The sequence below is a fragment of the Lacticaseibacillus styriensis genome (genome assembly GCF_030770295.1).
GTDB lineage: Bacteria > Bacillota > Bacilli > Lactobacillales > Lactobacillaceae > Lacticaseibacillus > Lacticaseibacillus casei.
In genome coordinates this window covers 460,837-518,507 of sequence record NZ_CP132483.1, presented here as the reverse complement: position 1 = coordinate 518,507, position 57,671 = coordinate 460,837, and the positions used below count along the sequence as shown (strand labels likewise).

The 57,671-nt window shown below is 48.9% G+C and carries 53 protein-coding genes and 2 pseudogenes (2 of these 55 only partly in view); 24 read left to right on the top strand and 31 right to left on the bottom strand.

The genetic code is table 11. The features are described 5' to 3' along the window. The 4 genes from LACSTY_RS02380 to LACSTY_RS02365 form a co-directional block, all read right to left on the bottom strand. Positions 1-999: the 5' portion of an MFS transporter gene (locus LACSTY_RS02380; protein WP_087911579.1), read on the bottom strand. It extends 219 nt beyond the left edge of the window; the window shows 999 of its 1,218 coding nt (coding positions 1-999); it begins with the start codon at positions 997-999; its stop codon lies off the left edge, out of view. A gap of 27 nt (positions 1,000-1,026) precedes the next feature. Beyond that, the gene (aroE, locus tag LACSTY_RS02375) at positions 1,027-1,896 is read right to left on the bottom strand and encodes a shikimate dehydrogenase (protein ID WP_087911578.1); all 870 of its coding nucleotides are present in this window, start codon (positions 1,894-1,896) and stop codon (positions 1,027-1,029) included. A 94-nt stretch (positions 1,897-1,990) separates the two neighbouring features. Beyond that, entirely contained in the window at positions 1,991-2,824 is an 834-nt protein-coding gene (locus LACSTY_RS02370; protein ID WP_087911577.1) for an SDR family NAD(P)-dependent oxidoreductase, read from the bottom strand. Between the two features lie 105 nt (positions 2,825-2,929). Further along, the gene (locus tag LACSTY_RS02365) at positions 2,930-3,796 is read right to left on the bottom strand and encodes a sugar phosphate isomerase/epimerase family protein (protein WP_087911576.1); all 867 of its coding nucleotides are present in this window, start codon (positions 3,794-3,796) and stop codon (positions 2,930-2,932) included. A gap of 154 nt (positions 3,797-3,950) precedes the next feature. On the opposite strand from LACSTY_RS02365, the gene LACSTY_RS02360 reads away from it, so the two are divergent. From LACSTY_RS02360 to LACSTY_RS02350, 3 genes are all read left to right on the top strand, one after another. Continuing rightward, a complete protein-coding gene (locus LACSTY_RS02360) occupies positions 3,951-4,844 on the top strand; it encodes a LysR family transcriptional regulator (protein ID WP_087911575.1) in 894 nt (297 codons plus the stop codon). A 160-nt stretch (positions 4,845-5,004) separates the two neighbouring features. Then, positions 5,005-5,505, top strand: coding sequence for a DUF1440 domain-containing protein (locus LACSTY_RS02355; RefSeq protein WP_039639621.1), 501 nt, complete (start codon positions 5,005-5,007; stop codon positions 5,503-5,505). A gap of 73 nt (positions 5,506-5,578) precedes the next feature. After that, on the top strand, positions 5,579-6,913 hold the full coding sequence (locus LACSTY_RS02350; RefSeq protein ID WP_087911574.1) for an MFS transporter: 1,335 nt from the start codon (positions 5,579-5,581) through the stop codon (positions 6,911-6,913). A 55-nt stretch (positions 6,914-6,968) separates the two neighbouring features. On the opposite strand, the gene LACSTY_RS02345 is transcribed toward LACSTY_RS02350, so the two are convergent. Together LACSTY_RS02345 and LACSTY_RS02340 are read right to left on the bottom strand one after the other, a co-directional pair. Further along, positions 6,969-8,411, bottom strand: a complete 1,443-nt coding sequence (locus LACSTY_RS02345) for an amino acid permease (RefSeq protein ID WP_010493056.1) — start codon at positions 8,409-8,411, stop codon at positions 6,969-6,971. A 381-nt stretch (positions 8,412-8,792) separates the two neighbouring features. Beyond that, positions 8,793-11,327: a M1 family metallopeptidase gene (locus LACSTY_RS02340; RefSeq protein WP_087911573.1), complete on the bottom strand. Its 2,535-nt coding sequence runs from the start codon at positions 11,325-11,327 to the stop codon at positions 8,793-8,795. Positions 11,328-11,781: 454 nt separating this feature from the next. On the opposite strand from LACSTY_RS02340, the gene LACSTY_RS02335 reads away from it, so the two are divergent. Beyond that, positions 11,782-12,393: a hypothetical protein gene (locus LACSTY_RS02335; protein WP_087911572.1), complete on the top strand. Its 612-nt coding sequence runs from the start codon at positions 11,782-11,784 to the stop codon at positions 12,391-12,393. A gap of 501 nt (positions 12,394-12,894) precedes the next feature. On the opposite strand, the gene LACSTY_RS02330 is transcribed toward LACSTY_RS02335, so the two are convergent. Together LACSTY_RS02330 and LACSTY_RS02325 are read right to left on the bottom strand one after the other, a co-directional pair. Then, the gene (locus LACSTY_RS02330) at positions 12,895-14,511 is read right to left on the bottom strand and encodes an ABC transporter ATP-binding protein (protein WP_087911570.1); all 1,617 of its coding nucleotides are present in this window, start codon (positions 14,509-14,511) and stop codon (positions 12,895-12,897) included. Next, positions 14,504-15,238 carry an ABC transporter ATP-binding protein gene (locus tag LACSTY_RS02325; RefSeq protein ID WP_087911569.1) on the bottom strand — a complete coding sequence of 245 codons (735 nt, stop codon included), beginning with the start codon at positions 15,236-15,238 and terminating at the stop codon, positions 14,504-14,506. The genes LACSTY_RS02330 and LACSTY_RS02325 overlap by 8 nt, the downstream gene beginning before the upstream one ends. Positions 15,239-15,496: 258 nt before the next feature. Here LACSTY_RS02325 and LACSTY_RS02320 point away from each other — a divergent pair, with 258 nt between their 5' ends. Beyond that, the gene (locus tag LACSTY_RS02320; protein WP_087911568.1) at positions 15,497-16,246 is read left to right on the top strand and encodes a sulfite exporter TauE/SafE family protein; all 750 of its coding nucleotides are present in this window, start codon (positions 15,497-15,499) and stop codon (positions 16,244-16,246) included. Positions 16,247-16,336: 90 nt separating this feature from the next. Here the strand turns inward: LACSTY_RS02320 and LACSTY_RS02315 are convergent, their stop codons facing one another. Further along, positions 16,337-16,681, bottom strand: a complete 345-nt coding sequence (locus LACSTY_RS02315; protein ID WP_087911567.1) for a winged helix-turn-helix transcriptional regulator — start codon at positions 16,679-16,681, stop codon at positions 16,337-16,339. Between the two features lie 122 nt (positions 16,682-16,803). Here LACSTY_RS02315 and LACSTY_RS02310 point away from each other — a divergent pair, with 122 nt between their 5' ends. Continuing rightward, positions 16,804-17,826, top strand: coding sequence for a zinc-binding alcohol dehydrogenase family protein (locus LACSTY_RS02310; RefSeq protein WP_087911566.1), 1,023 nt, complete (start codon positions 16,804-16,806; stop codon positions 17,824-17,826). Here the strand turns inward: LACSTY_RS02310 and LACSTY_RS02305 are convergent. Continuing rightward, a complete protein-coding gene (locus LACSTY_RS02305) occupies positions 17,823-18,689 on the bottom strand; it encodes an aldo/keto reductase (protein WP_087911565.1) in 867 nt (288 codons plus the stop codon). The two genes, LACSTY_RS02310 and LACSTY_RS02305, sit on opposite strands and share 4 nt — an antisense overlap. A gap of 226 nt (positions 18,690-18,915) precedes the next feature. Here LACSTY_RS02305 and LACSTY_RS02300 point away from each other — a divergent pair, with 226 nt between their 5' ends. Further along, positions 18,916-19,356 carry a MerR family transcriptional regulator gene (locus tag LACSTY_RS02300; protein ID WP_087911564.1) on the top strand — a complete coding sequence of 147 codons (441 nt, stop codon included), beginning with the start codon at positions 18,916-18,918 and terminating at the stop codon, positions 19,354-19,356. 59 nt (positions 19,357-19,415) lie between these two features. Here the strand turns inward: LACSTY_RS02300 and LACSTY_RS02295 are convergent, their stop codons facing one another. The 5 genes from LACSTY_RS02295 to LACSTY_RS02275 all read right to left on the bottom strand — a co-directional run bounded on the left by LACSTY_RS02295 (position 19,416) and on the right by LACSTY_RS02275 (position 25,270). Then, positions 19,416-20,771: an APC family permease gene (locus tag LACSTY_RS02295; RefSeq protein ID WP_087911563.1), complete on the bottom strand. Its 1,356-nt coding sequence runs from the start codon at positions 20,769-20,771 to the stop codon at positions 19,416-19,418. Positions 20,772-20,773: 2 nt separating this feature from the next. After that, positions 20,774-21,901: an amidohydrolase family protein gene (locus tag LACSTY_RS02290; RefSeq protein ID WP_087911562.1), complete on the bottom strand. Its 1,128-nt coding sequence runs from the start codon at positions 21,899-21,901 to the stop codon at positions 20,774-20,776. 70 nt (positions 21,902-21,971) lie between these two features. Next, a complete protein-coding gene (locus LACSTY_RS02285; RefSeq protein WP_087911561.1) occupies positions 21,972-23,315 on the bottom strand; it encodes a glutamine synthetase family protein in 1,344 nt (447 codons plus the stop codon). Positions 23,316-23,697: 382 nt separating this feature from the next. Beyond that, the gene (locus LACSTY_RS02280) at positions 23,698-24,450 is read right to left on the bottom strand and encodes a gamma-glutamyl-gamma-aminobutyrate hydrolase family protein (protein ID WP_087911560.1); all 753 of its coding nucleotides are present in this window, start codon (positions 24,448-24,450) and stop codon (positions 23,698-23,700) included. Between the two features lie 85 nt (positions 24,451-24,535). Further along, entirely contained in the window at positions 24,536-25,270 is a 735-nt protein-coding gene (locus LACSTY_RS02275; protein ID WP_151466761.1) for a class I SAM-dependent methyltransferase, read from the bottom strand. Between the two features lie 184 nt (positions 25,271-25,454). Here LACSTY_RS02275 and LACSTY_RS02270 point away from each other — a divergent pair, with 184 nt between their 5' ends. Further along, on the top strand, positions 25,455-26,468 hold the full coding sequence (locus tag LACSTY_RS02270) for a serine hydrolase domain-containing protein (protein WP_087911558.1): 1,014 nt from the start codon (positions 25,455-25,457) through the stop codon (positions 26,466-26,468). 126 nt (positions 26,469-26,594) lie between these two features. Here LACSTY_RS02270 and LACSTY_RS02265 read toward each other — a convergent pair whose 3' ends face one another. Then, entirely contained in the window at positions 26,595-28,328 is a 1,734-nt protein-coding gene (locus LACSTY_RS02265; RefSeq protein ID WP_087911557.1) for a pyruvate oxidase, read from the bottom strand. 437 nt (positions 28,329-28,765) lie between these two features. On the opposite strand from LACSTY_RS02265, the gene fba reads away from it, so the two are divergent. Together fba and LACSTY_RS02255 are read left to right on the top strand one after the other, a co-directional pair. Then, entirely contained in the window at positions 28,766-29,647 is an 882-nt protein-coding gene (gene fba / locus LACSTY_RS02260) for a class II fructose-1,6-bisphosphate aldolase (RefSeq protein ID WP_087911556.1), read from the top strand. 172 nt (positions 29,648-29,819) lie between these two features. After that, complete coding sequence (locus LACSTY_RS02255) at positions 29,820-30,092, top strand: type II toxin-antitoxin system RelB/DinJ family antitoxin (RefSeq protein WP_087911555.1); 273 nt, start codon at positions 29,820-29,822, stop codon at positions 30,090-30,092. Between the two features lie 160 nt (positions 30,093-30,252). On the opposite strand, the gene LACSTY_RS02250 is transcribed toward LACSTY_RS02255, so the two are convergent. From LACSTY_RS02250 to LACSTY_RS02230, 5 genes are all read right to left on the bottom strand, one after another. Next, positions 30,253-30,474 (bottom strand): AbrB/MazE/SpoVT family DNA-binding domain-containing protein, encoded by a 222-nt coding sequence (locus LACSTY_RS02250; protein ID WP_087911554.1) that lies wholly within the window; start codon positions 30,472-30,474, stop codon positions 30,253-30,255. A gap of 69 nt (positions 30,475-30,543) precedes the next feature. After that, complete coding sequence (locus LACSTY_RS02245) at positions 30,544-31,119, bottom strand: DNA-3-methyladenine glycosylase I (protein ID WP_087911553.1); 576 nt, start codon at positions 31,117-31,119, stop codon at positions 30,544-30,546. Continuing rightward, positions 31,109-31,750, bottom strand: a complete 642-nt coding sequence (locus LACSTY_RS02240; protein WP_087913224.1) for a response regulator transcription factor — start codon at positions 31,748-31,750, stop codon at positions 31,109-31,111. Before LACSTY_RS02240 ends, LACSTY_RS02245 begins: the two co-directional genes overlap by 11 nt. Before the next feature lie 70 nt (positions 31,751-31,820). After that, a complete protein-coding gene (locus LACSTY_RS02235) occupies positions 31,821-32,984 on the bottom strand; it encodes an MFS transporter (protein ID WP_087911552.1) in 1,164 nt (387 codons plus the stop codon). 79 nt (positions 32,985-33,063) lie between these two features. Beyond that, positions 33,064-33,357 carry an ArsR/SmtB family transcription factor gene (locus tag LACSTY_RS02230; protein ID WP_010492997.1) on the bottom strand — a complete coding sequence of 98 codons (294 nt, stop codon included), beginning with the start codon at positions 33,355-33,357 and terminating at the stop codon, positions 33,064-33,066. A 185-nt stretch (positions 33,358-33,542) separates the two neighbouring features. Here LACSTY_RS02230 and LACSTY_RS02225 point away from each other — a divergent pair, with 185 nt between their 5' ends. From LACSTY_RS02225 to LACSTY_RS02185, 9 genes are all read left to right on the top strand, one after another. Continuing rightward, complete coding sequence (locus tag LACSTY_RS02225; protein WP_151466760.1) at positions 33,543-34,955, top strand: 3'-5' exonuclease; 1,413 nt, start codon at positions 33,543-33,545, stop codon at positions 34,953-34,955. Positions 34,956-35,386: 431 nt separating this feature from the next. After that, positions 35,387-35,815, top strand: coding sequence for an OsmC family protein (locus tag LACSTY_RS02220; RefSeq protein ID WP_049169646.1), 429 nt, complete (start codon positions 35,387-35,389; stop codon positions 35,813-35,815). Positions 35,816-36,010: 195 nt separating this feature from the next. Continuing rightward, positions 36,011-37,030 carry a dihydroxyacetone kinase subunit DhaK gene (gene dhaK, locus LACSTY_RS02215; RefSeq protein ID WP_049169647.1) on the top strand — a complete coding sequence of 340 codons (1,020 nt, stop codon included), beginning with the start codon at positions 36,011-36,013 and terminating at the stop codon, positions 37,028-37,030. Beyond that, on the top strand, positions 37,017-37,598 hold the full coding sequence (gene dhaL / locus LACSTY_RS02210; protein ID WP_087911549.1) for a dihydroxyacetone kinase subunit DhaL: 582 nt from the start codon (positions 37,017-37,019) through the stop codon (positions 37,596-37,598). The genes dhaK and dhaL overlap by 14 nt, the downstream gene beginning before the upstream one ends. Positions 37,599-37,627: 29 nt before the next feature. After that, on the top strand, positions 37,628-37,996 hold the full coding sequence (dhaM, locus tag LACSTY_RS02205) for a dihydroxyacetone kinase phosphoryl donor subunit DhaM (RefSeq protein WP_087911548.1): 369 nt from the start codon (positions 37,628-37,630) through the stop codon (positions 37,994-37,996). A 94-nt stretch (positions 37,997-38,090) separates the two neighbouring features. Then, positions 38,091-38,657, top strand: coding sequence for a TetR/AcrR family transcriptional regulator C-terminal domain-containing protein (locus LACSTY_RS02200; protein ID WP_087913223.1), 567 nt, complete (start codon positions 38,091-38,093; stop codon positions 38,655-38,657). Positions 38,658-38,745: 88 nt separating this feature from the next. Then, positions 38,746-38,874, top strand: coding sequence for a hypothetical protein (locus LACSTY_RS02195; RefSeq protein ID WP_010492975.1), 129 nt, complete (start codon positions 38,746-38,748; stop codon positions 38,872-38,874). A 12-nt stretch (positions 38,875-38,886) separates the two neighbouring features. Then, a complete protein-coding gene (locus LACSTY_RS02190) occupies positions 38,887-40,581 on the top strand; it encodes an oleate hydratase (RefSeq protein ID WP_087911547.1) in 1,695 nt (564 codons plus the stop codon). A gap of 268 nt (positions 40,582-40,849) precedes the next feature. Then, the gene (locus tag LACSTY_RS02185) at positions 40,850-41,827 is read left to right on the top strand and encodes a hypothetical protein (protein WP_087911546.1); all 978 of its coding nucleotides are present in this window, start codon (positions 40,850-40,852) and stop codon (positions 41,825-41,827) included. Between the two features lie 82 nt (positions 41,828-41,909). On the opposite strand, the gene LACSTY_RS02180 is transcribed toward LACSTY_RS02185, so the two are convergent. The 6 genes and pseudogenes from LACSTY_RS02180 to LACSTY_RS02155 all read right to left on the bottom strand — a co-directional run bounded on the left by LACSTY_RS02180 (position 41,910) and on the right by LACSTY_RS02155 (position 48,282). Further along, entirely contained in the window at positions 41,910-42,926 is a 1,017-nt protein-coding gene (locus LACSTY_RS02180; protein WP_087911545.1) for a linear amide C-N hydrolase, read from the bottom strand. Positions 42,927-43,115: 189 nt separating this feature from the next. Beyond that, complete coding sequence (locus LACSTY_RS02175) at positions 43,116-43,271, bottom strand: hypothetical protein (protein WP_157951517.1); 156 nt, start codon at positions 43,269-43,271, stop codon at positions 43,116-43,118. Positions 43,272-43,674: 403 nt separating this feature from the next. After that, on the bottom strand, positions 43,675-44,541 hold the full coding sequence (locus tag LACSTY_RS02170) for a MetQ/NlpA family ABC transporter substrate-binding protein (RefSeq protein WP_151466759.1): 867 nt from the start codon (positions 44,539-44,541) through the stop codon (positions 43,675-43,677). 150 nt (positions 44,542-44,691) lie between these two features. Next, positions 44,692-44,871, bottom strand: a pseudogene (locus LACSTY_RS02165) (hypothetical protein); the annotation flags it as partial. Positions 44,872-45,002: 131 nt separating this feature from the next. Continuing rightward, positions 45,003-47,045: a CocE/NonD family hydrolase gene (locus LACSTY_RS02160; RefSeq protein WP_087911543.1), complete on the bottom strand. Its 2,043-nt coding sequence runs from the start codon at positions 47,043-47,045 to the stop codon at positions 45,003-45,005. A gap of 172 nt (positions 47,046-47,217) precedes the next feature. Next, the gene (locus LACSTY_RS02155; protein ID WP_087911542.1) at positions 47,218-48,282 is read right to left on the bottom strand and encodes a mandelate racemase/muconate lactonizing enzyme family protein; all 1,065 of its coding nucleotides are present in this window, start codon (positions 48,280-48,282) and stop codon (positions 47,218-47,220) included. Between the two features lie 186 nt (positions 48,283-48,468). Here LACSTY_RS02155 and LACSTY_RS02150 point away from each other — a divergent pair, with 186 nt between their 5' ends. The 3 genes from LACSTY_RS02150 (at position 48,469) to LACSTY_RS02140 (ending at position 50,833) form a co-directional block, all read left to right on the top strand. Next, entirely contained in the window at positions 48,469-49,038 is a 570-nt protein-coding gene (locus tag LACSTY_RS02150) for a GrpB family protein (protein ID WP_087911541.1), read from the top strand. A gap of 227 nt (positions 49,039-49,265) precedes the next feature. Then, positions 49,266-50,228 carry a zinc-binding dehydrogenase gene (locus LACSTY_RS02145; protein WP_087911540.1) on the top strand — a complete coding sequence of 321 codons (963 nt, stop codon included), beginning with the start codon at positions 49,266-49,268 and terminating at the stop codon, positions 50,226-50,228. Next, positions 50,225-50,833 (top strand): short chain dehydrogenase, encoded by a 609-nt coding sequence (locus LACSTY_RS02140; RefSeq protein ID WP_025013087.1) that lies wholly within the window; start codon positions 50,225-50,227, stop codon positions 50,831-50,833. The genes LACSTY_RS02145 and LACSTY_RS02140 overlap by 4 nt, the downstream gene beginning before the upstream one ends. 88 nt (positions 50,834-50,921) lie before the next feature. On the opposite strand, the gene LACSTY_RS02135 is transcribed toward LACSTY_RS02140, so the two are convergent. The 4 genes and pseudogenes from LACSTY_RS02135 to LACSTY_RS02120 all read right to left on the bottom strand — a co-directional run bounded on the left by LACSTY_RS02135 (position 50,922) and on the right by LACSTY_RS02120 (position 54,035). Next, a complete protein-coding gene (locus tag LACSTY_RS02135) occupies positions 50,922-51,206 on the bottom strand; it encodes a hypothetical protein (RefSeq protein ID WP_025013088.1) in 285 nt (94 codons plus the stop codon). A gap of 207 nt (positions 51,207-51,413) precedes the next feature. Continuing rightward, positions 51,414-51,533 (bottom strand): putative holin-like toxin, encoded by a 120-nt coding sequence (locus LACSTY_RS02130; protein ID WP_025013089.1) that lies wholly within the window; start codon positions 51,531-51,533, stop codon positions 51,414-51,416. A 177-nt stretch (positions 51,534-51,710) separates the two neighbouring features. After that, positions 51,711-52,888 (bottom strand): annotated as a pseudogene (locus LACSTY_RS02125) (RNA-guided endonuclease InsQ/TnpB family protein). Between the two features lie 475 nt (positions 52,889-53,363). Then, positions 53,364-54,035 carry a Fic family protein gene (locus tag LACSTY_RS02120; protein ID WP_087911539.1) on the bottom strand — a complete coding sequence of 224 codons (672 nt, stop codon included), beginning with the start codon at positions 54,033-54,035 and terminating at the stop codon, positions 53,364-53,366. A gap of 647 nt (positions 54,036-54,682) precedes the next feature. Here LACSTY_RS02120 and LACSTY_RS02115 point away from each other — a divergent pair. Both LACSTY_RS02115 and LACSTY_RS02110 read left to right on the top strand, forming a co-directional pair. Beyond that, positions 54,683-56,392, top strand: coding sequence for an ABC transporter ATP-binding protein (locus LACSTY_RS02115; protein ID WP_162494852.1), 1,710 nt, complete (start codon positions 54,683-54,685; stop codon positions 56,390-56,392). Then, a protein-coding gene (locus tag LACSTY_RS02110) for an ABC transporter ATP-binding protein (RefSeq protein ID WP_087911537.1) crosses the window boundary here: on the top strand, positions 56,385-57,671 show its 5' portion. 525 nt of this gene lie beyond the right edge of the window; only the first 1,287 of its 1,812 coding nucleotides appear in the window; the start codon lies at positions 56,385-56,387; its stop codon lies off the right edge, out of view. Before LACSTY_RS02115 ends, LACSTY_RS02110 begins: the two co-directional genes overlap by 8 nt.

The following is a 57,671-nucleotide window of genomic DNA, read 5'->3' as shown; positions in this document are numbered from 1 at the left end:
AGGAAAGAAATTGATGGTGGTTGAAGTCGCAAGTTGCAAGACGCCGCCAGCTGCAGCGTAGCCGATCACGAAACTGCCAATGTACAGAATCGTTGGCGTTTGGACAAAATAGCATAAGACAAGCATCACCACGGCAATTGCCGGATAGAGGATCAAAACCGTGCTTTCCTTCAGGCCGGATTTAATTAAGCGGGCGGTCAACAACACGGCGATGCCAGCGCCAACTGCATATAACGATTGCAGCGTTGCCGGATTTTTGACGCCATACGCCAGACCCAGTTCCTGATTGCAGTTTAACCAAACCATGAACGTGGTCGAGCTGGTGAAGCCGATTAAAATAGCCGCTACCGAGCCTAGTGAGAAATGCATTTTTTCAGGCGAACCGGTGCCATTAAGCTGTGGCTTCTCGCGCTTAGGAAACGGGAAGACCATGATGGCGAGCGCATCTGCCGCTAATGCCACCCCGCAGATGATGAAGATCGTTCGAAAAGAAAGCCCTGCCGCAGCCACTCCGCCAATAAAGAACGGCAAAACAAACTGGGCAACCACGACTGCAAACTTAGTCAACAAATTCGCAATCGAAGCGGACTCGGGAAACATCTCCATGAGACTCGGCGAAACACAAGTGTCCAGAAACGAGTTTGCCATCCCATTAAGAATGCCGATGAGATAAGCTGCCCAGAACTGGTGCACCATGATGATGCCCACAAAGAAAACGACATACAACGCAATGCCAATCGTTCCGGAAACTTTCCGGCCAAAATGATCTGACACCGGCCCGGCAAATGGATAGGCAATCAGGCGGCCTAATCCAAACGCCGCAATTACGGAGACCACCATACTGACATCAATCGTGCCATTGCTCAATTGCTGGGCACCCCAGTTAGCCGCGAACTGCGCCTTATACTGACTCAGGATAGACGAGGCAATGCCTAACATCGCGTAGGAAAAGTAGAGTGCCAATGCACCTGGCAAAAAATGATTATGTTTGGTTTTCATCGTTCAACTTGCCTCCGTTACGCTGCCTTATTGCCCAGCTTCAAACGCTTGATAAGCTTTCACTGGCATATCCTGCCCCGTCCATAATTTGTATCCGGCCGCACCTTGCCAGAGCAACATGCCTTTACCCGGCGCAACTTTGGCACCGATTTTTTCTGCGTCCTCGATCAATTTGGTTTTCAATGGATTGTAAACCGTGTCGGCAACAACCAAATCTTGACGGATAAAATCGGGATTAACCAGGGACTCGCCGTCGTTAGGTTTCATGCCGACTGTGGTTGCATTGACGAGGATATCCGCGGCGGCAATGGCTGCTTTGAGCTTATCGGCAGCTTCCAAATGCTCAATCACCACCTCCACATCCGGCGCGGCCTTGGCTAACTTTTTGGCAGTTGCTTCCGCGCGCGGATAAAACTCATCTTGCCGGTTAAAAATGGTCACCTGACGTGCACCGTCTAAAGCCGCTTGTACTTGAATTGCCGTCGCGGCACCACCTGCGCCCAAAACAACCAAGCGCTTATCTTTAATTGCCACGCCATGTTCTTTTAAGTTACGTACAAACCCAATGCCGTCCGTGATGTGGCCGATCAATTTGCCATGATCATTCACCACGACATTGACCGCACCGATAATCTTGGCGGCCGGCGAAAGTTCGTCCATTAAGGTTGCCGCGACATTCTTACATGGCATGGTGATATTGCCGCCGCGCATTTTGAACAGACGCATCGCATCCAGTGCTTGGGGCATTTGGTCTTTTTTGACATCAAACGCAAGATAAGCCGCATCGATTTTTTGTTTTTGAAAACTAAAGTTATACATCGCCGGTGAGCCAGAATGGCCAACCGGACTGCCAAGCAAACACAACAAACCAGTCGTTCCTGAAATCCAAGTTTCCATTATCAATGCCTCCACTAAGTTCATAATTTCACGAATGTTTTCAAAAGAAGAACCTGATCGGCTGTGCGATCAAGTTACTTCCGTGCCATCACGCTTACTTTTTAGCTTGATGGGCTTTAATAGCATATTCCCGGCGACCGCCTGGCTTGGGGATCATATCCTGCATCATGATACTAAGGCCGCCATCGACCCGCAGTTCGCCGCCATTTGTGTAATCTGAGCGTTCACTGCTCAGATACAGTACGGCGTTTGTGATATCGTCCAGATCGCCGATTCGCCGACTGGCAACCAGCCGTTCGCGGCCATCCAACACTTTCGGATCCTTGTAAAAGTCAGCGGACATCGGCGTCTTCACCAGACATGGCATGACGCAATTGCTGCGAATGCCGAACTGGCCCCACTCTGCCGCCATTTGCTTGGATAGCATGTTAACCGCAGCCTTGGTGGTACTGTATGCACCACTGTATGTCTCAGGAAATACCGCCGCGACAGTCGAAATATGCACCATCGTTCCATGATGTTGGGCAATCATCTGGCGACCGAATCGTTGCGACATCAGAAAATAGCCCGTCAAGTTAATGTTCAATGCCGTCTTCCATTCGTCTAAACGTAAGTCTTCAAATGGGGCAAATCGTAAAATTGCCGCCGTATTCACAAGAATGTCGACCTGTCCAAGCTTTGCAACAACGGCTTTTACTGCGTCATCAACTTCATCTTCGTTCGTGGTATCCGTCGCCAGCGGCAATGTCTGGACACCGTATTTTTGACTTAAAGTTTTAGCAGCAGTCTCAATGGCTTCTTTCTTAATATCCACCAAAACAACATTGGCACCGTGTTCGGCAAATGCCTCGCAAAAACGGGTGCCCATGCCGCCAACTGCACCGGTCACGACCACAACTTTATCTTTTAAACCTAGCCAATCTGCCATGAAAAATTTCCTCCTTAACGCTGTGAAACCAACCAGAACCGAAACGCCTCTGCATTGGGCTTTAAAACTTACGATCTTTCATTCCGAGTAGTTAACCTACTAGTTCTAATGAGCCGCCACAGCTGGTTTTAAAATCTCCGGCCAAACTGCTTGCAAAGTCTTAACGGTATTGTCGTACGTATATTTAGCAACCCAGTCGATCCCTTTGGCCATGTACTGATCAGAGATAACTTCAACGCCGATCACCTTTGGATCAACGCCAGCATCTTTGATCATTTTGATGAACTTTTCGGTGCGGTCTTCAAACCCAGTCCCCGGTGCGAGCCGACCATGCATTGACTCGTCGCGTAAAATGCTCTTGGCATACGGGCGCTTATACGCATCATCTAGCTGGATCGAAATGACGCGTTTGGCCTGTTCCTTGGTTAGCAGATCAAATGGCTGATCGGCCCGTACCCAGTGCCACATGTCCAGAAGCATCATGACATTTGGCGCCCCGGCACCTTGAAGGATGGCCCAAGTCTTTTTTAAATCAGGCATGCCGCTGTATGGCATCGGCTCCAGCGCAATGATGAGGTTGCCAGCGAGTGCCGCGCGATGCGCCAACTGTTGAAGTTTCTTCGCTGTAAAATCAACCGGATAACTTTCCATCAAACCGGTATTGATATGTTCAACGCCAAACAAGTGGCACATGTGGAAACACGTTTGTTCTTTATATTTTTGTTCATAAGACCGCGGTTCTTCACACCATTGAACGATGTATTCCACCTCTGTGCACTTGATGTGATAGCGGTCTAAAATGTCGAGAATATCCCGATCGGTTAAGCCTTCATTCAACGCGTCAACGTAAGTCTCAGCCCGTAAGCCGATCCCGTCGTAGCCTGCATTTGCGGCAGCTTTGACGCGATCTTCAAAAGTGCATTGGTCGCCTAATGTCCATGAACTGACTGTAATCGGATGTGCAAGTGTCATGATAATGCCTCCCAAAATCGTTTGTGATTATTTTTTTAATATTGTTTACAAATTAAATTGTATGCGGTTGCACAAGCGACTTCTAATTCATTATAATGGGGGCGTCTATAGCTGGAAGCTATTGTTCGCTTTGTAAACACTCTGGAGGTCAATCATGAACCTTTTTCACTTGCGCTATTTCGTCACATTGGCTAAGTTACAGAATTACACCCAGGCAGCGCGCCAACTAAACATTACCCAGCCCAGTCTTAGCAACGCCATTCACAGGCTCGAAGATGGGCTTGGCCTTGCTTTGTTTGTCCGGCAAGGGCGCAATATTGTCTTAACCCCTGAAGGCCGTGAGTTCAGCCGAATCGTCGAGCATTCGCTTACCATTCTTGATAGCGGCATTGAACAGCTGCAGCATCAAAACATAGAGCAAACGGTCATTAAGTTAGCTGCCTTACGCACCCTAAGCACACGCTGGGTTCCCGGCATTGTTCGCAGTTTTCTGCAACAAAGTCCCGATGACGTCCGCTTCGAATTCACGAACGAAAACGGCTTATCACCACAAATTATTCAAGGATTACGCTCTAAAAATTATGACATTTGCTTTTGCTCAAAGGTTGACGAACAAGAGGATATTGCTTATTTTCCGATCGCATCGCAAGAACTCGTTGTCATCACGCCTCTGGATCATCCCTTAGCAACTCGCCATCGCATCGAACTCAGTGAGACCCTAGGCTTCGATCAGGTCACTTTCTCGAAAAGAAGCGGTCTGGCACCGATTATTCGCCAGCTTTTTGCGGAATGCGGCGGCCAGCCTCACAGCGTGTATGCGATTGAAGAAGACGAAGCAGTGGCTGGTCTGGTCGCCAACGGGTTTGGCATTGCGGTGGTGCCTAATATGCCAATCCTTAAAACCCTGCCAGTCAAAATCATTCCACTTAGCTTCCCCACCTGGCAGCGCATCTTTTACATGGCTACTTTAAAAGACCACTATCAATCCCCAGCTGCGACTGACTTTATTGATTTTGTTCACGCACATCATGGCGACATTCATCAATAATAGCTGCTGGTCAAGCTGCCATTGCCCAATAGCAATGGGTTCCTTAGCCATCTGGCAAAAAACACTTACAATTTGTTATCTACACATGCCAAAACCGTACTGCTGTTTTAAAATAGAAGTGTTAAAGTTTTTAACGCATTCATCTAGGGAGGTCGCTTTTATGCGTACACAAACTCAGTCATCTGTCTTAAAGCTGGCGGCGGTTGGGGCCGTTGCGGGCTTAGTATCAGGGCTTGTCAAGTTGGGTTGGGAAAATATTTTACCGCCGCGAACACCGGAACGTGATGCCACCAATCCGCCGCAACAATTTTTGCAGCAGCACGGCCTCACCCCGGCGGAAACTCATGCCACTTACACGTATTCCGGCCATCAGATTCCTTGGGTCAGTCTTTTGGTTCACTTTGGTTTTTCGTCAAGCCTCGGTGCGCTTTATGCTGTTGCCGGCCATTATGTCCCGTTGTTTAAATTGGGTTACGGCAGCATGTGGGGACTTGGCGTGTGGGCTGGCGCTCATCTTTGGGCCATGCCTGCATTAAAAATCGTACCGCCTGCCAAAGATCAACCGGCCGAAGAACATTTGTCCGAAGCCGTTGGGCACATGGTTTGGAATACGGTTAACCAAATCGTGATCAGTGACATGTTGCGGGAAAAGCATGATTAAAATCGACTGCTAACACCCGAAGATTGCAGTCGTACATGTTTCGTGTCAGTTATCCACGAAAGAAGGTTTGCGGATGCAAAAAAAGCCGACTGCACAACAAACAAAGTGGCCTGAACGCATCAGTTACGGCCTGAGCGACGCGGCTGATAATCTGGTCTTTCAGGTGATGACAACCTATCTACTGTATTTCTACACGGACATTTACGGATTGAGTGCCGGCGCGGTCGCCTTGCTGTTCCTGATCGCCCGCGTTGCCGATGTTTTCGAAAGTCCGGTGGTCGGTTTGATGATCGACCATACGCACTCGCGCTTTGGTAAAAGCCGGCCCTTCTTCCTTTGGTACGCGTTGCCTTATGCCATTTTTGCGGTGCTTACCTTCGTCACGCCAGACTGGTCGGCTAATGGTAAACTGCTGTGGGCTTACGCGACGTACCTCATCTTGGGGTTCCTCTACACCGCAGTTAACCTGCCAATCACCTCGGTTCTGCCGACGCTAACGCAAAATCAGCAGGAGCTAACTTTGCTCGGGGTCATTCGCCAGTTCTTCGGCAGTTCCGTTCAGATTATTGTAGCTGTGTTCACCTTACCGCTAGTGGCGTTTTTCGGCCGCGGCAATGATCAGCACGGCTTTCTTTTAACCATGGCGTTGTTTGCCGGCATTTCATTACTATTAATTCTCAACACCTTTGTGCATATTCGTGAGCGCTTTACCCAGAAAAAAATCGCCCATCAGCCGTTTCGTGTAGTTGCTAAAATCGCGGTTCGCAACAAACCTTGGCTGATTCTGTCAGGCGTTATTTTCACGTATTGGCTACTGACGGCGATCAAAAACCAGACGACGGTTTACTATTTCAAATACACGTTGCACAATCAGAATCTGGTTTCCTGGGCCAATAGCTTTACGTTCTCATCATTGATCGGCGTCTTACTGATCATCAGCATCGCCGGTCATTATGGAAACAAGCACACTATGCGCCTGGGGATGCTGATTGGCTTGGCCGGACAATTGGTGATTGCCGGGGGCGTGTACCTGCGCCAGCTGTGGCTGCTATTTTTCGGCATTCTGGTCAACAGCATCGGTCAAGGCATGATCGTCGGCTTGGTTTCCATCATGTTAGCCGACACCATTCGCTACGGTATCACCCTCGGCGCCCAAGCTGAAGGCTTCTTCGCCTCAAGCAACGACTTTGGTGTCAACCTCGGGCTGGGTATCGGTGGCCTCGTCACCGCCGGATTGTTCGACCTCACCGGTTATGTTCCGAACACCAACCAAAATGCCGCAACCCTTGGCATGATTGACCTGAATTATGTCTGGTTGCCACTGTTGCTTTACGGCATCTTGCTGCTGCTCATTCACTTTTACCCTGAAAAGAAAATGTTGACCGCGATTCGCGAACATCATCTTTAGGTCAAAAAAGGATCTGCTACCGAAGAGGGTGGCAGATCCTTTTTCATATCGCAGTTTATTCCGTGGTTAACTCGTTGCGCCGGGCCAACATTGGCAAAACGAGCCCCAATGCCAAGAGCACCACCGGCGTAATCACATTGAGGCCCATTTGGAACCACCATGTGCCGGGATCGCTCAGATAGCTGATTTTCGGCAGCATCCCCAGTAAGCAGGCGAATGCGGTGAAGAAGAAACACCAGCCGCCAATGAGCATGCCCGCGTGTTTGTTTTTCACTAACATGTAGTCCGCTTGGAACTTCTCAAGATGGCGATTAAGCAGGTAATACGCTAAGAAGACCCAGAGATAACGTAGTGGCATCACGACCGAGTTCAGGTTCAGCAGCCATTTGTATAACTCATTCATGTTGCCGATACCCAACGCCGGCACAATAATCAGAATGCTGACCAGAATCCCGGTCATCCAGTAACCGTTAATCGGCGTGCCTTTTTTGTTGATCCGCCGTAGTTTTTTAGGAATAAAATGCGGATCGGCGTCACTCAGCAGGATTTTCAGTGGGGCATCAATTGAGAAGGCCAAAGCTGAAATCGAAGCAAGCGCATTGGCGATGGCGTAGAGAATGACAAAGATATTCCCCAGATGGTAATAGTTGCCAAGCATCGCAAACGCAGTGTATGGGCCATTAGACATGAGATCAGTCGGAATATGGTGACTGTCAAACAACATGCCCATGCCAAAAGATCCTAGCAAGGCACAGAACGCAACCATGCCGGCAAGGACCAGCATGCCCAACGGAAATTCTTTGGACGCATGTTTGGTGTTGTTGACGTATGGCGAAATTTTTTCCGCCCCGCCAACGGCAAAGACCAGCATGGAAATCGTGGTGAAGTAATTCAAATCAAATTTCGGTAAGTAAGTGTGCAAATCGCCCATGTCCGGCGTGGCCACATGAACGCCTTTGACCATCAAAGGTGCTGTGACCGCCAAGATGATGAACAGGATCGACATCAAGAACATCGCGGTGCCGGCCATGCTACCGATACGATTCAGGGTCGTCAGGCCGCGTGATGACAGCCATAAGAAAAGTAAGAACAGCGCAAGACAGATCAACGACACGGTCATCGACGATACGGTGTTGACAAAGTTACCGTTGCCTTTGAAAAGCCAGCTGAGCGCAATCAAAATCGCTTGCGGCTTCTGGGCCAGGTACGGAATATGCACCACCCAGTAGGTCCATGCAGCGTAATAAGCCAGCCGCACACTGCCGGTTTCCTTAATCCAGGAACTAACGCCGCCCGCCTGATCCTTAAAGGTTGAACCAAGCTGGCCGACGATCAAGGCATATGGCACGAAGTAAATCAGCATAATCAGAATCCAGCTGGTCACAACGGACAGGCCTTGTTGTGCATAGTTGTTAAACACATTGCCCAGGCCCCAGACCGAGACGAACGCAATCAAAGCCACGTTATACCAGCGCAGTTGTTTCTTAGTGTCTGCCACGAATATCCCTCCAAACAAATCCCGCCTTTGGAAAAACAGGAATTTGTTCTCCAGTGTACCGGTTTAGCAGCCCCTATTTCCCGTGAAAATGTATAGATATGGATTAGATTTTTCTAAAAAGGCAGTTGCTTTTTCGCCATGGACATGTTTCTGAACGCAATAATTTCTTGCCGTGCCAAACTCCGCAATCTCCGGCGTTTTGGGGCTGGAACGCTGTGACGGCTGAGCCCCAAAACGCCTACGATTGCTCCGCTTTGGCACTACAAGCATAAAGCTTCTGACAACTTATTATGTCGAAACAAAAAACAGACTCACTTTTCAAAATTCCCGAAAATGAATCTGTCTCTCTAGTAAATTATTTAATTAATTTTCCATTAGCAATTACTTAACCGCCTTAGCAACAGCCCCATTAACTGCCTGTTGCTCGTCCTGAATCAAATCAACCCGGCTGGCGATGACGATGGTATCCATCGTGATTTCACGAGTTAACCCTGGCGTCGGTAGTTTAGGCTCGAAGAATGCTTTGAATTCGTCAAGCCGGTTTGCGGTTCGGAAGATGCCGGCAATTACGGTGATATAGGTGGTAAATTCCATGTCGCCGCCGACCGTCTTTTCCAGCCATGACCATTCTTTGCGAATCCAGTCCCATGCAGCTTGTTCGCCGACATGGTTGTTCAATACGCCGCGGAACCATGAGCGTAAATCCTGAGGCTTGATTGTATCGGCATTTTCGAACTGATCAACAATTTTCCCGATCAAGGCCTTATCCGGGGTGCTGGTTAAGGCAGCGAGAATGTCTGCCTTATAACTTGAATCCGTGGTCTGCTTGTAGGCTGTCAACAACTGATCGAACAAGGCGGCGCTGCCAAAGTTTTTCACTTCATTTTGGAGCACAAACATCCGCACGTCTGCTGGCAACTGCAGCAATTTATCCTTGTTAGCCGTGAAAAGGTCGTGACCTTGCGCAATAGCCGTAGCGTTTTTAGCATAAAGTGCCATGCTTAGCACATATGGCCGCGTCAACTGATCATCATTGGTTTCGTTTGGCTTAGGCAACCAGCCGAGACGCTTAAATTGGCCTGCGCTGAGCTGATCGAAGAATGCTTTCAGCTGGGCTTCATCTGAGGAATCAGGTGTCACAAATTGCTTCAAATCATTGGCAACCCGATACAAGGCATTGATGACAATCGCGCTGTGACTTTCGGCAAAACGCGGTAACAACGGCACAATATTAGCGTATGAATTTTGCCGTCCTTCTGCCAACAGCCGCAAATCTTGCAGGATCTGACGCTGATCAATCGCATTCAGCTGGTCAAGGTGATCCAGAATATCAGTTAACAGCGTTTGATCATATTGCACGATGAAATGGGAGTTGTTGCCTACGTTAACCCGGAATGGCTCGCCGCTATCTTGACGCAACTGTGCATAGTCGCCCAATGTCGCTTGCTTATCAGCAAAAATCTGTGGTGCGACTGCATAGTTACTGTTCAACGGAATCTGCCATTGACGGCCGACGTCTTTGCCTGCACCGATGAAGAACTGTTGTTGCGACAGGGTCAGCTTGCCATCCACCACCGCGGCAGTTACAACCGGATAACCCGGCTGTTCCAGCCACGACTGCATGATTTTACCAACGTCAAGATGGGAAGCCTGACCCAATGCTGCCCACAAATCGGCGCCCGCGGCATTACCAAACTTGTGGGCTTCAAAGTAAGCCTTCAAACCGGCGCGCAAGGCATCGTCGCCAATTAACGCACGAACCATCACCAGCATCCGTGCCCCTTTTGCGTAAACAATCGCGCTGTCGAAAAGCGAATCGATTTCAGCCGGATCTTCAACCTGCACATGAACCGACTGCACACCATCCGTGGCATCACGCTGCAACGCCATCGGGACTTCCAGCGTTTGGAAAGCTTCCCAGATGTGCCAATCCGGTTGCAACGCGTCCACTGCAACATATTCCATCATGTTGGCGAAGCTTTCGTTCAACCAGAGATCGTCCCACCACTTCATGGTTACAAGGTCACCGAACCATTGATGCGCTAACTCATGAGCAATGACCGTGGCAACGCGCTCTTTGGTCTCCAGCGACGTGTTGTCCGGATCGATCGTCAGCAGCGCTTCCCGATACGTCACCAGGCCCCAGTTCTCCATGGCACCGGCAGAAAAGTCCGGCAATGCCAGCTGCCAAGAGTGCGGTAACGGATAAGGCGTCTGGTAAAAGTCTTCGTAAAATTCAATCGAACGCTTGGCAATATCTAACGCAAAGTCCAGTTCGTTAGGCTTGTGCGCTTTCGTGGCAAAAACGCCGATTTTAACGCCGCTCTTCGTCGTGGTCTGCTTACTTTGCAACTCGCCAAACGCAAACGCAATCAGATAGGTCGACATCCGCACCGTGGTATCAAAATAATGAACGCCATTGATTTCACGCACTTCCGGCATATTACTAATCACCGTCTCGCCCGGACGTTCATCAAACTTAATCGCCAAATCAAATGTTGCTTTGGCTTCAGGTTCATCAACACTCGGAAAAGCCTGCCGCGCCGCCGTGGTTTCAAACTGGGTCCCGATGATTTGCTTCTTGACGCCGTCCACTTCGTAGTAAGACGGGTAAATGCCCATCATGGTATCCGTCAACGGCGCCGTATAGGTAATCGTCAACTTCACGTCGCCTGCTTGCGGCAACGTGATCCGCACGGCCTCGGCTGGATCATCGGTTGTAAACGGGACCGCTTGGTTGTTCGCCTCAACGGATTCAACCTTCAAATACTTTTGATGAACCGCAATGTTTGGTTGCTTCGCCTCACCGATAATCGAAGTCTTGCCGCTAATGGTCTTGGTCTCCCGGTTAATATCCAAATAAAGATCATAATGTGACGGCTGAAAAGTCTCATAGAAATGTGCTGATTTGCTCATGAAGTGCCTCCTCAAATTGTTAGATTACGCTCATTATACGCCAAGTGCGCTTTCTGGGCAGGGAAAAGCCCCACTAATAAACGGTTACGCTGAATAGAGAGTGGTTCGCCAGCGTTTCTTGATTAGCACTCTTACGGTATTTAGCGGACGGCCATTTTTTAACTTAGAGCTTGTCATTGATTCATCGCAATTTTTTAATTGAACGTGATGTGTACTCCTTGTCAACATTGGTGAAAACGCGGCTTAAAATAACTAAATGGATAACTTTTATATAAAATATACCTTTCGTATAAAATCGGCGAAATCCAGCTCTATATCAGGGTCTGAAGTCATAAACCAATCGTTGACAAAATGACATTTGCAGTTTTATAATGTAACCGAATACAGAGCGCGCTGTATCCAACATTATTGCTAACAACTTTTGTTAAGTGTTTACTTTCCAGGAGGAAAAGAAATGTCAAAGTTTATTAAATTTGCTGGTGCCCTTGCAGCTTTGACCTTTGGGCTGTCCCCTGTTATTCTGGCAGGAACAACCGTTTCCGCTGCTGATAGTGCCAACCAATCAGTTAGTTCAACACTGCCGACAGTAACCCCATCAAATGTTGTCGTAGATCCAGAGAACAATTTGGTTAGTCAAACAACTTCTGCAGACGGAACCCATATCACTTTGACCTACCATGTGACTGCTGAACAGCTGGCTGCTATTAAGAAGGCCTACTCGGTGCCGAGCCGTTTGAATTCCTCAAAATCAGCCTTCGGTACGATGAGTGTAGCTTCAGCATCATATACTTCCACTTACAACGGCTCTTTTAAACTTGGAAATATTCTGGACACAGCTGGATTTATTGCCGGGTTAGCTAGCGGTAGTGCTAGCACAGTAATTGGAATTGCTTCAACTATCGTACGTGCAGTAGGCGCAGGCACCGTCTACTTTCATTACACTCAAACAAGCTGGAGTGCGAGTGATGGCTTCCATGTGAGCGTCAATATTAAATTCTACAAGAACGCTAGCCATACAAGTTACATCACTCAAACGACATTTGATCGAGTGTATCAAAATGATTAATCGGTACGTGTAGGATTTAAAAAAGCGAGGTGATTCAAATGAATAACAGGGACGTCTTTAAAAACCGTTACAAGCACATCCTTACTTTCTTAGGCTTTTGGATCGCCGGATACTTTACGCTGGATTCATTGTTTTCTGGTTTGCCTCTGCCCCTCACCGTGTTTTCTTCTACAGTTGTGCCGATCAGCTTTTTGAGCTATTTGGTTTATGATTATTTCAAACTAAAAGTCAAAAGACCGGCCTCACTCATTTTTTTAGTCGTGATGATAGCAGCGTTCATCTTTGCAATCCTTCTATTTCTCAAGATCGTAGTGCTCTTTTAAATTCCAATGTGCAATGATAACAGGAATCTGGAATTGCATGAACGATTAACACTGTCTACTACTAAGGCCAACCACCTATTCGAATCAAGTGGTTGGCCTTTTTTATTTTTCAATGGATTTTGTCAGAAAATTCATACTCGCTCGCAACACGACACCACTTGCCACCTCAAAGCGAGCCTCAATAACGAATCCGGAAAGTCTTCGGCGCCACCCGATAAATCACCGCGGTACCGATTGCCACATAAACCAGCGTTACCACACCAATCAAAATGGCATATGCGTAGCCGGAAAATTGCACTTGGGTGAAAACCCACGCCACCCAGTACATCCCCCAGTACAAGAACCGATACAGCGGGGAAACGACCGACATGTCGTCCGTAAACGGCTGGATTAAATAGTAGATAAACAAGTCATGAAAGGAAAAGAACAACACCATACCGCAAACTTCCAGCAGTAACACCAAATAAAAGTTCACCGCATCCGGTACAGATGAAACAAATTGCAGCGCAAAAATAAACAGAAAAATCAGCCCGCCTGTGACTGCGTTGTACTGGACAATCCGCCAGAATCGGTAGAAGAACCCGGCCAAAATGGTTTTCGGCTGCCGATAAAACGGGTAGTACAACATGGCCGAGTCGCAGTTAACAAATAAGAGCTGAACGATCGGTGCGCCGAGTGATGACAAGTACATTGGAAAGAACAAGGCCCCATAAATCGATGTCAAATCGCCGACCGAATGCCCAGCGAAAAGTTTGATGAGTACTAAAAATGCAACGCCAATGCCGCCAATCCATAACAGCCGCGTCCGCAACTTTTTCCATAGTTGCTGCCGATAACGGGCAAATAATAAGGCGTTCAGATAGTTACTGCCGGATCGGCTGGTTGGCTTGATCGTTGTGTTGGTGTCCAGCGTTAATTTTTTCTGCATCGCCTTGCCAGCGGCCAAAAACTGCTGATCACGAGATGCTGCGACCTTATCCAAAGCCATGGTTGCCTGCTGGATAGATGCCATCAGGAAAGGAATATCATCAGCGAATCGGTGAATATACCATGCCATCGCCAGCAAAGCCAACAAGCCGATCATGAATCCTAAAGGTGAAAAAACGCCGTTAACAAATGCCGCGAGTTGGCCGGTTATCATTACGCCGGCAACCACACCCCACAAGCTCACCCAGTAAATGATCAGCGCCATTAAGCCCAGTTGCCGGTGTGACCACGCCAAGCGCGGCAGAAAAGCCTGCCAACGCCAACTAAAGATGGCCATTTCCAGCCCAACCAGCAACAACCATAGATTACGGGTGATGAGTGCCAGAATAAAAAGCGGCAGAAACGGGCCAATCACAACCGCAATGATCTGATTGATCAACAAAGTTCCCCGAACCAACGCAACCCGATCCAGCGAAAAGTACTCGCCAAGCTTAATCGTTTTGATATTAATCGCTGCATACCGAAAAATCAGTCCGCGAAGCATGAGGCATCCCAGCGAATAAACCACCACGGCAACCATGATTCGCAAGGTGAAAGCAGTTGGGAGCGGATGAATGAAATCGTTGTAAGCATTGCCGACCAGGAACGCCAAGCCCATCATCAAGAGGGTTATCACCGGCTTGGTCAGCAGCATCATGAAATTTAACAAAATGGCCAAAAGACTTTTCAACGTCCCCGTGCGATACCATCTGGTTGGAATCTTTTTTCCTACAAACGGGATCCGCCGTAGAAAGTAAATGATCCCATTCACCCCGGTAGTCGCATCGGTTTGCGCTTGAAACCAGTAATATCGCCATGCCTCACGCATCTGCCTGCACCTCGTCACTTAACCGCGCAATCACGGCGTCTTCAAATGCCTGACTGTGAATATCCAGCCCCGTCAATTCAGTTAATTGCTGCTGATGCAACAGCACCACCGCGTCACAGATGGCCTGCGCCAGCTGCATAATGTGCGTGGAAAAGACAACCACCGAGTCTGCCTTCATCGCAACGATCATCTGCTGCATCTCATGCGCCGCCACCACATCGACAGTTGTCAGCGGTTCGTCGAGCAGCAGCACCGGCGGCTTCAGCATCAACGACACCACAATCTGCAGCTTATTGCGCATCCCCTCCGAATAGTCGCGCAACAACTTATTGGCATCTGCCTTACCCAGCCCAGCCATATCAAAAAAGTCCGCTGCTTTGACCGTTGTATGCATCCGGTCCAGCCGTTCGCGGTTAATCGCGATAAAATAGTCAACGAATTCAACGCCGGTCATGAATGCCGGCAAATGTGGCTGAGTGTAAACCATACCGACTGCCGTATCCGAGTAATTTGTGATCAGCCCTTGACCATCATCCGAATCAACCGCAATCGTGCCGCTATCGATCGGCAGGTTTCGGACAATCATGTTAAACAACGTCGACTTACCAGAACCATTGCGTCCCAGCAAGCCATAGATCTTACCTTGTTGAAACGTATAATTGGCGTCTTTGAATAAAACCTGCTGATCAAAGGCCTTATCCAAATGGGCAATTTCAAGCTTTTTCATCCCGCCACCTCCAGTGCCACCTGAATTTTTTCTTGAGTATAGCAAATTATTTTCAGCCATACCATTGACAAGACTCATGGCACTTGCCGATAAATAACTGTTTTCACTCCCAAAAGCAACCCGATCGGTCCATAAGCTGGAAACGCTTAAAAGCGACAACAGTATCCGCAAATGCTAAGCTTGATAAGATGATATTGGGTGTAAAATACTAAAAGAAAACAGATTTACCCCGAAAAACAAATCAAATGAGGCGAGCTTATGACGCTCGAAACAATCTTGTATTTACTCAGTATGAGCCTAATTGCCGGTATCCTCAATGGTACGGTAGGGATGGCGGCGCTCACGCTTTACCCGATGCTGCTATCGGTCGGCATTCCGCCGATCACGGCCAATGCAACCAACACGATCGGCCTTTTGTTCAGCGGATCTTCATCAGTGCTTTCATCACGACGGGAATTAAAGGGCCACTGGCACCAAGCGCTACTCATCACGTTACTTAATGCCCTTGGTGGCGTCTTGGGGGCGCTTATCTTAATTCACAGTTCCAATGCCAGCTTCAAAAGAGTCGTTCCGTTTATCATTTTTCTAGCTGGCGTCATGATTCTAACGCCGAAAAAAGATCCCGATCAGGCTACCCATCGCAAACTTGCACAAGGATTCGGTTATGCGCTGATTATGCTTGTTGGGTTATATATCGGTTATTTTGGCGCCGGTGCCGGACTGTTGATGATCGCGGTGCTCTCGCGCATCGTCGCCGGCCCGTATGCAACTTACAACGCCATGCGTAACCTCGCATCGCTTGTGAACAACACGGTCACGTCAATCATGTTCATCTTCTCGATGCCGATTGCCTGGTGGGTTTTAATTCCGGTCTGCATCGGCTTGTTCGCAGGCGGCTTTCTCGGTCCAATGATTGTCCGCTTGATTCCATCGCACGTGATCAAAACGGCGGTTGGGATCTTCGCGATCGGGCTTGCGGTTGTCTTGTTTTATCAGGCTTATCTTTAATGCAAAAGATCCAAAAAGGCATCGCCGAATTTTCGACGATGCCTTTTTGCTTAACTGGTTGATAAATAAAAGAAAATATATCGTCACCGTTCATGCCAGCGCAGCCTGCTGCGTCTGATAAAACTTACCCCAGGCTGCCATGGCGTCGATCACCGGCGCCAATGTTTGGCCTAACTTGGTTAAGCCATATTCCGTGGCGCGACCATCTTCATCGCCGACTTTCTTGTAGATAATCCCGTCGGCTTCAAGTTGCGCCAATTGTAACGCCAACATGCGCTGGGTCACTGAAGGAATGGCCTTGTTCAGCGTGCTGAAGCGGGTGGCATCCCCTTTAAAGAGATGATAGAGAATGACGCTTTTCCATTTTCCCGAAATCAGATCAACTGTATTTTGAACCGGGCATCCTGCAGCACAATTATAAAGTTCACGATCCATCACAAGGCCCCCTCGTTGCTTTCCTACAAGTTACTTACAATTTGCTCACTTACTATGTTAGTGCATGCTGGCTAACATACAAGGTGAAAGGTTAAGAAAGCAAACGAAAGGAAGTCTTTTTGATGAAGGCCATTGGATTTACGCAGCATTTACCGATTGAACAGAAAAATAGTTTAGAAGATTTGACGTTACCGACACCAACACCTGAAGGCCACGACTTATTAGTGAATGTCCGGGCAGTTTCGGTGAATCCGGTCGATACCGGAACGCGTGGCGCAGGTCATGCACGCCTTGCCCAGCCGAAGATCATTGGTTGGGATGCCGTGGGGATTGTGACCGCTGTGGGCCATGACGTTACCCGGTTCCACGTAGGCGATCGGGTATTCTACGCCGGCAGTTACAAACGTTCCGGCAGTGACGCCGAATATCAATTGATTGACGAGCGGATTGTCGGTCACGCTCCGGCTAAGCTCACCGATGCCCAAGCTGCCGCCATGCCATTGACCAGTCTCACCGCATGGGAAGCGTTGTTCGAAAAACTACACATCCCATTTGACCACAAAGAGGCAAATCGGAAGCGTAGCATTTTGATCATTAACGGCTCAGGCGGGGTTGGCTCAATGGCGACGCAACTTGCCCACCTCGCTGGCCTGCAGGTACTCGCCACTGCCTCGCGCCCGGAGTCACAAAAATGGGTACTAGAACATGGCGCCGATCACGTTTTGAATCACCGTCAGCCATTACCGCCACAGTTAAAAGCAGCCGGCTTCAAAAATGTTGACTACATCCTTAACCTCTCGCATCTAGACGAACATTGGAACGAAATCGCCACCATGATTCGTCCTGACGGGTGGGTTGCCGCCATTACGGAAAATCGGCGCGGTATTGACTTACAAAAGTTGACCAAAAAGCGGGCCACGTTTGCCTGGGAGTGGATGTTTTCGAAGTCTTGGTATGGTTATGATCTCGCTTCCCAAGGGATCATTCTCGACAAAGTTGCCAGCTTACTCAATGACGGCACGATTCAATGCACCTTAGCCAAGACACTACAGCCGTTGAATGCTGCCAACTTGAGGAAGGCGCATGCACTGGTCGAATCCGGTCACATGATTGGCAAGGTCGTTGTTGCCGGTCCGTGGGCTTAGCTCAATCGATCACTGTAAACCGGGAATGACTGATATTTGCCATAGTTGGTTAGCGGCTTCATCTGCTTCAGCGTCGTCATATCATCGTCGCTGATGGTAAAATCGACCTCTGCATTAGCCTTCATGTGGTCAGGGTTTACGGTTTTTGGCAATGGCAGTAGGCCCAGCTGCAACAAATAGCGCATGCCCAACTGCGCAACGGAGACTTGATACTTAGCCGCCATTTTCTGGATGTCCTTATTCTTGAACATCTCGCCATGGCCGAACGGCGAATAGGCTTCGACCAATATCTGATGCTCTTGCGCAAAGTCGATCGTTTTGAACGGTGTCTGGGTAATGTGCGCTAAAACTTGATCAACCATTGGGGCAATTTCAGCATGATCCAGCAGGTTCTTGAGATCGGTGGGATCAAAATTAGAAACTCCGATGGCGCGCAATTTGCCGGCTTTATAGGCTTCTTCCAATGCGCGCCAGGCTTCCAGATTCCCTTCGAAGTACCGCTCCGGTTCATCGTATTTGGCCCATGGTTTCGGCGCATGGATGATCATCATGTCCGCATATTCCAGATCAAGCTTCTCAAGCGAGCCGTCGATAGCTTTGACGGCCGTGTCGTGGTCCTTGATCTCGGCCGCGAGCTTGGTGTTGACGAAAATATTTTCACGCGGCACTCCGGATGCCCGTACACCTTCGCCAACTCCGGCCTCATTACCATAAGCCTCCGCCGTATCAATATGGCGGTACCCGACATCGATCGCTTCATGAACGGCCTTTGCCGCTGCAGCATCTGAATCAATCATCCAGGTGCCAAAGCCGATTTTGGGAATCCTGACCCCATTCGTTAACGTATATGTCTCTTCCAACAAGATAGCCTCACTCCTTTTAAAAAATTGCTGCACATTGCTCATCACGTGCGATGTAGCCATAACAGCATTTTTTCGCCGACAAGGGCATAAAAAAGACCGATGAACGCAATTTTGCATCAATCGGCTTACGTGCTACACTCACTTTATCCCCTAAAGTCGACTTTAGGGCAAGTCGTTTCTTTTTGCAATATGTCTTGTCATCTCGTAAGGAAACATGGAGGCTTTCATGTCAGTTTCATACACCATCGGCGAAGTTGCCGCAATCACCCATCTATCCGTCCCGACCATTCGTTACTATGATAAGGAAGGACTCATCCCTGACCTGCAAAAAGATCAAGCAGGTGTGCGGTGTTTTACCGACCAGAATCTTGGCGCACTGGAAATGATCAATTGCCTTAAAACGGCGGGTATGTCGATTAAGGATATCCGAACGTTTATGCAGTGGAATCTTGAAGGCGACGCTACCCTCACCAAGCGGCTGGACTTCTTTAATCAGCTCCACGACGCGGTCGAAAACCAGATGAAGCAACTGGAACAAACGCTCAACACGATTGAATACAAGCAACACTATTATCGCCAAGCTGTTGCAGACGGCACTGAAAAGTACGTCAAAACCGGCACTACCCATGCCAGAGCCGCGGCTACTAGGCAAGAACAGCGAGATTAAAAAATGCGCTGACATCTCAACATGTCAAGCGCACTTTTTTCGTCAAAATTCCAAACCAATCAAAAATCTTCCAACCGCGTTTCAACTTTTCGCCGCTTAGTCGCGACCCATAGCCCAATCAGGAACCAGACAATGGCGATGTAAGGAAACGTGTTCATTGGAAATGCCGGAATCGGCCAGAGACTCGTGTAAATCGGATAAATGAGTACGAGAATCCCGATCACCGGCGCCAACACATGTTTGAACATCGACCGGCCTTTGTCTTTGCGGAAGTAAACGATCGCGCCAATATTCACCAGCACGTAAACCGTCAGCAGCCCTAGCATCCCGATCGTGCCAAACCAGTTATACATATCGCTGGCACTCACACCCAAACTGATCGCGAAAATAACATACACAATCAACGCGAGTCCGGTAATGCTGTCAAGCGCATGCGTCGGCGTCTGCTTGTCTCCGCTTTCTACCGCCAGCCACGGATGCAGATAACCGCTTTTACCTAGCGCCTCCAGCATGAACGCGCCGGCATTAAGCGCTCCGAAATAGCAGGCAAAATAGCTGACCATCGCCGCGAAGTCCATGAAAATCGCAGCATTGGTTCCCAAATAATGGGTCGCCAGGAAATTCATGGGTGCCGTACTTTTCGCAAGATCGCCAATGTGCGCGGAGCCAAAGCCAATCACTTCGGCGTAACTGACAAGAAAATAGAAAATCGCCGCAAAACTCACGGCGCCCAGCAAGGCAATACTAATCGCTTTACGCGGATTCGTGGCGCGCGGGGCAATCGTTGCCGAGCCTTCAAAGCCAGCAAAGGACATCAGCGCAAACACCATGCCCATCCCCAAGCCGGTCGCCATATGCGGCTGGGGAATCAACGGTTGCACCGAATTACCACTGCGGCCGCCGGAAAAAATAATCACAACCGTCAGCACACTCAAAACCAATACCGCCAGCAATTCAAGGACCAGCGTCAAGCGCGTCGAAAATTCAATGCCTTTATGACTCAGCCAGCCGCCAAGCAACAAAACCAAAATGTTGTAGAGATTCACCGGTAGATGTACGCCTAAATGACTGAGAAAGACATTGGCAAAGTTGCCGACAATGGCGCCGGAACTAAAAACAAACGTCACGTACGTCAACACCAATAACCAGCCGGAAATGAAGCCGGCCTTTTCGCCAAGTGCTTTGGCATTATACGCATAAGCCGAGCCATCGCCAGGAATCCGCTTGCCCAGTTCCACAAACGAAATCGCCACAAACAAGACGCCAATGCCGCCAAGCAAAAAAGCGATTGGCATGTTGATGCCGGCATTGGCGGCGGCACTTGCCGTATTAAACGACATCGCCCCAGTTGGCGCCACCATTGCAATCGAGAGTCCGAAGACCTCAAGCAAGGTTAATTTTTTGCGTTTTTCCATAACTAACTCACAAACTCCTCTTCTTGGTGGTAAAGCTTGGCCGCTGTCTGCCAGCAAATCACGTTGATCCAAGCTTTTTTCTGCGCCAGATCAACAAATGGCAGGGAGGCAAAATGCCCGATCAGTGCCTGTTTGAATTGTTGCGCCGCTAACCCATACATTTCTGGATACGTGCTGGCATCGGAGGCAAACAGCAACCGTGTGTACGGCGCCAGTTCGACTGCTTCATCAAAAACCCGCTGCACGCCGCTGGGGCCGAGATTGTCCAGCAACGAAATGTCAAAATAGACATTCGGAAAGACGCTGGCTAAATAGCCGGCTTCGCGATGATATGGATAGCAATGCAGTAAAACCACTTTGAGTCCCTTTTTGGCAAAGGCATTCAGAAAATCGCGCATCAGTAACGGATTACCCAGATACATATCCGTGTCCGCGTCGCCATAGCCAACGTGAAATTGCAGCGGCAGATCCTGCGCCATGATCAACGGCGCTGCATGGTACAGGATGTAATCGATGAGCGGCTTGGACGTTAACCGTTTGACGCCGGAGTTCTTCCAGGTATCAAACCCAGCCGCGGCTTCCATGAGATTAACCGGTTCAATGTGCAACCCCACGCGGTAAGCTGCAATCGATTTGAAGCCGACATAGCCATGTGCCTTCGCCTGTTGAATGTCCTGACTAAAAGCCTGCCACCAAGCCGCAAAATTGTCTGATTTCAGCATGAACGTTTCAGCGTGCGTCTCCAGACGATAAATCGCCTTCACCGGCACACCGGTCAACTTGGCAGTCTCATCTAAGTTAAGAATCGCATCATCCGGCACAAAACCGGTGTCGATCAGTAATTCTTTAAAGTGATAGTGGCCGAAAATGCGCTGATTATAAGTGGCATAACCCGGATCATTCATCGCTGCCAGCGGGTGCTTGGCATCAAGGGCAAATTGCTTGGCTACAGCTAAAAAGCCGTGATAGGCCAAGCGGTTTTTGGTATCGGCGAGCGGATAATCATTGTCCGCCTCTGTCGACACCTGCGCCAACCGTTCGTCGCGATTCGGCACTTTCCCGTTAATTAAGAAATGACAGTGATGGTCCAACAATGGGACTTGGTCGACAAACTCCGTTAGGTCGTCCAAAATGTTTCCTCCTCATGCACAGCGGTCACCATTCATGATGATGGCCGAAATTAGTTCTTCAACTTGCAATTCAATATAGCTCGCGGTGCAATGCCGCAATTTTCTCTAATGCTAACTTCGAATAATATTGATCGTCTTCACGCTTGATTTTGGCGTAAGCATCGATCAGTTGCGGCCCGAACACGTCGTGGAAAAGCGAATCAGTCACGAACGCGTCGACCGCCTGGCTCAATGACTGCGGCAGACGGTGAATCCCCATCTCATTGCGTTGGGTTTCGCTTAACGTTGCCGGATCGACATCGCAATAATCACCCGGTTGCGTCTGGTGCTGAATACCATCCAGCCCCGCCGCCAGCAAGCCGGCAAACGCCAAATACGGATTCGCGGTCGCATCGCTCGCCTTCAGCTCAATGTTCATCGAACTAGCCGGATCGCCCCACGCCGTCGACGGAATCCGCACCGCCGCCTCGCGATTGTCCTTGCCATAGGTCGCATAAGCGCTGCTCCAATGTCCCGGAGCCAGCCGCTGATAGGAATTCGCCGATGGACAGGTCAGCGCCAGCAAGCCTTGAATATGTTTCAACACGCCACCGACAAAATACTGACCAGTCTTGGATAGCTGCATCGGCGCGTCTGCATCGAAAAAGGCATCTTCTTGTCCGCGCCACAACGATAAATGAATATGGGCGCCGGAGCCAGCCGAATCGACAAGGGGTTTCGGCGCAAATGAGGCATACAAGTCAAAATCTTTGGCGGTGTTTTTAATGATCCGTTTGTAAATCACTTCATTGTCTGCCGCTGTCACCGGATCCTGCGGCAACATGCTCAATTCATGCTGGCCAATGCCGCCTTCCGGATAGTAGGCATTCGGCATAATCCCGACCTGCTGCAGTTGATTGATCGTTTTAAGAATGAACGGATAAGCAAAGTCCATCGACTCCGTTGAAAAGGCAACCCGCGGCATGGCCGGTTCGCGATGATCCTTATCCCCGGTGAACAATTCGAACTCGTTTTCATAAGCCATTTTCACGCTGAAGCCGGCATCGGCCAACTGCTTGACCACCCGTTTCAAAATGGTACGCGGATCGGAGGCATAAGGCGTTTTATCGAGATTATAAATATCGCCCATCAAGGTTGCCACCTGCGGCATGTAAGGCAGCACATGCGCCGAAGCAGCGTCCCCGATCAACCGTAATTCCCCAATCGGCGTCATGTCGGCAACCGGCAAAATGGTGTCGCGCTCACTGACATTCAGCGTTGCTTTGGTCAAGCCGATCCCGTCAGCCAGCTTGGCTTTCAGGCTGGCCAACGGAATCACTTTTCCCCGCGTCAGTCCGTTATAGTCCACATACAAAAACTCAATCAGCTCGGTCTGCTTCTCCGTGAGCTGCTCAATAACGGCTTCATCGTCCATTCCGGTTCCTCCTTGTTTGAGCGTGAACCGGCGCGGTTAGAAACCGGAGTGTAAGCGGCCTTGGGCGTGATGGCCCGGGCTTAGGCCATTGCGCCCAAGGCCCTTACATGTAGGTTTCTGCGCCGGTGAACGCGTTATGGTGCCCTTACCTCGTGCCAGACAGCTTCATTAAACAACAACCGTTTCGTCAATGCTACTCGGCTTCAATCTTACATGATTCTAGCTAAAAGAAAAGATTTTCTGAAAATTGTTTTTGGGTCTTGTCACTACTAATTACGATTTGTCTGTAGCGCACCACACAGAAAAACCACCTCATGAACGAGACGGTTTTCAACGGATACGTTTAACGGGGCACTTTTTACGATTCATCGAACCACAGAAATCACTTCTGATGACCCGCAACACGCTTCAAAAAGTCCTGGAAAACAACGAGCTGCTGAGGATCTTCCTGCTGCCACATGTTTTCAGGATGCCACTGAACACCTAGGAACAAATCGTTGTCCGTGGACTCCATTCCTTCGACCACACCATCCGGCGCAACGGCTGTCACCTTCAGTCCCTTGCCGACAGTTTTAACTGCCTGGTGGTGGCGGGAGTTGACTTTAATGGTCTGCTTGCCGTACAAATCAGCCAAGCGACTACCAGGCGTTAATTCGGCATGGTGGGTCGCAAACTGACCCAATGTGGCTTGGGGATGTTGAATTTTCAAATCAGGATATTGCTGTTCAAGATCCTGATACAACGTGCCGCCCATGGCAACGTTCATGATTTGGATCCCGCGGCAAATGCCAAAAATCGGCTTGTTCGCCGATAAGGCTGCCTTAATCAAAGCGATTTCAAACAAATCCTTTTGGTACAACGTCATGCCGATCTTGGGATGCGGTTCCTCGCCATAGAGCGTCGGATCCACATCCGGGCCGCCTGGCAGCATCAGGCCGTCGACCAAGGCCATATCATCTTGCGCCAGCTGTTCGGTCTGACTGACATCATCAGGAAACGGCAAAACGAGCGGGAGCGCACCAAGGTGAATAAACGCCTCTTTGACATCATGGGGCACATAGGCAGGATGATTATTCGGCATCACGGGATTGACTTCGATCAGTTCGTCTGTGGGAATACCAATTCTTAGTTTCACGAGCGATTTCCTTCTATTCATTTTAGTTTTGATTTCATGAGTATACGCCGTGAAAGGATTGGCGACAATAGACAGGCACGACTGCTCACGCCGTTTTGGTCGTTGCCACAATCAGCATCATCGGGCGGCGCAACTCATCTGCCATACCGGGAATGGTTTTGACCATTTCAGCAGTCGGGGTCGGCTCAATCACGCGATCCAGTCGCAGATGGTTGTCGAGCAAGGTATTCAAATAGGTCGTCAACGTCCGGTGGTATTTTTTGATTCGATGGCCTAAAAAGTCGGTTTCCCGTTTGCTCTCGTCAAAATAACGATCAACCGGCCAGTACAGGTTGTGGCCCTGCTCGTCCGTGACCCACTCCTCATTGCCTTGGGCCGTAAAAATCGGATGTTCCACGGACATGACAAATTGCCCGCCAATTGGCAGTTTGTCGCTGATCTTGCCGACAAGTTCAGCGTAATCGGCAATGTAATGAATGGCTAGCGAGCTTAAAATGACTTCAAACTGCCCCGGCAATTGATCGATTGCCTGCATGTCCAGCTGGCGATACGCGATGCGTTTGTCGTCCGTCAGCTCAGCGGCCTTGGCAAGCATTTTGGCAGATGTGTCAATGCCAAGCACACTTTTAGCGCCATGATCAGCGGCATAACGGCAGTGCCAACCATAACCGCATCCGAGATCAAGCACCCGTTTACCAGTGAAGTCCGGTAAGACTGTCTTCAACTCATGCCACTCCCCCGCCCCGGCTAACCCTTTTTTCGAGCGATCCATTTGGCTATATGCCTTGAAAAAATCCGGATTATCATAAATCGCAGCCATCTGTGTTTCCTCCTTCAGTGATTAAGGCCATCATCGCAGTCAAGGCAAGATGATGCAACCGGTATGGGAAGTAAAGCCCCCCAATTAGATTCTCATTGGCCAATGATGATATTTTAGTTTGAAAAGCAGTGCAATGCATGCTATCGTTGCCTCAACGTTTTTTCGGCTAAAGGGAGGCCTTTTCGTGACAGATTGGAACGGCTATCAAGCTATCAATGAAAAATATCATCTCAATGGTGCCACCATGTTAGTGGATGCCAATCATCAAATGTCCCACTGGCAAAACGGCATGGCGGATTTTGACAAACAAGAACCGTTTACGCTCAACACGACGAGCGGACTGGGATCATTAAGCAAGCAGTTTACCGCCGACAGCATGTTGCTGTTGGATACGGCTGGGGCGCTGAACATTGACGCGCCGTTGTCGGACTATTTGCCGGAATATCGGTACGCCAAGCAAATCACTTTGCGCCAAATGTTGCACATGGCGAGCGGTATTCCCGATTACACGGAATTGTTGTTAGTCGAATATACCAAAAAGATGCCAAACGCTAGTGAATCCCATTTAAGTTACCCGATACTGGAAGATCTGAATCACGGCGATGCTCTTCAGCAAGTCCTTGACTTATTGAACCGCCATCCGCTAGATTTTGCGCCGGATGAAAAAGGCGCTTACTCAAATAGTAATTATTTCCTACTTGGGCACATCATTGCCCAAGTCGCGAATATGCCGCTGGGGGATTTCATCGAACAGCAATTTTTCCAGCCGTTGGGAATGACCCAAACCCGTTTCGGAACCCAGGCCGCCGAGGCAAATAGCTACGACGATCTAGATTTTACCAACGGCCAACCAGTGGCTTTAGGTCGCGGCGATTACACTGGTGGCGATGGCGCCGTGGTCAGTTCGGTCACCGATTTGGCTAAATGGGCGCAAGCTACCTTGCATCAGCAGATTTTGCCTGCGTCAGCTTGGCATGAGGCATTAACGTTGACGCACGATTTTTATGGGATGGGCTGGATGAAGTCCAAAACGCCGGGATGGCTGGCGCACAACGGTCACGTCTTTGGATACTGGGCCTACTTTGACGTTTCATTCGACAAGCAATTGGCTCACATCACGTTAAACAACATGTCGCCAGGCACTGAGGCGCGTAAAGCATGGCATAAGGAAATGGCTGTGTGGCTGTCAACTCTTTAACAAAAGCGCACGTCTTCATACCAAATGATTTATGAGCAATAGAAAAAGCGCGAGTTTCCATTTAGAAAATTCGCGCTTTTTCTAATGAGTACATCCCTTGCACCGCCATTAATAATTGAACTTCTGTTAGAAGAACTGCCGCATAATGTCCTTCAACGGTGGCATGGATGGAATCTTCCAGTAATTTTCAAGATACTGGGACCCATACTTCATGTAACCCTTCGCTTCCTCGCCGACAATTTTGCCGGGTAGTGGGGCGTCGTCTTGAACGTAGGTGTTGATCAAAACCGGCTTCTCCGTTTCCTGATAGGCCTTGGTCAACGCTTCTTTGAACTCATCGTTACTGTGGGCTGTGTAACCAACGCCACCAGCAGCTTCAGCAATCTTGGCATAATCCATGTCCGCCAAATCGATTTCATAATTCAACTGACCGGCACTTTGCTGTTCGTATTCGATGAACGCTAATTTCTGGTTGTTCAAAACAACCATGATAATGGGCAGCTTGTATTTAACCGCGGTAACGAAATCCTGCATGACCATGGCAAACGCACCATCACCGGCTACACTGATATTTTGCCGCTTCGGGAAGGCTTCGGCCCCGGCAATCGCGCCTGGCAGACCGCAGCCCATCGTGCCTAACCAAGCCGAAATGGTGTATTTCTGCGTTGGTTGAACGTTTAGAAAACGGGCACCCCATGACGTCGACGTCCCAACATCAACTGAGTAAATCGCATCTTTTGGCGCGGTCTGATCAATCGTGGCAAAGACTGCTTCTGGCGAGGCTGGGTTCGTGGTCAACAGACGCTTCTCAGCCATCCACTTGTCCCAACTTTCCATATTCTTCTGGCAAGCTTTCAGGAAGCGATCGTCATCCCGTAACGATCCCTTGGCATTCAGCTCGGTCAAAAAGTTTTCGACATCACCGTCGACCGCCACATCAACCGAGTAGCGCTTGCCCAGATTTTCCGGCTGCGTATCGATCTGGACACATTTTGCCTGTCCTTCATCGGGTAAGTAAGGTGTGTATGGATAATTGGTGCCGATCATGAACAGCAAATCCGTTGCCTTCATCGCTTCATAAGCTGGCTTGGTGCCAAGCTTACCGACATTGCCAAGGCTATTAGGGTGATCATCAGCAACCGTTCCTTTGGCCGGCATCGTTTGAATAAACGGGATGTGGTTAGCCTCAACAAACTTTTGAACCTGTTCCCCGGCATGTTCCGCCCCACGGCCGATCAAAGCTAATGGTTTTTGCGACTTCTGCAACAGCGAAGCCACATCATCTAGCTGCTTAGGATCAACTTCCGGTACGTTCAACGCAAAGGCCGCAGCACTGTCGCGATAACTCGTCGTTTCCTTTTGATCTGGCAAATCATCCGGAATCGTCAAAACCGCTACGCCTTTTTCCGTAAACGCGGTTCGAATCGCCGTGTCGACAATCTGGCCTAAATTATCCGAGGCCATGACCGTTTTATTGTAAACCGCCACGTCATCAAACAGCTTAGGCGTATTGACTTCCTGGAAAAAGCCTTCATTCAGATTACTGGTCGTGACCTGTCCCAACAATGCCAAAACCGGGGCGTGATCCATTTTGGCGTCATACAACCCGTTCAACAGATGGATGGCACCCGGGCCACCAATTGACAGGCAAACGCCAAGGCCGCCAGTCAGCTTGGCCGTTGCTGAGGCAGCCAGTGCCGCAACCTCTTCATGCCGAACCTGAACGAACTTAATCTTGTCTTGATGGCGGCGCAACGCATCGACGGTCGTATCAATCGAATCGCCTGGCAGCCCAAAAACGTGCTTCACTTGCCAATCCATCAAAACGCTGACTAACTGATCTGCTGCTTTTGTTGCCATATCAAGATCTCCTCTTTTGACCATTTTTTCGTGTGAACAACTCAATTGTTCTCAATCTGTTACTATCTTCACCTTAGTTCTTTGATTTCTATGGTCAATCATTCTTAGCAAGGTTTCATTTATACTGGTATAATTTGCTTGTGAAAATATAATCTTTTTTTGGAGGTTAGTAATCAAATAGCGCCTAGAACTAGCGTGATAAAGCTGTTTTGCTTTTATTATTATTAAAGCAGCTTGTGAAATTTACTACGTAGTGTATGGATCGATCATTCGAATAATGAGAGCGTTCTCATTATTTGGTGAGGGCACTTTGACCGGTTCATGTAAAACCCGTCACTTAAACCGTCAGGATCTCATCATTTTCTCGCCCTTTTCTCTTGCAATCTATGGTAGAATACAACGGTTGTGAATTGTATATTTCGTAGGAGGATATCTACATGCCATTAGTTAACGCTGCAGAGCTTGTAAAAGCTGCACATAAAAGTCACTACTGTATCGGTGCCTTCAACACCAACAACTTGGAATGGACCCGTGCCATTCTCGCCGGTGCTCAAGAATTGAATGTTCCGGTTATCATCCAGACTTCCATGGGTGCTGCTAAGTACATGGGCGGCTATGAATTTTGCCAAACCATGATCGAAGCAACGGTTAAAGCCATGGGCATCACCGTTCCGGTTGTTATCCATTTGGACCATGGTAATTACGAAGCTGCTAAGGAAGCTATTGCTGCCGGCTATAACTCCGTTATGTTCGACGGCCACGACCTCGACTTTGAAGATAACTTGGAAAAGACCAAGGAAATCGTTAAGCTGGCCCACGCCAAGGGCATTTCCGTTGAAGCCGAAGTTGGTTCCATCGGCGGTGAAGAAGACGGTGTTGTCGGCGAAGGTGAATTAGCTGACGTTGAAGAAGCCAAAACTTTGGCAGCTACTGGGATCGACTTCCTGGCAGCCGGCATTGGTAACATCCACGGCCAATATCCAGACAACTGGAAAGGCCTGCACTTCGACCGCTTACAAGAATTGAATGACGCCGTTAAGATGCCACTCGTTCTTCACGGTGGTTCCGGTATCCCTCAAGAACAAGTTCAAAAGGCGATCACCATGGGTATTTCCAAGTTGAACATCAACACCGAATGCCAACTTGCCTTTGCTAAAGCAACCCGTGAATACATCGAAGCTGGTAAGGATCAACAAGGCAAGGGCTTTGACCCTCGTAAGATGCTCAAGCCAGGCACCGATGCCATCACAGACACCTTCAAGGAAATCACCGGCTGGATTGGCAACAAGCCTGTCAAGATGGTTCCTGAAGCACTTTAATTTCACCGATTTTAAGGTTTCATCAGTCCATTCGCGTTTGGTGCGGGTGGGCTTTTTTTAATTCAGTTTTCATTGAGGATTTCTCGAACTCTTCATGGCATTTATAACGGGTGACAATATCGCCGGTTTTGCGTCATAATAAAGCAACAATGGCCTAAGGAGGTTGACAGCAATGGCATCTCGATCACGCATTAACGTTGAAGTTGATACAGAAACAAAAGATCGCGCGCTCCGTGTCATCAATAGTATGGGATTAGACATGTCCTCTGCCATTAATATGTATTTGAAGCATATTAGCGACAGTGGTGAATTGCCATTTACCCCTGAGATAATTGTCGAAGGCCAGCTGCAAACTGCAGAAGCGGATGTCGAAGCTGGACGGACCAAAAGTTTTAAGACGATCGATGCTTTACTGAAGGATTTGCACAATGATGTTGACGACTAATCACTCAAGATAAGTTGTTTTTAACGGCAGACTTCTATTGCATCTTCAGCGAATCCGCATGGCTGCCGACCAAAAAGCACGTCACTTCAACGAGAGGTGGCGTGCTTTTTGATGTTTCAGAAACGTTCAGTATTCTGCATCCCTTATGGAATATCATTTGTTATAAAAGTGCGCTCTCATCCCACTCACGATCTCTGTCCGTAACACTATCTCTGAACCCCTGCCATTCCGTTTCGTCCGCAAACAAATCTTTGTGAACTGGCGTCAAAACAAATGTATCAGCGATCTTGTGAATCTGATACTTTTCGCCAACTTTTGCATGAAACTCTTTTGGAATAATGATCCCAATCAAATTTCCAAATTTGCGAATGGTTGTTTCCATGGGTGTAATCCTCCTAGCGCTCTGATAAGTGTTGTCAGCATTCCAATCGACGAATACCGGTTAACACTTTCATTTTTCCAGCAACCGATAAACAAAACACCTGGTTTCATGATCGTTGACCAACCCTGCTGCCTGCATAAACGAGTAGATGACGACGGGACCGGTAAAACTAAACCCGTCCTTCTTCATTTGCTTGCCCATGCGCTTGGCCAAATCGGTTGTGTTGGGAACTTCCGCATGACTGGTGATGTGGTGTTGAATCGGATGATTTTTGACGAATGCCCAGACGTAGTGATCAAAACTCTCGCCTTTATCAGCCAGCTTTGCAATGGCATTCGCGTTGTTGATAATCGCTGTCACTTTCAGACGATTCCGGATGATTTGTGGATTTTGCAGAAGTACAGGAACTTCGGGGGTCATCTGCTGTACCCGGCGATAATCAAAGTTGGCAAAGGCTGTCTTGAACGCTGCTCGCTTGTTCAAAACCGTCTGCCAACTCAAGCCTGCCTGCATGATTTCCAGCGACAACAGTTCAAACAAGTGGCGGCTGTCATGACTGGGTCTGCCCCACTCTTCATCGTGGTATTGCCGCATCAAGGTATTGCCGGTTTCACCCCATGCACACCGTTGTCGTTCAACTGACATGGGACACCGCCAAAGATTTCTGACCAATTGGGTGTAAAACTCGGACAAGTCTGTTCCCGCTCAAGGTCATTTGATGATTAGCCACCAGCTTTGCCAGCAACTCATCCCCTAATTTACCGGCTAAATGAACCCGGCGCTCTGAAAAGTCGATGCAAGTCTGAACCTTTCTCTGGCGCACTGGGTGACCGAGGTACCGCGCCAAAACGTGCTGACCTTTTTCCGTCAATCGATAGGCGTTGGCGGTCGTCAAGGTAATGAGTTTTTGCGTTAAAAGTTGGTCAAACAGGGCTATGCCAGCTTTTCCTGCCAAATGGTGGTAACAAGTCCGGGCGTTGCCCAATTTTTGCGCTGCATGTCGTCGATCCAAGTATTGTTCAGCTGCCATGCTGAAGGCATTTGGAACCGTCTGTGGTTGAACGGTTTGAAAATAATCGCGACCGGCAAAATGACGGCGGTTGAGTTTCCCCGCCTGCATTAATCTAAATAACTCACTTTTGACAGTTGCTTCTGGCTGACTTAATAAAGTAGCTATCTCCTTGATCGTCAAAAACCGCCCACTACCTAACAACAGTAAGATTTCCTGTACTAAATTCTCCTGCAAAATCGCATCTTCTTTCCGAACAGCAAACATATGTTCTTGCGTCAATTATATCGTTTGCGACTTTTCGGGACAATACCTCTATGCCAAAAATTGCAAATCATCAGCGACTTGTTTGCAGCTGCTTAAAATAGCCTTGCCGTGCGTACAACAACATTGCCAGGGTTACCCCAATAGCAGTAAACACCGCAATACCGGAAAAACCGGTGAACTGTTTAATCAAGATACCACCGACAACGCCGCCAATCGCTTCGCCAAGATACATCACCGCGTTAGCCAAAGAGGAAATGGTGCCGCGAGCTGATTGTGCCTGATCTTGCAAAGTGCTCATGAACAACGGCAACAGCGCGCCGCCAATTGTGTAAATCAATGCCAGAATGATCGTTGCGACTAACGCCGACGAAGCCAATGGCAAAACGACATAGCCACTGATGAACAGCAGGAATTCAAGCAGGAATGCGTGCGGCTGACCTAACCACGTCACCAGTCGAGCGCCGATCAAACTGCCGACAAACTGTCCGACCCCGATCACCAGGATAAAACTGCCAATCGTGCCCACTGAAAGCCCAAAACTTTTCGCGAACCAGGTACCGATGAACGCAAAGCCGGTAAAATTTGCCGTCTGAAACAATAAGTACGCGCCTAATAACTTGAGTACCGGTTTGTTCTGGAAAAGCTGACCGTAGATGCTGGATTTTGGCTGGGCGGTTCTAACTTCATTAAGACTGGGCATGAACCGCACGACCAACAATGTCAGTATCAGTGCAATTGTGCCGACGAAGAAGAAGGGAAAACGCCACGAAATAACGGCCAAATAACTACCGAGCGGAACGCCGACAATCTGGGCAACCGCCAAACCCGCTGTGGCGTAACCCATGATTTTGACCACCTGACCCTTGGGAAAAAGTACAGGAATCGTCGCCCAGATCTGCGGGCCGGCTGTCGCAGCGGCAATGCCGGCAATGAATCGGGTGACGAGCATCAGCGGAAAAGTGTTCGCCAGTCCGCACCCGGCAGTTGCGAGGGTAAAGACAATTAAACCGATAACTAAAATGCGTTTACGATCATGACGATCGGAAACCGGGCCAATCAGCAACGCCGACAGCATGTAACCCACCGCGTACGCACTGACAATGAGACCGGAAAGACTCGTTGAAATGCCGTAATACCGAGTTAAAGTCGGTAATAAAGGTGAAACCAGAAATGTATCTGTGCCAATCACGAACATAACGAGGAAAAATAAAAGCGAGAGTCTACGTTCTTTCATGCAAAAAGTCTCCAATCTGTTTTATAGTTTTAAATTTGTCAAACAATTGTCGCTAAAAAATAAGCAACCATGTGCTTATTTACAGCTCAGCAAGTAATCCCGGGAAGACGGATTCAATTTTATCGGTATTTAACGTGACGAATTTCTGCCGTCCCTGGACACGCGTCGTAATCATGCCGATTTCACGTAACGTGCGCAAATGATATGACATCGTTGATTTGTCAATCTCCACGTGCTGGTTAAGCTCGTTGCACCCCATTTCGTGGCCCACGTGGTAAAGCATGCGCACAATCGTGTAACGTCCCGGCTCGGACAAGGCAAAGAAAATTCGCTGCTTGAAAGCTGTTGCGTCTGTTGATTGTTTGATATCCATACAACAGTTATGCCACAGATGAACGGTGAAAACAAGGAACTTCTCAAAAATAAGTGGACGTTCGCACTATTTTTAGCGTCTAACCGCTCGCAGTATCGGCTTTAATTGATTCCCCAAAAGCAAATTTTCTTCACTCTTGGTATACTGTTCGTATATGTCAAACACCAAGTAAGGGAGGCTGCAGCATGGCGCGGTCCACTAATCGAAAAAGAAAAATGCGCTCGCCGCGGCAAGCACGGCGTCAGTTAAATAAATTATTGCGCGACCCAATTGCCAAACCGCATAATGCTGCAGCGGTGCGCATTCGCCTTGATGAACTCACGGCGCTCTTTCAGCATCGTGAATACCGGCCACACCAGTCTGCAACCGTTAATCGGGTCAACATTCAGGGAAACGTGCAATTCGATCTGGCTCGTTGGTATCCTGAAGGTGGCAGGTTGCGTGACATGTTACGCCCACGCGGCCCACTGCTTCCCATCATGTTTTCGGTTCAGGATTTTGGGAATCACCGAAAAAGCCTCGCCCGCGGCCTCACGCTAGCTGTTTCTAGAGCTGCTCGACAAATGGATCAAATGAGAGCCGCCGATAAATTGCCAATCATCATGCAGCCTTTTAGTGACTGGGTCCATCTCCTCGCCCTCGGATTGCAAAATTGGCTTGAAACCGGTCAGGTAGTCTTTTCTTTGCTTGATCTCAAGGGCGCCTACGTCTTGACCACAATGCCGACTGCCCCTGCTACTTGGCTGGCTAGGCTTTTTGGCATTTCCTTGGGCCAAGCCGATCAGACCCTGACCGATTTGCGCCACCAACGGCAAAAGCAGGCAGATCGCTTGACCACCAAACTAGCAGCCAAATTTGCGCAGGAAAAAGCGCCGTTAGTGCAATCTGCCAACCAGCGCGCGGCCAAGTCGCTGCAGTTAGACCCGCCAACTATGGCCCAGCTTGCCTCAGACCAGGCACCGTTAAAAACGCAAAAAGACGTCATCGATCGACTGGCTCGGGGCGACTACATCGTGATCGATACAGAGTTTGTGGCCGATCGCAACCAACTTGACCTCACCGAAATCAGCTTGTTACGGGTGCGTGGTCATCAAGTCGCAGGTGCGTTTGACATTTTCACCCAACTACCCGAAGGCCATCACGTGATGCCATTCTCGGTCAAAATCACCGGGATTACCGATGACTTGTTGAACCAATACGGACAACCGTTGCCGCTGGCGAAAACAGCTGTCGAACAATTGTTGAAGCATGAACTCGTTGTCGGCTTCGCACTCAGCAATGACCTACGTGCCCTTCGCGCCGGCCTCGCGATCGATGTGCCACCTGTTCAAACCTTCGATGTCGCCGCATTAGCCCGTAAAACTTTCGGAATCGGCAAAAAGCATACCCCTTCACTGCAATACTACAAAGAGGCGCTCGGCATTGATTTACCTTCTCACACAGCCTTGAGTGATGCCCAAACCACGATGGCCTTGCTCGAACACCTCATTTGGGAAGGCAGCCCACTCATCACCAAGGAGCTTGGCTTTGAACAACGCCCGCCTGAACACGCCAATGATCCGGAGCCTTATCAGAAGCCGGATTTGAGCGATAAATAGTTAGAAATAAAGCCAATGAATTTGTGCGTCTACACAGATTCAAAGATGGCTATTTTAATTTTGAGGGGTCAATCAAAATGCGAAAATTATGGATTTCAGTCATTGCAACTTTCTTTATCTCTTTAGTTCTTGGTCTTCTTTATAAGCAAATTGGCGGGGGCATTTTTCTGCTTGCATCTTTAGCTTTTGGCTTGGGAAACGCAATTATTCTGATTATGATTCTTTATAAATCAATTTCCAGGACTCTTAAATCGTAATACAATCCTGACTTAGCAGATAACAACATCAGTTTACTGAACATATGTAAGCGTTTATACTTAATACGGTTACCTAGTATGCTACAACTGATTTAAGGACACCATGCATTAACCTAACCGTTAAGTGCCGGCTCCATGAATCCAGCTCTATCGACAATCCAAGGAGGAATTTTCATGCAAGACGAACGTTGGAATCACCCACTGTACACAACTGAAGCCATTAACGACGAAGGACTGGAAGGTCACGCTTATGTGCCAGGCGGCCTAAAGGTTCAGACGAGCAGCCCGATGAATGACCATCCGGGGACCAACCCCGAACAGCTTTTGGGCTTGTCGTTGAGCACCTGTCTTGAAGCCACGTTGGAAGCCGTTGAAAAGGAACATGGACTGCCACATACCGGCGCAGTTCGCGTGAAGGTGGCGTTCATCGGCGCCCGTGCTGAGTATCAATTTCTGGTTCATGCCCAGGTTATGGTGAAAGGCGTCGATCTGGATACCGCCAAATCCTTCACTGAAGAAATTGAAAATCGCTGCCCGGTTTCAAAATTACTTAAAAATAGCGGCAACTATACCATCGAAACCGTCACCGATTTCGATGACTAATCGCTGCATCACCTATTCGTCTCGTTAAGCCAAAATGTGCCTAACGAGGCGTTTTTATTTTCTGGCTCACGATCTAAAACCGATTGCCACAAACGCCGCCACCGTTAAGATTCCCCTTGTTATTCTTAGCTGCCGACCTGACTTTTTAGCACTGAAAGCGGTACACTGATAACTAGAAGGGAGTTGCAGACAAATATGAAGAAGATTATCAATGACCCGGGCGATATTGTCCCGGAAATGATTGCTGGTCTCACTGCCAGTTATCCGCAATATTTGAAACAGATTCCTGAAACAACGGCGGTCGTCCGCAATGACGCCGCATTTAAGCAACATGCAAAAGTTGGCGTTATTTCCGGTGGCGGTTCAGGTCATGAGCCGCTGCATGCCGGTTATGTCGGCCAAGGCATGCTTGATGCCGCAGTGGCCGGCCAAGTCTTTACCTCACCGACGCCCGACCAAATTTACGCCGCGATCAAGGCAGTTAACCAGGGCGAAGGGGTTCTCATGATCGTCAAGAATTACTCCGGTGACGTTATGAACTTTGACATGGCCAAGGACTTGGCAAGCGTTGATGACATCAAAGTCGAGTCAGTCGTCGTGGATGACGATGTGGCGGTCAAAGATTCACTCTACACCCAGGGTCGTCGCGGCGTTGCCGGCACAATTTTTGTCGAAAAGATTCTCGGCGCGGCTTCTGAGGCTGGATTAGGCCTTGATGACCTCAAAAAGCTAGGCGATGCGGTCGTTAAAAATACCAAGTCGTTCGCGGTTGCCTTGCATGCTGCGACTGTGCCGGAAGTCGGCAAACCCGGTTTTGATCTGAAGCCAGATGAAATCGAGTTTGGTGTCGGCATTCACAACGAACCCGGCACCGGTCAAGAAAAGCTACCGACTTCCAAAGTGTTAGCCAAGCAGCTCATTGGCAAGCTAACGGTTGAATTCAAAGATCCTAAAGCTCATAAATACGCGGTGCTGGTCAACGGCATGGGTGCGACCCCACTGTCCGAGCAGTATATTTTCATGGGCGATGTTTTGAACGAGTTGCATGCCCAAGGCCTCGAAGCCAGCTTCACCAAGGCAGGCAATTATGTCACATCGCTCGACATGGCTGGCGTTTCGCTGACGATGCTGGCGCTGGACGATCCGCAATGGCTGACTTATCTGAATGCATCTGCACATACTGTAGGCTGGGGGGATACTGATGTTAAACGTTGAGACATTAACCAAATGGATGACGAATTTTGAAAACCGGATTGCCGATCAAAAAGATCATCTCACCGAACTTGACCGCGTGATCGGCGACTCCGACCATGGTAACAACATGGAACGCGGCGTCAATGCGATCAAAGCAGCGTTCGAAAAGACACCGCCAACCGACGATCTGGCTCAGGATTTCAAAACAATTGCCATGGCGATGCTCAGTAAAGTCGGCGGTGCCAGTGGTCCGTTGTATGGAACGGCTTTTCTGGAAATGGCTAAACTCGCCAAAACCGACACTGACTTTGGCGACCTTGTCGAAGCAGCTGCCAAGGGTATTGCCAAACGCGGCCAAACCAAGCCTGGTGACAAAACCATGTTGGATGTCTGGGCACCTGCCGCTGATTTGATCAAGCAAAACAAGTTGACCGCCGACGCCATTGACAAACTGGTCGAAGCCACCAAGCCAATGACCGCCAAACGCGGCCGCGCCTCTTACCTCGGTGAAAAGAGTATCGGCCACGTTGACCCAGGTGCTGCTTCGACTGGTGAGCTACTAAAAGCATACCTCGATGCAAAAGCGTGAACTGTCAAACCTCAAAGGAGCGTGATTCTATGGCAATGGGCATGTTGCTCGTTTCCCACGTACCGGCCATCGCCAGCGGCCTTGAAACTTTGATTAAACAAGTCGCCAAAGATGTGCCAATCACCACAGCCGGCGGTACCAGCGACGGTCAAATCGGCACCGATCTTGACCACATTCAAAAAGCCATTAACAACAACCCGGCCTCCGAGTTGCTCGTTTTCTATGATCTGGGTAGCGCCAAAATGAATCTCGACATCGCCGAAGAAGTCAGCGACAAACAAATGCATGTCTATGACGTGGCGTTTGTCGAAGGCGCTTATGCCGCGGCTGCGTTACTTGAAGCCAACGTGACACTGGATAAAATCGAGGCACAGTTGAAGCCGTTGAAAGTCAAGTAACCTCCCCACCTGTCGCTGCCTAGCAGCAATTTGACAGACTTTTACCCCCAATCTACTCGATATTTCTAGCATAACTACAGGAGCAATGATGTTGATGGCCACATCCGATCAGACCAAAATGCAACTCGCGACCACCTTAAAGCAGCTCATGCAGCATAAGCCGCTGGATCGCATTACCATTGCGGAATTGAGTGCCGCAACCCACGTGAATCGCAACACGTTTTATTATCATTTTGAAGATATTTACGGCCTCCTGAAGTGGACGTTTGAAGCTGACATCGGCCGTAAAGTCATGAAGAATCTTGGAGCAGCCACCTGGGAAGCCAAGTATCGGCTGGTGCTCGATTACATTCTGACCAATCAGGCATTTTGTCTGAACGCCTTCAATTCCGTTGGTCGCGACATGCTGGAAGAGTTCCTTTTCCAGTCCGCGACTGACATGGTCAAGCCAGTGGTCCTGGACATTGATCCAACCACGCCTGCCAAAATGGTTGCGGACATCTGTAATTTTTATGGCGCCGCGATTGTCGGCCAGGTTTTGTTGTGGTTATCACAGTCGTTACAGGAACCCGAAGAGGACCTGATCAAGCGCGCTGATCTGATGCTTAACGGTTCGATTGCGTTCATTGTGCACAAGCAAGCGCACAATAAAAGAACTTAATTTTCGAACAAACGCCACATTTTGACTAAAGACGCTTCTTTTTCGGATGGCTATACTATAGCTATAGACGGAAAGGAAGCGTTTTTATATGAAAAAACTTTTATGGACGGCACTCGGCCTGGCCTTGGTGACCGGGGGAACAGCCTGGTACTTCGCTAACAAAATGGAACTGTTCAAAGATGACGCGGATGCATACAAGAAGTTTGAAAGTCGTTAGGGGGACTAAAAGATGATCAAGCATAAGGCGATCATGATCGGCGCTGGGCTGGCAAATATGGCGGCCGCCGTTTATCTGATTCAGGAAGGTCATTGGCAGGGAAATCAAATCACGTTTTATTCACTGGACGATCATGGGTCAAATGACGGTGCTCCGGCTGCTGATACGGCAGATGAGTACTGGAATAAGGTTCATCCCATGGAAAACACCAAAGGCTATGTGGCACGCGGTGGTCGCATGCTGAACTATCGAACCTATGTTGATTTGATGGACCTGTTGAGTCGGATTCCATCGGCAACTGAACCGGGACTGACGGCTGAAGAAGATACCCGGCAGTTTGATGCCCAGCATCGCACTTTTGACAAGGCGCGGCTGATGGAAGGCGGCATCGGCATCATTCAGGCTGGCCATCTAGGGCTGAACAACACGGATCGTCTTTTGCTAACCAAGCTGATTATGATGCCAGACTCAGAAGAAGAAAAACTCGACAATGTCAGCATTGCTGATTACTTCAAAGATGATCCGCATATGTTCCAGACGAATTTCTGGTACATGTGGGAAACGACCTTCGCGTTCCGGATTGAAAGTTCAGCGCAAGAGTTGCGGCGTTACATGCACATGATGATTTATGAGTTTACGCAAATCGAGCATCTGGTGGGCGTTAACCGCACCCGTTACAACCAATTCGAAAGCATCATGTTGCCGCTGATCAACTACCTGAAGGATCAAGGCTGCCGGATTATTCTCAATCGCCGGGTCACGGATTTTGAGTTTAAAGACACGACTATGACCGACGAGATCACCGTCACCGGCCTCAACATGCTGAACACCGAAACCGGCAAAACCGAGCATGTTGCTGTGGATGATGACACTGCCGTCTTCTTTACCAACGGCTCCATCACCGATTCAGCCACGCAAGGCGACTTTGACCACCCGGCCGTTGAAAACATGGATCAAGGTGCTGCTGCTGGCTTATGGAAACAAGCTACTGAACATTTTTATAACCTTGGCAATCCTGATAAGTTCTTTGCTGATCGCGCCGCCAGCGAATGGGTCAGTTTTACTTTGACCACCAAGGATCACCTGCTGCTCAATGAAATCGAACGCATCACGACGCAACTTCCGGGGAATGCTTTGAATTCCTTCTTATCCACCCAACCGATCACGGCGCTTGGGCAAAAGGATGTGATGATGTCGATTGTCGTGCATCATCAACCACACTTCACGACCCAAAAGCCAAACGAGACCGTTCTTTGGGGCTATTTCCTCTATCCACGGCGTTACGGTGAGTTCGTCAACAAGCCGTATATCAAAATGACCGGTAAGGAAATGGCGTTGGAATTAATCGGCCAATTGGCAAAAGTCGATCCGGGTCCCGGCAATATCCGCGATCACCAAGATGCGATTATGGCCAGCATCATCAACAATATTCCAGTCTACATGCCATATGCTTCGGCGCTTTTCAACAATCGCGCCAAAGTCGATCGTCCCGAAGTCATTCCGGCCCATTCAACGAACCTCGCCTTCACCGGTGAATTCGTCGAACAGCCATTTCAGATGGTCTTCACGGAACAAAGCGCTGTCCGCTCAGGCGAAATTGCTGCCTATCACTTCACCGGCATCCCGATGAGTCACCTTGTCCAAACGCCAAGATACGACAAGGATATTAAGACGCTGATGCGGGCAACAAAGAAAATGTTCGAATAAACCGCCACTGAAGCAATCTGTGCAGGTAAAAATCATTTATCCACCACACTTACAGTCAATCGGCACCAAAGACGCGTATTCTGTCTTTGGTGCCGATTTTATTTGGCTAGATTTTAACCATTATAAACTCGCAAAAACACCCATATCGCAGGACTTTTGCTGCTGTGAATTTCTTTTGGAAAACAAAGCAAGTTTTCATGTGAGCAAGGGGCGACAACTGGTAAACTGAAGGTAAGCAAACCCGTAACAATAAGAAGTGGAGGGCAACATGGATTACCAAGAAAAACTGCAACGACACGCCAGCAAGGAAATCGATCTTTATTGGTCTGATTTTCAAAAAAGCGATGACTATGCAGCCTTGATGCAGGATCCGGATTTTAGAAAAATACCGCCAAAAGAAATTCGCGTGATCCTTGTCACCTTCTTTGCTGCGTCATTCAAGAATCTACGGTCCACCATTCAGACGCTTTCTGCTGAATCGGTTTCGATTGCACTCGAAACGACACTGCAACAGGTCAACAATGACGATCGCCGCCGCAGCGAAGCCATCGCCGTTGCTTCAGAGCTCATTAAAGCCATGATGATTTGGTTGATTCGCACCAAACGCGTCAAGTTGACGATTGTCGACTTCATTGATGCGTTAATGGGCGCATTGCTCACAACAACCTATGTCCTCGGGTTAGTCGAAGATGGTGAGCTTGCGTCTCCGATGGCTGATGATTCTGACGGGCGTGATATTGGCTTTGATCCTGCTGACGATCTTGATGTTGATTCCGAAAGCATGTCAATCCTAGTCGACCAGCTGATGGTCTTTTTCGACTCAAAGGCCTGGCATCACCTGCCAGAAGCCACTCAGGACGAAGAATTCTTTGGTGCAGTGATCTTTTTCCTGATTCACACGATTCAAGCCATGTTTGGCCACGAGCCGAAAGAATGGACCAGCCAGGACATTGGCGCTGCGCTGTTGCTATTGCTGCGCGACACCAAGCTCGTGCCGCCGGATAAGCAGGAAGGCTTGGGCCAATCCTTAGCCATCTTTATCAAGTCCACCGCCAGCACCCACTTGTGGACGGCAACCCAAATGAAATCCCTAGCTGACACGGCGCAAAATCAGATTAAGGAAGCCTTGACCAAAAAGCCGGTCCCGCGAAAAGGCCACGCCAAAACAGCCGGTCACGCCGACTCGGATCAGATTATTCCCATGGCCGAGTGGCAGAAGAACAAACGGCAAAAACGGCAACGATAAAATTTATAGTATTGTGCAAAAACGCCGTCAAAGGGGAGCTCCCTATTTGGCGGCGTTTTTGTGATGAGTTTTTGGAGATTTTTTATAGTTGATTAAACTGTTCCGTTTTTACCAAATCGTCATAGGTGACTTCCGTAACGGTCGGATCAAGCGTCTTGGTGGTCATGGTTAGCGTGTTTGAATCCTGAACGTAAATTGCGCGCTTGCTCAAGTCATAGCCTGACCAATACTGGGTGTAATCCGTCAAAATGTCGTGTTTGGGATCGCGACCCAAGCCTTGCGGAATCAGGACCGTCTTGAAGGCATTGTAAAGCACGCGGATGCCATCTTTGCTTTCAAACGGATCAAGATTGCGGGACACAAACATGGCTCTGACAAACCGCGACGGGGAGGTGTAATCACCTGGCAAGCCAAACATGCCGTAGCCGGTGCCCAGTTCAATCGGGTCAAGATGGTGATCACCGAGATTGGCACCTTCAGGATAATTGCGATCGTTCAGGCTGACATAGTTGCGTAAATTAGTGGTGTGCCAATGATATTCCGGGCTATTTGTCATGGCGCCAATGCTGTCATAAAGCTTGAAGGCCCCGTGATCGGTTGGCTCGATGACTAACCCAGCGCCAGACGGATCGACAAACGTATAATGCAGCGGAATTTTAACGCCTTGACCGCCAAACTGGAGTGGTTCATCAATCAAGCCATATTGACCGGCCAGTTCACGGACCTCAGCAACATTTTTACAAGTCGTCAAGGCTAGGCTGACAAACTCTTCACCTTTGATCGGTTTCAAGTTGCGTTTTGCCAGTGAATCGGCACTCGCCCAGCTGCACTCAACCAGCACCTGCAAATCGCCAGCAAGTCCTTCACTGTTGACGCCATCAAATAAAGCGACACTCTGATCAACACCAACGCCGACCGCAGCATACTTGGTCGTCCAAGTCCCACTTTGCGCCGGCAATTGATGATCGGCCGGTAGACTCACGATTTTCCCCGGAACGCCGCCAGCCGGTGTCTCGTGAAAGAAACTCGTGTTATAGTCCATCGTTCGGCCCCAGAAAATATCACCTTGAAGCGATTTGATCTTCATAGATGAACACATATAGAAAAACCTCCTTCAAGAAAATTGAATCACGTGATCTAACAGTACAATTGTTATTATACGCTTGTTCAGTCAGCACTTTAGGTTCATTTAACCTCTGACATCTTTTCAGGCTTTTGGTTATTAAAAAACCCGCGATATGATTGGTCGCGGGTGTGACATCTGATAAGCTATGAATGAGCAGAAAAGTTAATAGGCGGTGGCGCCTCGCAATCGAAAGAAGGTGATGCCGATGGTGTAAAAACTATCGAACCACATTCCGACGAAAGGAGGTGCCGGTGTGTTTATGATTGCCGCACTTGCGACAATCACGGTTTGCATCAGCTCGTTCACTGTTTTGGTCAACGCGTTCACTCGTTTGATCAAGGCTTTGATAAAACTGTGCTTTGCAGTTTACGAGCTAAAGCAGGCGCTCGGATTATTCCGAAAAAAATAAACATACTAAAAGCCGCGTTGACTTTGGACACCAATCGCGGCTTTTAGTTTGCGATGTAAGCCACCGTTCTTAATACGGTTCTGCTGTAACAAGGGACGCTTTGTTGAGGCAAGGCGTCTCTTTTACGTGTCCATTATAACAGATCCAGAATGACATAGGAACCTCGGAAATTGACAAGAGCGTGAACTGGCGCGGTTAGAAATCGGAGTGTAAGTGGCCTCAGGCGTGATGACCCGATTTTGGCCATTGCGCCTGAGGTTCTTACACGCAGACTTCTGCGTCAGTGAACGCGTTTCAGCCAGGTAAACTCACTTAGTTACTTTTTTGCAGGTAGCTAATCGGCTTATCAACCTCAAGCTTCGTCCCGGAAAAAGTCTTCTTGATCCAAGCTTGAAGGGTTGGATCGTGGTAAAGTTTCACGAGTTTTTTGAACTGCTTATTGTTCTTGTTCTTGGCTGCAGTTGCAAGAATATTGACATTTGCCCGCGTCTTCTGGGTTAATTTTTCATGGAAAAGTGAATCTTTCAAAACGTTGAGCCCGCCATCCAAGGCCCGTGTATTGGAAATCAGCTCTGCATCAACGTCCGGCAACGTCTGCACCGTGGTTTCCACCTCTTTAAATTTCAGCTGTTTGGGATTCGTCTGAATGTCTTTCACCGTACTCAGCGCATTAAAATTCGGCTTCAGCGTGATCAATTTAGCGGCCGCAAGTAGTAATAGCCCGCGGGTCGCATTGGCTGGATCATTTGAAATACCAATCGTCGCGCCATTGGGAATTTCGCTTAAATGTTTGTACTTCTTTGAATACAATCCCATCGGCTCAAGATAGGTTGTCCCAAGTGCGGCCAATTTTTGACTTGGATTGATTTTATTGTATTGCTGAAAATAGGCATACGACTGGAACGCGTTCACATCAAGTTGCCCTTCAGCAGTCGAAGCATTAATGACGTTGCCGTCCGTAACCTGTTTCACTCTAATCGTCAGTCCCGCCTTTTTGGCTTGCGGCGATTTAGCGATATGTTGCCAGATTTGATAGTCCGAGCCACTACTGCCGAGCACGATGGGCTTGCTGTTTGAGCTGGCAGCACTGCTATCATTCGCAGCCTTACCGCAAGCGACCAGCGTCAAAAGTGACACCAAGGCAATTCCTGTGACGATTATTTTCTTCCAACGATTCATAAACACAGCCCCCTCAAATGATCAGCCACCGTGAACATGGCCGATAGAAACCTCGACAAAAATTATTTTCACGATCACCGTCTCAACACCTTGTTTTGAGTGACCTTCAAACTTGCTCCTGCTGCAAACAAAAAGTCGCCCCCTGACTACTTTTTCGTAGTCAAGGGACGACCATGCCGTGTTACCACCCTTATTCGCGATGTTATCACACCGCCTCCAGTACCTGTTGATACCTGGCAGGATAACGGCTGCAGCCGATCCATGGGCGTTAACCACACGAATCACTATTCGAAGCTCATCTTCGCCTTCTTGCCAATGCCCCTTTTCCACCAACCGGGTTCGCTGCATCATTTGCGCCAAGGTTACTCTTCTTCTCAAAGTGTTGATTAGTTGTTAGGAATATACGGCCTTTACTCGCAAATGTCAAATTTCTTACCAAGAGCGTGAGCTGGCGCGGTTCGTCAGTTCTCTGGCTGATCACTAACAAAACGAATCGCACTGGCATGTTCGCCACCACAGCTAATCGTCTGCGTCGCCTTCACGAAGCGGTCACTGGCGAAGCCTTCCTCGGTTCCGGGATTCGGAAAAACAAATCCGCCAGCCGAACTTTGAATGTCGACGCGCAGGCGATGGCCGGCTGGCAATTCATAGGATGTTTTCTGAGAAAGTACGGTAAAATGGGTCATCTCGCCAGGCTTGAGATATCTTGGCTCTGACAAACTGTCGCGGAACTTGGCATTCATCGTGCCTTCAGCCATTTGAATTGACTGCCCATCTGGCGTGACGTCCAAGACCCGGAAGTCCCAGTCACAATCGACGGCGCTGGATGACGCCCACAGATCAAGCTTCACCTGGCCAACGACACGCAGCGGGTTTTGCAGTTCCTTCGTGGTAAAACTAACCACATCCGGACGCTTTTCAACTTCCTGATAATCAGCCGGAAATTCGAATTCATTTTGCGTTACCGAAATTAACTTAGGCACGGGATTGTTTGGATCATGTACATAGCTGACAGTGCCCGCTGCTGGCGCGGACGCCGCCAAACTGCCATCTGCGCCCAGATGTAGGACCTTGACGAAGCCTGCTGGGGGAAAAGATGCTGCTGTATGCCAGCGTTCTTCGCCAACGGTATAGTATTCAACCAATGGGCCCGCAGCGACGCCATTTTCAACGCCCTTTAGAAAATGATCAAACCATTGCTGGTGAATCAGATCAATATCTGGCCGCAGTGCTTCGGCGCCTAAGCGAACCGGTCCTAAATCATACTGGGCATTCCCGCCATGCAGCCAAGGGCCAAGAATGATCCGGCGTTTATCGGACGGATAGTCAGCCGTCGCCGCAATGGCCTCCGTCGAGCCGATACCGTCATCGTCATACCAACCACTTTGAATGAGCGCCGGCACTTCAATTTTGGCGCGTCTGGCGAACCAGTCCCCTCGGTTGAGAAAACTATCATAATGATTATGGCGCATAAATTGGGTCATGCCGTATTGGGGATGCCCCAGAACAATCTCGGGAATCTTTTCGATCGGCCGAACCTTCATGAGTTGGTCCCAATCATCGCGGTCGGTTAATGCCGAATTGAAGTGACGGCCGTCCGTCGCGATCGACCATGCCACCTGCGCCATAAATGGGGCGCCGCGGCGGTAGTAAGTATCAGTGAACGGCCCACCTGCCGTAACCATCGAAACAATGGCCTGAAGATGCGCATTACCACTGGCAGCCGCAGCCCACTGAACATACCCACCATATGAGCCGCCAGACATCCCCACTTTGCCATTACTCCAAGGCTGGGCAGCAATCCAATCAAGCGTGTCATCGCCATCATCCTGCTCGTGGATCATCGGCAACCATTCGCCTTCCGAATCGCCGCGGCCGCGCACATCCTGTAATACCACCGCATAGCCCCGCAAAATATAACGCATGTAACTAGCCACATAAACCTCGCGACCATAAGGCGTTCGTTCCATCACGGTTGGAAAAGGTCCTGATCCGGCAGGCAAAATCACCGTTGCTGCCAACCCGACGCCATCACGCATGGGTGCCCAAGCCGTGAATGGTTGATGCGCGTGACCTGGCGTCGCGGTGTACCCCGCTTCCTGCCACTTAGCCAAAACACTATAACCCTCGTATCCCGGTTGAATCAGCACACTGGTCAGATTACGCGCACAAACCTGAAACCCGACAATCTGATCATCAGCCTCAATCAAGTCAACCGCATACTTTGGCCCACGATTCATCCAATGATGTTCATCAGTCCGTTGGTATTCAGCGCCCCAAGCGGTTTTAAAATGATCCGCCTTTGAAAAGTCCGCGTAGCCGCCATCTTGCCACCGTTTTAACGTTGCCTGAATATCAAGCTCGCCATATGTCTTAAAAGTAGCATTATCGTCATCGTTTAACGTTTTTTCCCGACTACCTAACCAAGAATATGTAATGGTTTGATCAGTCAATTCGAACGTACCGAAATGCAAACCTGATTGATAAAATTTAAAAGTTGTCATAAAGACCCCCTAGCCTAGCGTGAGCGTGAACCGGCGCGCTTAGAAACCGGAGTGTAAGCGGCCTTGGTCGGCAATGGCCCGGGCTTAGGCCATTGCGACCAAGGCCCTTACATGCAGGTTTCTGCGCCGGTGAACGCGTTATAGTAACCACTGTCAACAACTCAAACAGCTTTTACAAATCGCATTCGATGCCCAGTCCCGGTTTGTCGCTTAGCTGATATTTTCCTGCATTCGCCGTAAACCCACCGCGCAACCACGCTGGTTCATCAAACAGCAGAAAAGAATCCAAGTCAGCGTACTGGACATTTTGGTGGGCAGCAACAAAATGCGCTGCCGCAGCAATGCCGATGCGCGTTTCCGCCATACAGCCCACCATGCACGGAATCCCAGCCGCCTCAGCCACCGCGTTAATCTGCCCGGCACCAGACAAACCAGACGACTTTTGCAATTTGATATTAATGATATCGCACGCACTCGACCGCACCGCCGCAAAGGCATCGCTGGCATTATGGACGCTTTCATCTAACATCACCAACTGGTCAATTTGCTGACACACTGCCGGCATCTGATCCAGGCGGTTAGCCGGTAACGGCTGTTCAACTGCCGAAGCGGCACCGCCAATGGCCCGCATCATCCGAATAGCCTGTTTAGGGGCCCATCCTTGGTTGGCATCCAAACGCAAATCTACCGTTGAGCCAACTGCCTTACGAATCGCCTGAACAGCCGCAAGATCATCAGCGTCTTGAATGCCGACTTTTACCTTAAGTTCTCTGTATCCTTGATCGACCAGCTGTTTCGCTTCTTGCGCCATTTTTTCCGGCGAATTAATCCCGATGGTATAATCACTGGTTAAAACGTTCCCGGTACCACCCAGCAATTGATAAACCGGCAACCCGGCATCTTTTCCCAGCAAATCCCAGCAAGCCATATCAATCCCCGCTTTTGCCGCAGTATGTCCAGCAAAACAGGCATCCATTTTGGCGTGAATGGCTTCTAAGCTGCGCGGATCACTCGCACTTAACGCTTGGGACAAAGTCTTGAGGGCAACCTCTTCCGTATCAATGCTCTCGCCGGTCACATGCTCAAGTGGGTTCGTTTCCCCATAGCCGATCAAGCCAGTGTCGGTGGTGATTTTGATAATCAGTGTCTCGAGTTTATAGAGTGTGGTAAATGCAACTTTGAACGGCTCATGCAAAGTGATCGGACGGCGAAATATCTGGATCGTCTCAATTTTCATTCACAGCATCTACTTTCATTTTATTCTCATTTTACTCGTGACATTATAAGGGTCAACATATATTCCAGTTTGTCCTGAACGGCCACAATCACATAGGATATCGAAAGCAGAGCTTCTCACGAATCCTGAATAAGTATTATAGTTTCATTAGTGACATGCAAATCTTGAAAAAGAGAGGAAAACAAAATGACCAAGCCACTGTCTGAAATGACTTTAGAAGAGCTATGGCAACTATTTCCAATTTCGCTGACTGAACCGCAGAAACAATGGGCCACTGACTATGAACAAGAGTCAAACAGAATTCGCAAAATATTGCAGAATGTCGCTGTCGTCAGAATCAGTCATATTGGCAGCACAGCCATTAAAAGCATCTGGGCTAAGTCGATCGTGGATATTTTGGTCGAGGTATCACCAAAAACTAATTTGATCGATGTTGCTGAACAGCTATCCAGAAATGGCTACATCATCATGTCTGAAGAAAAACAAAGAATTTCTCTGAATAAAGGTTATACAGTTAACAGATTCGCTAAATCTGTTTACCATTTACATTTAAGGTTTGCCGGCGATAACGATGAATTGTATTTCAGAGATTACCTGAACGATCATCCAGAAGTAGCCAAAAAGTACGAGACCTTAAAAATTAAATTGTGGCATCAATTCGAGCATAATCGCGATGCTTACACCAGTGCCAAAGGGGATTTTATCCAGAAATACACCAAGCTGGCCAAAACAAAATATCAAGGTCGATATGTTTAAGGATCTTCTGTGAAGAAGCTTAACTTGTTCCCGTCTATCTCGAGACGTACACTAGTCACAAGACTGTACGGAGGTAATGCTTATGAATAAATCCGATCTAGCTGATATATGTCTGCAACGCCATTTACCAACCCATGGCACCAAGACCCACTTGTGCGCGCCTGTTGAAGGCACATCATCAAGATTCACTGATCTCCGAACGCCATGGATTGAGAGGCTAAACTCAAATGAAAGCATTGTTCTTCAAAACGTTTGGTGACGCGAATGTGCTGCAATATGGGACACTGCCAGACCCGCAAGTTGGTCCAGAGGATCTTTTGGTTCAAACCCACTATATCGGTCTAAACTTTGCTGATATTTATCGGCGGCGCGGAACCTATCACCTCGAACCACACACACCATTTATCGATGGATATGAAGGGCTCGGTCAAATTGTTGCCATTGGATCCGACGTCACGACTTTTACACTGGGCGAGCGGATTTTATTTGTTGACGTCCCATTCGCGAATGCCTCCTTGGTCCGCGTTCCGCGCGATCACGCCATTCGTGTTCCTTCAGCGATTGACGATAAAACCGCAGCAAGCATCGGATTGCAAGGCTTGACCGCCGACTTTTTGGCGCACGACCTAGCCCGAAATCATGCGGGTGATCGCGTATTGATTCACGGTATTAGCGGTGGTGTCGGCCAATTGTTGGCCCAAATGTTGATTGCCGATGGCGTCCAAGTAGCAGGCGTGACCTCTACTTTGGCGAAGAAAGAAATTGCCTTGAAGTTAGGCGCATCAGCGGTTTTCCTTCGACACTCAGATTGGGCTGAACATGAACGCGGCCATTTTGACACGGTGTTCGACGGGGTCGGCGTTACGCTTCCGCTAAGTTTCGACCTGATCCGGCACCGTGGTAGCGTTGTTTTTTACGGCATGGCAGGCGGACTCCCACCCAAAATTGACGCTGTTAACTTGTTGAATCAATCAAAAAGTCTGCTTACTGGCGATTTGTGGGATTATCTCACAAGCTTCAAAGCCCGCCAGATTCGTAGCACCAGGCTGTTTCACTATGTTTTAAACGGTGCGATTAAAGTACAGCCGCCAACTATCTTAACGTTAGCTGATGGCCGAAAAGCCCATGAGTTGCTTGAATCAGGCAAAAGCGCGGGCAAAATTTTATTAGAAAGCGGGTCGTTTTCATGAAGAAAGTCGTTGTGATTGGTGCGTTCGGGACAATCGGGTCACAAGTAGCGCAATTATTGCGAAAGTATGGGTATGACGTCATCACTGCTAGTCGGCATCAAGGTGATGTAAGAGTTGATATTGCCGATCTGTCAAGTATTGAGGCTATGTTTGCCAAGATTGGCAGCATTGATGCAATCGTCAATGTGGCGGGCGCGGTCAAGGTGATGCCATTGGACACGATGACACCGGCGGATAATATGGTTGCGGTGACTAGCAAACTTCTCGGTCAAATCAATCTTGTATTGGTCGGCCAACACCATCTCAATGACAACGGCAGCATCACCTTAACCACCGGCGTTACCAAAGACGATCCGATTGCAGGTGGTGCATCAGGCGCGATGGCAAATGGTGGCGTAGCAGCATTCGTCAAATCAGCCGCGATCGATTTGAAGCGCGGTTTACGAATCAATTGTGTGAGCCCGACGATCGTAGAAGAATCTTACGACCAACTCAAGGATTCGTATGCTGGTTTTATCCCCATCCCGGCAAAACTCGCAGCGACAGGTTATTTGAAAAGTGTTCAGGGAAAACAAACAGGACAGGAATATCGGATTTATCGTTAACAACATCAAGCGTACCTGAGTTCAAGAAACAAGGCACAACTAGAAATGGCAATTTCTGCTGGTGTCGGTACATTTTTTATTGTGTCTGCTATTCCCGGAGTCTTCTGAGTGCTTCCTTCAACTCGTCAATGGCATCCCGCAATTCTACGAAAGACTTGATCAAATGACGTCCGGTGATAAGCAAATAAGTGCGGTCTGCTACCATCATCAGTATTATCGTCACCCCCATGACGACCATTAGTGCCAGATATGATTGCAATGTTCCGATACGGCTGCCATTACGATGAACTCGATACGTCAAAAAGACAAGAATTAAAAACAGTAATCCGGTTGAAAAAATGCCTGTGATCACCCTAAGCGTTTTTTGTTTCAAGTGTCCTACCTCCATTTGAATGTCAGTATGATCTTAAAATGTTATATCCCATTAGTTAGTGTTGCTAGCCGAAACTCCTCCATGTTACAATACAAATACAAAGAGAGCACCAGTTCCACCTGATGCTCTCCCTGCAGCAGAGCCGATTAAGACGGCTGGCATTGGGTTGACAATCAAAAAAAGACCGTCAGATTCCTCGCCAGAAATCTAGTGACGGTCTTTTTGATTGCCGATGATTGCTACAACGATGCCAACCACAGTGCCAATGAGCAGCAGCACAAAGCTGCCAAACGTTAGCATGAGGTTGATCGCGTCTACATCAGACAAACAGGCGTCTGCTATATAAAACGTGGAAGAATGTCTCTTTGACACCAGTAAAGGTTTTATATATTTCCTTTCTTGATTGACAATCCTACATTTCATTTAGTCCCGTCAACAACGGTATTCCCACACTGAAATAAATCAGCCCGACAGTGACCGTCTCCTGAACTTTAAGGGTATAGCCTACCCCGTAACCTTCGATTTCGCATAAGCAGTTAGATTTTCAACCGCATTTTCGTCTCGCCGCAGCTTCACCCCGCACCGGTAACAATGATAGTCATCGTGACCGGTACGATGTTTCAAGTTGCCTCTCAGCGTGATGCGTTCATCAGCGGTTTTCACATAACCACAGCGGGAGCAACGCTGGGTGCTGGGGTAAAAACGATCCGCCAGCACCAACGTATTGCCATACCAGTCAGCCTTGTACTGCATGATCACTTTGAACTTGCCAAACAGTGATCGATGCAGGTTCTTCGCGAGCCGTTTATTCATGCGCATATGGTGATTATCCAGATCCTCAATCCCAATTAGGTCATAATCAGTGATGAGCATAGTCGTAAACTTTTGCAGCAAATCCGTTTGAATCCGTTCAACTCGTTGGTACTGACGCTTCAACTTGGTTCTCGTTGTGCGATAAGCCGCGGAGTTAAAATGCTTGGGATTTACCGTTTGCGGGCTAATTGGCGCTGATAATGAGCAATGCGGGCGTAGAGTGGTGGCAGACGTTCAGGTAAGGTGGGTTGAGTGGCATAGCCAGTTGACGTTTGATAGTCAAACTTGCCGATGTTGGCGTCAACCCCAGTGACAGTTAGAGCCGGCCGCTTTTCAACAGAAGTCTGAACCTCAATTGAAAAGGAAGCATAGTAACCATCAGCGTCTTGAACGACGCAAACTTGCTTTAATTCGCCTTGCCAGCGCAGTTGTTCGGCTAGTTTGATGTCGTACCAAGCGCCAGCTCCACGGGGCTTATCTAAACGCAACTTACCATTCACAAGTTGCGCGCGATCCGTTTTGAACGTTTTGCGAGACCGTTTCTTAGATTTCCAGTTGGGCTTATCGTGATCTGGCATCTTCGGATTGAAGTAGTTCTTCCATGCCTTACCTAAATCGTTTACCGCGAGCTGTAAAACTCGGGCTGATTGTTCGTACTGCCAGTCGGCTTTAGTCCAAACCAATTCGTCCCGCACCTTGCGCTCATTAGGCCGCAGCGTTTTGTCTGCCATCACCAGAGATGCGTCGTACATGGCATTCCAAGTTTCGAGGGCTTGATTCCAGCAAAACCGGCGATAGTTAAACAATCGTTCCAGTTCACGCCGCATGGTTGCGTTGGGATAGAGTTTAATCTTATGCGTTTTAATCAAAAGTTGTCACCTCCTCTCGATTAGCTGGTTAAACGCCACTTGAGAGGAAGCTCAGAGTAAGCGTTCAAACCAAGGCTAGCTAGCGAAACTTTGGTAAGAACCATCATACAGTACCGATTCAGGCTCTTGTCAATACATTTCGCTAGTTAACTTGGTTTGAACACACGGACAGCTTCCACTTAATTATTCTGTCCATGTTGTACCGCTTAATTCCATACTGTTCGTCATATTTAAGTGCTGTTAACATCCTCCTTTCACTTAGAGCTTGTGTATCCCCCATAGGCGACCACTTCCCCTGTAATTGGATTTGCCAACTGTCATTAAACTTCCCTGCTATATTTTTATACCACAATTGAACGTCAAACACTAGAGCCGCAAAGGTTACAGACGTTTTTTATTTACCATCAAGCGAACAAGTCTTTATGCAACAATCAGAATTAGCATACTGCATTGTCATTTAAAATCCAAGCTATGTTCATGGCTCGTTTATACCGAATACAGCGTGATCATACAGCCATTGCTTTATAACTCGAATGCGGCCAGTCTTATAATATTTAGCCAACTGTGAAAGATACCAATGCATCTTTTTTTCCGGCACTGCCAGTAATCCGACATTTGCTTGATACATCAATGCATTGGCCACAACAATAGCAGTGCGCTTGTTGCCATCGGTGAAAACCTGTAACCGTGAAAGTGTCAGCATTAACGTGATGGCTTTGTCCGTCGCGCTCGTTTCCGAATGTAAAATGGCATTGACTGTCTGAACAACGTTATTTTCAAATGGAATCGGCGGCACATAGTCCTCATTGGTCAAGCCGACGACCACTGATTTTGTCCTGATTTGACCAGCATCAGGTTCGCCAGCGCCTTGAACGATTAAATTAATCTGTTTGATTGTTTCAGTATCAATTTCTGCCACATTGTGTAAGCGCATGACAAATTGATAGGCGGCTTTTAAATTAAGGACCGTCTGAACATCCTCTGGCTTCACACCGTCAACGGTCAGATTTTCTACGATTGCTTTGGTTTGTAATAAAGTCGTACTGAGGTTTTCGTACTTTCCGGCAAGATAAATCATTGACACCAAATTCTTTTCAAACAGCAACTTTTCGTCTCTAGGAGACAAGTGATATTTATCTTCGAACATTGACTGCTCCCCCTTTTTTACGTAACTTGGTTGCTTGTGCAAAAACCACTTGCATGCAGTCGTTAACTGTATCAGACCTATTTCTCTTATTCGCTAAGTATATCATGCTAGACAATTTTCCTTTGCCAATTACCAAGTATGAACGCTAATGTCTTGCGGCTATGAATTCATACCAGTTACAATAGGGTTTAAGCAAAGAGCGCCTTGCTGTCACAAGACGCCCTTTGTAGAACAGCAGAACCGTTCAAAGTACGGTGACTATAACGCAACTAAAAGCCGCGGTTCCTCGTCAAAGTTAACGCGGCTTTTAGTCTGCCTACTTTTCTCGGAATTTTCCGAGCGCTTTCTTCGGCTTGTAAACTGCATGACACAGTTTCATCAAAACGCTGAACGAGCCGATGTTTATAACTATGCCATTGAGCATCTGAATTAAGGACCCTAAGATTTTCGGATCATCTGAAATCTTAGGGTCCTTATTTGCTTCCAAGCCGTTCAACGCGATCTTCCTCAATACCGCCCAAAAACACATCCAACGCCCATCCACAACACGCCCCAGCCCCTCATCAACCCACTTAACAAGCCAATCACATGCAACTTTTCCATTCCCGCCGTAGAATGGCTTCATAAGTAAAACGGAGGCAATTAACATGCTGAAAATCTTGTTCGACCACATGCATGGCTGGGCGCGGGTTAGCTTTTTTCTGGCGCCGATCGCCATTATGGGTGAAGCCTTGCTGGATCTGCAGCAGCCGACTTTGATGGCCAGGATCGTGGATGTCGGCTTGGCGCGCAAGGATATGACCTATGTCTGGCAGACCGCGATCCTCATGGCAGTTATTGCCGTAGCGGCGTTTGCGCTCGGCGCTATTTGTAATGCCTTTTCATCTTACGCGGCACTGAAAATGGGGCAGAATCTGCGCAGCCACATGCTGACCATTGCGTTGGCCGATCGCGATCCGCAAGCGCTGAAGCCGGAAACCTTAATCACCCGAATTACCAACGACGTGACGCAGATGCAAACCATGGTCAGCATGCTCACCCGTGGCTTGATCCGCTCGCCGATGTTACTGTTCGGCGGGATTGTCATGTCCATGATCGTGTCGCCGCGACTTTCATGGATTGTCCTGATCGCCTTGCCGATTCTGGCAATTTATATCTACGTTGTCGTCCGCCGCTCCTTGCCACTTTATACCGCGATGCAAGGCCAAGTGGACGTGATGAACCGCATCATGAGTGAAAATCTGACCGGAGCCAAAACAATCAAAGCCTATGTTCTGGAAGACCACCAACGCACTCAGTTCAACACCGAAAATCACAACCTGCAGCAAATCAGCCAACGCGCCGTGCTCGCGACGGTTACCTTGGCACCGCTGATTATGTTGGTTCTGAACCTCGCTGTGGTCGCCGCCTTGGCCTATGGTGGCAATCTTGCAATCAGTGGCAGTATGACAACTGGTGAAATCATGGCATTTGTTAATTACATGATTCAAATCACCACCGCCATGACCAACACCGTCAACCTTATCACCACCTTCTCGCGGGCCGTCACCTCCAGTGCGCGGGTCAGTGCCGTTTTGGCCGAAGAAGCCGGCACCAAAGCAACTGGGACGCTGGCTGCCCCGGCCGACAGCACGATTGCATTTAACCACGTCACCTTTGGCTTTTCCAAAAGTCGGCCGATTCTCGATGACATCAACCTCACTGTTCCCAGCGGTCAGTGGCTTGGCATTATCGGCTCGACCGGTTCCGGCAAAACCACGCTCATCGAATTGTTGACGCGGCTTTACGAGCACTATCAAGGCAGCATTACCATCGGCGGCACCGATATTCAGCAAATCAGCTTGGCATCGTTGCATAAAAAGATCACCGTTGCCTTGCAAAATTCGTTGCTTTTCTCCGGCACTGTCGAGCGCAATCTGGACTATGGCGCCCCGCAAGCCACACCTGCACAACTAGCCTCGGGTGTCGCCATCGCCAGTGCCACGGAATTCATCGGGACGGATTACACTGCACCAGTCGAAGAAGCCGGCAAGAATTTTTCCGGCGGCCAACGCCAGCGCCTGAATTTGGCCCGCGCAATCATCCCCGACCCGGATATTCTGGTCATGGACGATGCCACCAGTGCGGTCGATCAGGAAACCAACACCGCCATTCAAGACGCGCTAGTCAAAAATCGCCGCAACCGCTCGACCATTATCATTTCCCAACGCGTGCCGAACATCATGGACTGCGACCAGATCATCGTCATGCAAAATGGTCGCATCACCGCCCGTGGCACCCACGACGAGCTCGTCAAAAGTTCGCCATTTTACGCGCAACTTGTTCAAACCCAGTTAGGTGGTGAGTACCTTGATTAATATCGGTGGACGGCGCGGCCCGCGCAACCTGCATCCGGAAAAAGTAACCTTAGTGAACTGGAAACAAACCGTACGGCGGATTTGGGGCTACCTCAATGCGGATCGCAGTAAATTACTCATTGTTTTTGGCTTAACACTCTTCACAACCTTAGCCACCATCATCGGCAACCGCGTCAACGGTATTGTGGTCGACCAATTTATCACCAAGGGCCGACTACGCGAACTGTTGATCGTCAGCGGCTTGTTGGCGGGCATGTATTTTCTTAGCAGTGTTTTCACGTATTTTCAGACTAGTATCACCACCAAAGTCGCACAACGCACCAGTGCCGCCATTCGCCATGATTTATTTGCTAAAATGCAACGCCTCCCGATGCGCTATTTTGACACCCATGACAATGGCGATATTATGAGTCGATTGACCAACGATGTCGATAATATCAACACGGCACTGATGCAGACGTTCGTGCAGCTTTACACCGGGATTATCAGTGTCGTCGGAATGGGCATTGCGATGCTGCTGCTGAGTCCTTTGTTGACGGGCATTGTCGTTCTGGCCTCGTTTGCGACCTTCTTTTATTCGCGGGCAGCTGCGCGAATTACCCAGCGGGCGTTTACCGTGCAACAGGAAGCGCTCGGCAGTCTCAACACGCAAATCGAAGAAAATGTGGCCGGTAAGCAGCTAGTGCAACTTTTCGATCACCAGCAGGACACACTTGATCGCTTCAATGAAACCAATGCCCGTTACACGGCCGCGGCGTATCGGGCGCAGCTTTTCTCCGGCGTCATCGGCCCATTCAACAACATGACCAATAACTTCGCCTACCTGCTGATCACGTTTGCCGGCGCACTTGCGATTCTGCACGGCGGCACGAGTATCACGGTCGGCGTCATCTTCACTTTTCTCATTTATCTGCGCAATTTCACCGGCCCCATCAACAACATCCTCAACCTGATCAACACCCTGCAACTGTCGCTGGCCTCCGCTGAACGGGTTTTCCAAGTCGTGGACGCCGAGCCGGAAAAAGATGTGCCAAATGCACTGTCACTCACCCGCACAGCTGGCAATGTGCAGTTCGATCACGTTTCGTTTGCCTATGACGGTAAAACCGAGGTCCTCCACGACATCAGTTTCACTGCACATCAAGGCGAAGTGGTCGCTATCGTCGGGCCAACCGGGGCTGGCAAAACCACGATCATGAACCTGCTCACGAATCTCTATCCACTCACCAGCGGCAGCATCACCCTCGACGGCCACAACGTCACCGACCTCACCCGCGCG

Bases quoted from the DNA above. Each gene is read 5' to 3' on its own strand.
- aroE (WP_087911578.1), bottom strand. From the start codon at position 1,896: ATGGAAACTTGGATTTCAGGAACGACTGGTTTGTTGTGTTTGCTTGGC.
- LACSTY_RS02370 (WP_087911577.1), bottom strand. From the start codon at position 2,824: ATGGCAGATTGGCTAGGTTTAAAAGATAAAGTTGTGGTCGTGACCGGT.
- LACSTY_RS02365 (WP_087911576.1), bottom strand. From the start codon at position 3,796: ATGACACTTGCACATCCGATTACAGTCAGTTCATGGACATTAGGCGAC.
- LACSTY_RS02360 (WP_087911575.1), top strand. From the start codon at position 3,951: ATGAACCTTTTTCACTTGCGCTATTTCGTCACATTGGCTAAGTTACAG.
- LACSTY_RS02355 (WP_039639621.1), top strand. From the start codon at position 5,005: ATGCGTACACAAACTCAGTCATCTGTCTTAAAGCTGGCGGCGGTTGGG.
- LACSTY_RS02350 (WP_087911574.1), top strand. From the start codon at position 5,579: ATGCAAAAAAAGCCGACTGCACAACAAACAAAGTGGCCTGAACGCATC.
- LACSTY_RS02340 (WP_087911573.1), bottom strand. From the start codon at position 11,327: ATGAGCAAATCAGCACATTTCTATGAGACTTTTCAGCCGTCACATTAT.
- LACSTY_RS02335 (WP_087911572.1), top strand. From the start codon at position 11,782: ATGTCAAAGTTTATTAAATTTGCTGGTGCCCTTGCAGCTTTGACCTTT.
- LACSTY_RS02330 (WP_087911570.1), bottom strand. From the start codon at position 14,511: ATGCGTGAGGCATGGCGATATTACTGGTTTCAAGCGCAAACCGATGCG.
- LACSTY_RS02325 (WP_087911569.1), bottom strand. From the start codon at position 15,238: ATGAAAAAGCTTGAAATTGCCCATTTGGATAAGGCCTTTGATCAGCAG.
- LACSTY_RS02320 (WP_087911568.1), top strand. From the start codon at position 15,497: ATGACGCTCGAAACAATCTTGTATTTACTCAGTATGAGCCTAATTGCC.
- LACSTY_RS02315 (WP_087911567.1), bottom strand. From the start codon at position 16,681: ATGGATCGTGAACTTTATAATTGTGCTGCAGGATGCCCGGTTCAAAAT.
- LACSTY_RS02310 (WP_087911566.1), top strand. From the start codon at position 16,804: ATGAAGGCCATTGGATTTACGCAGCATTTACCGATTGAACAGAAAAAT.
- LACSTY_RS02300 (WP_087911564.1), top strand. From the start codon at position 18,916: ATGTCAGTTTCATACACCATCGGCGAAGTTGCCGCAATCACCCATCTA.
- LACSTY_RS02295 (WP_087911563.1), bottom strand. From the start codon at position 20,771: ATGGAAAAACGCAAAAAATTAACCTTGCTTGAGGTCTTCGGACTCTCG.
- LACSTY_RS02285 (WP_087911561.1), bottom strand. From the start codon at position 23,315: ATGGACGATGAAGCCGTTATTGAGCAGCTCACGGAGAAGCAGACCGAG.
- LACSTY_RS02275 (WP_151466761.1), bottom strand. From the start codon at position 25,270: ATGGCTGCGATTTATGATAATCCGGATTTTTTCAAGGCATATAGCCAA.
- LACSTY_RS02265 (WP_087911557.1), bottom strand. From the start codon at position 28,328: ATGGCAACAAAAGCAGCAGATCAGTTAGTCAGCGTTTTGATGGATTGG.
- fba (WP_087911556.1), top strand. From the start codon at position 28,766: ATGCCATTAGTTAACGCTGCAGAGCTTGTAAAAGCTGCACATAAAAGT.
- LACSTY_RS02255 (WP_087911555.1), top strand. From the start codon at position 29,820: ATGGCATCTCGATCACGCATTAACGTTGAAGTTGATACAGAAACAAAA.
- LACSTY_RS02250 (WP_087911554.1), bottom strand. From the start codon at position 30,474: ATGGAAACAACCATTCGCAAATTTGGAAATTTGATTGGGATCATTATT.
- LACSTY_RS02245 (WP_087911553.1), bottom strand. From the start codon at position 31,119: ATGTCAGTTGAACGACAACGGTGTGCATGGGGTGAAACCGGCAATACC.
- LACSTY_RS02240 (WP_087913224.1), bottom strand. From the start codon at position 31,750: ATGTTTGCTGTTCGGAAAGAAGATGCGATTTTGCAGGAGAATTTAGTA.
- LACSTY_RS02235 (WP_087911552.1), bottom strand. From the start codon at position 32,984: ATGAAAGAACGTAGACTCTCGCTTTTATTTTTCCTCGTTATGTTCGTG.
- LACSTY_RS02230 (WP_010492997.1), bottom strand. From the start codon at position 33,357: ATGGATATCAAACAATCAACAGACGCAACAGCTTTCAAGCAGCGAATT.
- LACSTY_RS02225 (WP_151466760.1), top strand. From the start codon at position 33,543: ATGGCGCGGTCCACTAATCGAAAAAGAAAAATGCGCTCGCCGCGGCAA.
- LACSTY_RS02220 (WP_049169646.1), top strand. From the start codon at position 35,387: ATGCAAGACGAACGTTGGAATCACCCACTGTACACAACTGAAGCCATT.
- dhaK (WP_049169647.1), top strand. From the start codon at position 36,011: ATGAAGAAGATTATCAATGACCCGGGCGATATTGTCCCGGAAATGATT.
- dhaL (WP_087911549.1), top strand. From the start codon at position 37,017: ATGTTAAACGTTGAGACATTAACCAAATGGATGACGAATTTTGAAAAC.
- dhaM (WP_087911548.1), top strand. From the start codon at position 37,628: ATGGCAATGGGCATGTTGCTCGTTTCCCACGTACCGGCCATCGCCAGC.
- LACSTY_RS02200 (WP_087913223.1), top strand. From the start codon at position 38,091: ATGGCCACATCCGATCAGACCAAAATGCAACTCGCGACCACCTTAAAG.
- LACSTY_RS02195 (WP_010492975.1), top strand. From the start codon at position 38,746: ATGAAAAAACTTTTATGGACGGCACTCGGCCTGGCCTTGGTGACCGGG.
- LACSTY_RS02190 (WP_087911547.1), top strand. From the start codon at position 38,887: ATGATCAAGCATAAGGCGATCATGATCGGCGCTGGGCTGGCAAATATG.
- LACSTY_RS02185 (WP_087911546.1), top strand. From the start codon at position 40,850: ATGGATTACCAAGAAAAACTGCAACGACACGCCAGCAAGGAAATCGAT.
- LACSTY_RS02180 (WP_087911545.1), bottom strand. From the start codon at position 42,926: ATGTGTTCATCTATGAAGATCAAATCGCTTCAAGGTGATATTTTCTGG.
- LACSTY_RS02170 (WP_151466759.1), bottom strand. From the start codon at position 44,541: ATGAATCGTTGGAAGAAAATAATCGTCACAGGAATTGCCTTGGTGTCA.
- LACSTY_RS02160 (WP_087911543.1), bottom strand. From the start codon at position 47,045: ATGACAACTTTTAAATTTTATCAATCAGGTTTGCATTTCGGTACGTTC.
- LACSTY_RS02155 (WP_087911542.1), bottom strand. From the start codon at position 48,282: ATGAAAATTGAGACGATCCAGATATTTCGCCGTCCGATCACTTTGCAT.
- LACSTY_RS02150 (WP_087911541.1), top strand. From the start codon at position 48,469: ATGACCAAGCCACTGTCTGAAATGACTTTAGAAGAGCTATGGCAACTA.
- LACSTY_RS02145 (WP_087911540.1), top strand. From the start codon at position 49,266: ATGAAAGCATTGTTCTTCAAAACGTTTGGTGACGCGAATGTGCTGCAA.
- LACSTY_RS02140 (WP_025013087.1), top strand. From the start codon at position 50,225: ATGAAGAAAGTCGTTGTGATTGGTGCGTTCGGGACAATCGGGTCACAA.
- LACSTY_RS02120 (WP_087911539.1), bottom strand. From the start codon at position 54,035: ATGTTCGAAGATAAATATCACTTGTCTCCTAGAGACGAAAAGTTGCTG.
- LACSTY_RS02115 (WP_162494852.1), top strand. From the start codon at position 54,683: ATGCTGAAAATCTTGTTCGACCACATGCATGGCTGGGCGCGGGTTAGC.